The sequence below is a fragment of the Streptomyces iranensis genome, from assembly GCF_017874715.1.
In the GTDB taxonomy this organism is placed as follows: Bacteria; Actinomycetota; Actinomycetes; order Streptomycetales; family Streptomycetaceae; genus Streptomyces; species Streptomyces iranensis.
The window spans coordinates 171418-229088 of the sequence record NZ_JAGGLR010000023.1 but is presented as its reverse complement, the minus strand read 5'-3'; the positions used below and the strand labels follow the sequence as shown (position 1 = coordinate 229088).

The 57671-nt window shown below is 69.8% G+C and carries 43 protein-coding genes, 1 tRNA gene and 3 pseudogenes (2 of these 47 only partly in view); 26 read left to right on the top strand and 21 right to left on the bottom strand.

All coding sequences use genetic code 11. The features are described from left to right. From J2Z30_RS36090 to J2Z30_RS36060, 7 genes are all read left to right on the top strand, one after another. On the top strand, positions 1-124 hold the end of the coding sequence (locus J2Z30_RS36090; RefSeq protein WP_020872592.1) for a helix-turn-helix transcriptional regulator. 842 nt of this gene lie to the left of the window's left edge; 124 of the gene's 966 nt are visible here — the last part of the coding sequence; its start codon lies off the left edge, out of view; its stop codon occupies positions 122-124. Positions 125-144: 20 nt separating this feature from the next. Continuing rightward, entirely contained in the window at positions 145-1104 is a 960-nt protein-coding gene (locus J2Z30_RS36085; protein WP_044577887.1) for a helix-turn-helix transcriptional regulator, read from the top strand. Continuing rightward, a complete protein-coding gene (locus J2Z30_RS36080) occupies positions 1097-1360 on the top strand; it encodes a hypothetical protein (protein WP_044577890.1) in 264 nt (87 codons plus the stop codon). Before J2Z30_RS36085 ends, J2Z30_RS36080 begins: the two co-directional genes overlap by 8 nt. A 10-nt stretch (positions 1361-1370) precedes the next feature. Next, a complete protein-coding gene (locus J2Z30_RS36075; RefSeq protein WP_020872595.1) occupies positions 1371-1574 on the top strand; it encodes a hypothetical protein in 204 nt (67 codons plus the stop codon). Positions 1575-1846: 272 nt separating this feature from the next. Then, the gene (tatA, locus tag J2Z30_RS36070) at positions 1847-2137 is read left to right on the top strand and encodes a Sec-independent protein translocase subunit TatA (RefSeq protein ID WP_044582155.1); all 291 of its coding nucleotides are present in this window, start codon (positions 1847-1849) and stop codon (positions 2135-2137) included. A gap of 62 nt (positions 2138-2199) precedes the next feature. Beyond that, on the top strand, positions 2200-3162 hold the full coding sequence (gene tatC / locus J2Z30_RS36065; protein ID WP_078956997.1) for a twin-arginine translocase subunit TatC: 963 nt from the start codon (positions 2200-2202) through the stop codon (positions 3160-3162). A gap of 196 nt (positions 3163-3358) precedes the next feature. Then, positions 3359-6181 (top strand): DEAD/DEAH box helicase, encoded by a 2823-nt coding sequence (locus J2Z30_RS36060; protein ID WP_044577895.1) that lies wholly within the window; start codon positions 3359-3361, stop codon positions 6179-6181. Positions 6182-6204: 23 nt separating this feature from the next. Here the strand turns inward: J2Z30_RS36060 and J2Z30_RS36055 are convergent, their stop codons facing one another. The 4 genes from J2Z30_RS36055 to J2Z30_RS36040 form a co-directional block, all read right to left on the bottom strand. Next, positions 6205-7467, bottom strand: coding sequence for an IPT/TIG domain-containing protein (locus tag J2Z30_RS36055; RefSeq protein WP_044577897.1), 1263 nt, complete (start codon positions 7465-7467; stop codon positions 6205-6207). A gap of 151 nt (positions 7468-7618) precedes the next feature. After that, positions 7619-8401, bottom strand: a complete 783-nt coding sequence (locus tag J2Z30_RS36050; protein WP_044577900.1) for an IPT/TIG domain-containing protein — start codon at positions 8399-8401, stop codon at positions 7619-7621. 610 nt (positions 8402-9011) lie between these two features. Beyond that, the gene (locus tag J2Z30_RS36045; RefSeq protein ID WP_044577902.1) at positions 9012-9893 is read right to left on the bottom strand and encodes a siderophore-interacting protein; all 882 of its coding nucleotides are present in this window, start codon (positions 9891-9893) and stop codon (positions 9012-9014) included. Between the two features lie 47 nt (positions 9894-9940). Then, the gene (locus J2Z30_RS36040; protein WP_044577904.1) at positions 9941-10843 is read right to left on the bottom strand and encodes a 5'-3' exonuclease; all 903 of its coding nucleotides are present in this window, start codon (positions 10841-10843) and stop codon (positions 9941-9943) included. Positions 10844-11110: 267 nt separating this feature from the next. On the opposite strand from J2Z30_RS36040, the gene J2Z30_RS36035 reads away from it, so the two are divergent. The 6 genes and pseudogenes from J2Z30_RS36035 to J2Z30_RS50165 all read left to right on the top strand — a co-directional run bounded on the left by J2Z30_RS36035 (position 11111) and on the right by J2Z30_RS50165 (position 19662). Then, positions 11111-12226 carry a quaternary amine ABC transporter ATP-binding protein gene (locus J2Z30_RS36035; RefSeq protein WP_372453368.1) on the top strand — a complete coding sequence of 372 codons (1116 nt, stop codon included), beginning with the start codon at positions 11111-11113 and terminating at the stop codon, positions 12224-12226. Continuing rightward, positions 12219-14840, top strand: a complete 2622-nt coding sequence (locus J2Z30_RS36030) for an ABC transporter permease/substrate binding protein (protein ID WP_044577908.1) — start codon at positions 12219-12221, stop codon at positions 14838-14840. Before J2Z30_RS36035 ends, J2Z30_RS36030 begins: the two co-directional genes overlap by 8 nt. Positions 14841-15244: 404 nt before the next feature. Then, positions 15245-16915: a TROVE domain-containing protein gene (locus tag J2Z30_RS36025; RefSeq protein WP_044577910.1), complete on the top strand. Its 1671-nt coding sequence runs from the start codon at positions 15245-15247 to the stop codon at positions 16913-16915. Between the two features lie 114 nt (positions 16916-17029). Next, complete coding sequence (locus tag J2Z30_RS36020) at positions 17030-17767, top strand: helical backbone metal receptor (protein ID WP_044577913.1); 738 nt, start codon at positions 17030-17032, stop codon at positions 17765-17767. 254 nt (positions 17768-18021) lie between these two features. Further along, a pseudogene (locus J2Z30_RS50170) lies at positions 18022-18735 on the top strand (alpha/beta hydrolase); the annotation flags it as partial. Positions 18736-18768: 33 nt separating this feature from the next. Continuing rightward, entirely contained in the window at positions 18769-19662 is an 894-nt protein-coding gene (locus J2Z30_RS50165; RefSeq protein ID WP_245388847.1) for a Vgb family protein, read from the top strand. A 247-nt stretch (positions 19663-19909) separates the two neighbouring features. Here J2Z30_RS50165 and J2Z30_RS36010 read toward each other — a convergent pair whose 3' ends face one another. Then, positions 19910-23218 carry an amidohydrolase family protein gene (locus tag J2Z30_RS36010; RefSeq protein WP_044582157.1) on the bottom strand — a complete coding sequence of 1103 codons (3309 nt, stop codon included), beginning with the start codon at positions 23216-23218 and terminating at the stop codon, positions 19910-19912. A 393-nt stretch (positions 23219-23611) separates the two neighbouring features. Between J2Z30_RS36010 and J2Z30_RS36005 the strand changes: the two genes are divergently transcribed. Continuing rightward, positions 23612-24562: an alpha/beta fold hydrolase gene (locus J2Z30_RS36005; protein WP_044577916.1), complete on the top strand. Its 951-nt coding sequence runs from the start codon at positions 23612-23614 to the stop codon at positions 24560-24562. 21 nt (positions 24563-24583) lie between these two features. Here J2Z30_RS36005 and J2Z30_RS36000 read toward each other — a convergent pair whose 3' ends face one another. Together J2Z30_RS36000 and J2Z30_RS35995 are read right to left on the bottom strand one after the other, a co-directional pair. Beyond that, complete coding sequence (locus tag J2Z30_RS36000; RefSeq protein WP_044577919.1) at positions 24584-25486, bottom strand: transketolase family protein; 903 nt, start codon at positions 25484-25486, stop codon at positions 24584-24586. Between the two features lie 67 nt (positions 25487-25553). Next, on the bottom strand, positions 25554-26255 hold the full coding sequence (locus J2Z30_RS35995) for a thiamine pyrophosphate-binding protein (protein ID WP_044577922.1): 702 nt from the start codon (positions 26253-26255) through the stop codon (positions 25554-25556). A gap of 228 nt (positions 26256-26483) precedes the next feature. Here J2Z30_RS35995 and J2Z30_RS35990 point away from each other — a divergent pair. Beyond that, a tRNA-Pro gene (locus J2Z30_RS35990) sits at positions 26484-26560 on the top strand. A gap of 287 nt (positions 26561-26847) precedes the next feature. On the opposite strand, the pseudogene J2Z30_RS35985 reads toward J2Z30_RS35990, so the two are convergent. Both J2Z30_RS35985 and J2Z30_RS35980 read right to left on the bottom strand, forming a co-directional pair. Continuing rightward, positions 26848-27750: pseudogene (locus tag J2Z30_RS35985) on the bottom strand (integrase core domain-containing protein). Between the two features lie 179 nt (positions 27751-27929). Further along, entirely contained in the window at positions 27930-28637 is a 708-nt protein-coding gene (locus J2Z30_RS35980) for a prolipoprotein diacylglyceryl transferase (protein ID WP_044577927.1), read from the bottom strand. Between the two features lie 1017 nt (positions 28638-29654). Between J2Z30_RS35980 and J2Z30_RS35975 the strand changes: the two genes are divergently transcribed. Together J2Z30_RS35975 and J2Z30_RS35970 are read left to right on the top strand one after the other, a co-directional pair. After that, entirely contained in the window at positions 29655-31070 is a 1416-nt protein-coding gene (locus tag J2Z30_RS35975; RefSeq protein WP_044577929.1) for a DEAD/DEAH box helicase, read from the top strand. A gap of 172 nt (positions 31071-31242) precedes the next feature. After that, positions 31243-31485 carry a DUF5302 domain-containing protein gene (locus tag J2Z30_RS35970; protein ID WP_044577932.1) on the top strand — a complete coding sequence of 81 codons (243 nt, stop codon included), beginning with the start codon at positions 31243-31245 and terminating at the stop codon, positions 31483-31485. Between the two features lie 14 nt (positions 31486-31499). Here J2Z30_RS35970 and J2Z30_RS35965 read toward each other — a convergent pair. The 4 genes and pseudogenes from J2Z30_RS35965 to J2Z30_RS51890 all read right to left on the bottom strand — a co-directional run bounded on the left by J2Z30_RS35965 (position 31500) and on the right by J2Z30_RS51890 (position 33896). Continuing rightward, positions 31500-32249: pseudogene (locus tag J2Z30_RS35965) on the bottom strand (transposase). A gap of 424 nt (positions 32250-32673) precedes the next feature. Then, a complete protein-coding gene (locus tag J2Z30_RS35960) occupies positions 32674-33078 on the bottom strand; it encodes a tyrosine-type recombinase/integrase (RefSeq protein WP_044577935.1) in 405 nt (134 codons plus the stop codon). A gap of 18 nt (positions 33079-33096) precedes the next feature. Continuing rightward, on the bottom strand, positions 33097-33744 hold the full coding sequence (locus J2Z30_RS35955) for a site-specific integrase (protein WP_078956999.1): 648 nt from the start codon (positions 33742-33744) through the stop codon (positions 33097-33099). After that, entirely contained in the window at positions 33642-33896 is a 255-nt protein-coding gene (locus J2Z30_RS51890; protein ID WP_107073581.1) for an Arm DNA-binding domain-containing protein, read from the bottom strand. The genes J2Z30_RS35955 and J2Z30_RS51890 overlap by 103 nt, the downstream gene beginning before the upstream one ends. A gap of 23 nt (positions 33897-33919) precedes the next feature. On the opposite strand from J2Z30_RS51890, the gene J2Z30_RS35950 reads away from it, so the two are divergent. From J2Z30_RS35950 to J2Z30_RS50155, 4 genes are all read left to right on the top strand, one after another. Continuing rightward, positions 33920-35017 carry a LamG domain-containing protein gene (locus J2Z30_RS35950; protein WP_044577941.1) on the top strand — a complete coding sequence of 366 codons (1098 nt, stop codon included), beginning with the start codon at positions 33920-33922 and terminating at the stop codon, positions 35015-35017. A gap of 202 nt (positions 35018-35219) precedes the next feature. Beyond that, the gene (locus J2Z30_RS35945) at positions 35220-41129 is read left to right on the top strand and encodes an RHS repeat domain-containing protein (protein ID WP_245388846.1); all 5910 of its coding nucleotides are present in this window, start codon (positions 35220-35222) and stop codon (positions 41127-41129) included. Then, the gene (locus J2Z30_RS50160; RefSeq protein ID WP_245388851.1) at positions 41119-41514 is read left to right on the top strand and encodes a hypothetical protein; all 396 of its coding nucleotides are present in this window, start codon (positions 41119-41121) and stop codon (positions 41512-41514) included. Before J2Z30_RS35945 ends, J2Z30_RS50160 begins: the two co-directional genes overlap by 11 nt. After that, complete coding sequence (locus J2Z30_RS50155) at positions 41415-41624, top strand: barstar family protein (protein WP_245388845.1); 210 nt, start codon at positions 41415-41417, stop codon at positions 41622-41624. Before J2Z30_RS50160 ends, J2Z30_RS50155 begins: the two co-directional genes overlap by 100 nt. A 1527-nt stretch (positions 41625-43151) precedes the next feature. Here J2Z30_RS50155 and J2Z30_RS35935 read toward each other — a convergent pair. Next, on the bottom strand, positions 43152-43757 hold the full coding sequence (locus J2Z30_RS35935; protein ID WP_044577946.1) for a dihydrofolate reductase family protein: 606 nt from the start codon (positions 43755-43757) through the stop codon (positions 43152-43154). 643 nt (positions 43758-44400) lie between these two features. Between J2Z30_RS35935 and J2Z30_RS35930 the strand changes: the two genes are divergently transcribed. Beyond that, positions 44401-45747 carry an endonuclease domain-containing protein gene (locus tag J2Z30_RS35930; protein WP_044577950.1) on the top strand — a complete coding sequence of 449 codons (1347 nt, stop codon included), beginning with the start codon at positions 44401-44403 and terminating at the stop codon, positions 45745-45747. Positions 45748-46132: 385 nt separating this feature from the next. On the opposite strand, the gene J2Z30_RS35925 is transcribed toward J2Z30_RS35930, so the two are convergent. From J2Z30_RS35925 to J2Z30_RS35915, 3 genes are all read right to left on the bottom strand, one after another. After that, positions 46133-47821 carry an alpha/beta hydrolase gene (locus J2Z30_RS35925; RefSeq protein ID WP_308280211.1) on the bottom strand — a complete coding sequence of 563 codons (1689 nt, stop codon included), beginning with the start codon at positions 47819-47821 and terminating at the stop codon, positions 46133-46135. 150 nt (positions 47822-47971) lie between these two features. Continuing rightward, positions 47972-49228 (bottom strand): sensor histidine kinase, encoded by a 1257-nt coding sequence (locus J2Z30_RS35920; RefSeq protein WP_052701658.1) that lies wholly within the window; start codon positions 49226-49228, stop codon positions 47972-47974. Next, positions 49225-49878, bottom strand: a complete 654-nt coding sequence (locus J2Z30_RS35915) for a response regulator transcription factor (RefSeq protein ID WP_044577953.1) — start codon at positions 49876-49878, stop codon at positions 49225-49227. Before J2Z30_RS35915 ends, J2Z30_RS35920 begins: the two co-directional genes overlap by 4 nt. A 154-nt stretch (positions 49879-50032) precedes the next feature. Here J2Z30_RS35915 and J2Z30_RS35910 point away from each other — a divergent pair, with 154 nt between their 5' ends. From J2Z30_RS35910 to J2Z30_RS35895, 4 genes are read left to right on the top strand one after another with little or no spacing between them, the layout of a single operon-like run. Then, positions 50033-50608, top strand: coding sequence for a hypothetical protein (locus J2Z30_RS35910; protein WP_044577956.1), 576 nt, complete (start codon positions 50033-50035; stop codon positions 50606-50608). Next, positions 50605-51789, top strand: a complete 1185-nt coding sequence (locus tag J2Z30_RS51475; RefSeq protein WP_052701659.1) for an efflux RND transporter periplasmic adaptor subunit — start codon at positions 50605-50607, stop codon at positions 51787-51789. The genes J2Z30_RS35910 and J2Z30_RS51475 overlap by 4 nt, the downstream gene beginning before the upstream one ends. Next, positions 51786-52535, top strand: coding sequence for an ABC transporter ATP-binding protein (locus J2Z30_RS35900; protein WP_044577959.1), 750 nt, complete (start codon positions 51786-51788; stop codon positions 52533-52535). Before J2Z30_RS51475 ends, J2Z30_RS35900 begins: the two co-directional genes overlap by 4 nt. Further along, entirely contained in the window at positions 52532-53743 is a 1212-nt protein-coding gene (locus tag J2Z30_RS35895; protein ID WP_044577960.1) for an ABC transporter permease, read from the top strand. The genes J2Z30_RS35900 and J2Z30_RS35895 overlap by 4 nt, the downstream gene beginning before the upstream one ends. 54 nt (positions 53744-53797) lie before the next feature. Here the strand turns inward: J2Z30_RS35895 and J2Z30_RS35890 are convergent, their stop codons facing one another. From J2Z30_RS35890 to J2Z30_RS35875, 4 genes are all read right to left on the bottom strand, one after another. Continuing rightward, positions 53798-54001, bottom strand: coding sequence for a hypothetical protein (locus J2Z30_RS35890; protein WP_209468983.1), 204 nt, complete (start codon positions 53999-54001; stop codon positions 53798-53800). A gap of 63 nt (positions 54002-54064) precedes the next feature. Further along, on the bottom strand, positions 54065-54508 hold the full coding sequence (locus J2Z30_RS51885) for a GAF domain-containing protein (RefSeq protein ID WP_345659515.1): 444 nt from the start codon (positions 54506-54508) through the stop codon (positions 54065-54067). Between the two features lie 187 nt (positions 54509-54695). Beyond that, complete coding sequence (locus J2Z30_RS35880) at positions 54696-55775, bottom strand: PP2C family protein-serine/threonine phosphatase (protein ID WP_308280210.1); 1080 nt, start codon at positions 55773-55775, stop codon at positions 54696-54698. Between the two features lie 223 nt (positions 55776-55998). After that, a protein-coding gene (locus tag J2Z30_RS35875) for a SpoIIE family protein phosphatase (protein ID WP_052701660.1) crosses the window boundary here: on the bottom strand, positions 55999-57671 show its 3' portion. 817 nt of this gene lie beyond the right edge of the window; 1673 of the gene's 2490 nt are visible here — the last part of the coding sequence; its start codon lies off the right edge, out of view — the gene reads right to left on this strand; its stop codon occupies positions 55999-56001.

The following is a 57671-nucleotide window of genomic DNA, read 5'->3' as shown; positions in this document are numbered from 1 at the left end:
GATTCCCTACGGGCACGGTCTGGACGCCTGGCTCGTGGAGTTCGGCCCGGATGTGGTCGTATTGGCGCCCGAGGAACTGCGGGCGGATGTCGTGGACCGGCTGCGCGCGGTCGCCAAAGGCTGAGGGGACGGATCTACTTCACCATGGCCGGAAACGCCATTGACCAGACCCGGCGGATGCTCTCCCTGGTGACGTATCTGCGTGAGCGCCCCGGCGCCCGCGTCGCCGACGTCGCCCGTGCCTTCGGCATCAGCGAGGACGAGCTGATCGCCGACCTGGATGTGCTGCCGCTGTGCGGCACCAGCTTCCGCGGCGGCGACCTGATGGACATCGACACCGACGGAGAGCGGATCTGGTGGCACAACCCCGATGACGTGGCCGAGCCGCTGCGGCTGGCCGCCGACGAGGCCACCGCGCTACTGGTCGCCGCCCGCGCCGTCGCCACCCTCTCCGGGCTGCGCGAGGGCGACCGGGACGCGCTGCTGCGGTCGACCGCCAAGCTGGAGGCCGCGGCGGGCGAGGTGGCGGGTGCCAGCTCCCGGCTCTCGGTGATCTTCGAATCGGAGGGCGGGGTCTTCGCAGACGTCGACCGCGCCATCTCCGAGCGCCGCAGGCTGTGGCTGCGCTACTACTCACCCGCGCGTGACGAGATCACCGAGCGTGAGGTCGACCCGATCCGGCTCTTCGCCGTCGGCCGCACCTACCTGGAGGCGTGGTGCCGCCTCTCCGAGGCGCGGCGGACCTTCCGGCTGGACCGGGTCGTCGAGATCAAGCTGCTGGACGACGCGTCCGACCCGCCGCCGATCGAGCTGCGCGACCTGTCGGAGCTGTCCTCCGCCCTGATCCAGACCGGCGCCGAGGACCCCGAGGTGGTCGTCGAGGTCGGCCCCGGCGGGCGCTGGGTCGCCGAGTACTACCCGCACGACAGCGCCGACGAGCTGCCCGACGGCGGCCTCCGGATCACGCTGCGCGCGCCCGACCCCGGCTCGCTGCGGCGCCTGGCGCTGCGGCTGGGCAGGGACGGCAGGATCGTCTCGCCGCAGGAGCTGGCGGACAGTGCTCGGGACGCGGCGCGGCGGGCGCTCGCGGCGTACGGTGAGTGAAGGGACGCATACAGTGACCGCACGGGGGAGTGCCACGTCGGTGATCTTCAAGGCAGCCTGTCCGCAGTGCCGCGGCCGGTTCGAGCTGGCCGCGGGCGCCCTGCGGCTGGCCATCGGGGCCAGCCACCGCACCACCTTCTACTCCTTCACCTGCCCCGACTGCGGAACCGCGGTGCGCAAACCGGCGGGGGAGCGGATCGTGGAGCTGCTCACCGGTGGCGGGGTGCGTACACTGCGGCTGCACTCCACCGTCTAGGCTCTGCCGCATGCTCTGGCCGATGCTCGCCCTCGCCCTCGCCTTCTGCGGAATCGCCGTTCTCGCCGTGCTCTCGGTGCGGGTCTACGCCGAGGTCCGCAGGCTGGCCCGGCAGGTGTCGGACAGCTCGGAGCGGATCACCCGGGCCGCGGAGGACCTGGAGCGGGCCTCGGCTCCGCTGGGGTCAACCGTCGACGCTCTGCGTCGGCAGTGACAGTCGCTCTGCGTCGGCAGTGACAGCCGCGCCGCGTCGGCGGTGCGGGTCGCCGCTGATGGGCACTCTGCTGCCCCACAGCCAAGCGGGGTACGCTGAGATTTCGTGGCCCCGGAAACGAGGCGGAGGGCCGCAACCCGGAGTCCGCACGGGGATTGCTTCCGGTTTACCCCCGCGCGCTACGATCGCTGACAGCACGGCTGCCGGACACCTGTCCGACCGGTCGGGCAGCCCCACCCCCAGCCGCCTCGGTGAGAAGGTAGACGCTTATGCTGTTCGGAAAGATCGGCGTTCCCGAGATTCTCCTCATCCTTGTCGTCGTGCTGCTGCTGTTCGGTGCCAAGAAGCTTCCGGACATGGCGCGCTCGCTGGGCAAGTCGGCCCGGATCCTCAAGAGCGAGGCGAAGGCCATGAAGTCGGACGGTCAGCAGCAGCAGAACGCGCCGGCCGACCCGCCCCACCCCGGTCAGGACGACGCCACTCACCGCACCATCCAGGCCGCGCCCGGAGACGTGACCAGCTCGCGCCCGGTGTCGGAGCCGAGCGACACCACCAAGCGCTGACCCAGGGCCACTTGAAGGCGGCGCGAAGGGCCGCCACCGGACGCACGAGATGAGGACGTGGGTTGCTCAAGTCTGCCCGCAAAACGGAGAAGGACCCCGAGGGGCGGATGCCCCTCTCCGAGCACCTGCGTGAGCTGCGCAACCGGCTGCTCAAATCGGTCCTGGCGATCTGTGTGGTCACCATCGTCGCGATGTTCTATTACATGGACATCGCCGAGTTCCTGATGCAGCCGGTGCTGGACTCCGTCGGCTGTGGCGGTGTCACGCTCTCCAGCCTCTCGGACAAGGGGAGTGGCGGTGGCCCCTGTGCGAACTTCACCACCAACGGTCTGCTGTCGCCGTTCACGATCATGCTGAAGGTCTCCTTCATGACCGGTGTGGTGGTGGCCACCCCGATCTGGCTGTACCAGTTGTGGGCCTTCCTCGCACCCGGGCTCCACCGCAATGAGAAGAAGTACGGCCTGTTCTTCGTCGGACTCGGCGTACCGCTCTTCGTCTGTGGCGCGTACTTCGCGTACATGATCCTGCCGACCAGCGCCAAGGTTCTCCTCGGCTTTACCCCGGGCGGGGTCAGTAACCTCCTCCCACTGGACGACTTCCTCGATCTGCTCGCCCGGATGGTCGTCGTCTTCGGGCTCGCCTTCGAGCTCCCGCTGCTGCTGATACTGCTGAACTTCACCGGCGTCCTCAGCGGACGCCGGATGCTCGGCTGGTGGCGCGCCATGATCATGGGGATCACGGTCTTCGGCGCCATCGCCACTCCCAGCACCGACCCGATCGGCATGTTCGCCCTGGCCGGGCCGGTCGTCGTGCTCTACTTCGGCGCCGTGGGCGTCTCGCTGCTCAACGACCGGCGCAGGGCGCGCCGCCGGGCCGCCGACCCGGACTTCGGGCTGAGCGACGACGAGGCGTCCCAGCTGGATCTGACCCCCGAGGCCGTGACCGCGCCCAGCGCCGCGCCGGAGCTCACCGACGGGGACGACTCCGGCTCCGCCCGGCGCAACGGCTACGACGACGTCACATAGCCGTACCTTGGCGTACCCTGCCGTACGCGGCCGTATCCGGTCATATCCGGCCGTGCCCACTCATATCCGCCCGCCCGCGGCCGTCCATCGGACGGCCCGACGGGCGGCTCGGTGAGCGGCCCGGCCGGTGGGCCGAACAAAGCCCCGATAAAGATCGCGTGCGCTGTCGGAGGTGGCCGGTAGGCTCGTAGATACGATGACCGACGAGCTATCTCCCGCCGAGCGCTATGCGGCGTCCCGCGACCGGGCCGCCGAGCAGGCCACCGCGCTGGCCCCCTTCCGCGAGATGTACGACTTCGAGCTGGACCCGTTCCAGATCGAGGCGTGCAAGGCCCTGGAGAGCGGCAAGGGTGTGCTGGTCGCCGCTCCCACCGGCTCGGGCAAGACCATCGTGGGCGAGTTCGCCGTCCACCTGGCGCTGACCCAGGGCCGTAAGTGCTTCTACACCACGCCCATCAAGGCGCTGTCGAACCAGAAGTACACCGACCTGGTGAAGCGCTACGGCGCCGACCAGGTCGGCCTGCTCACCGGGGACAACAGCGTCAATTCCGAGGCACCGGTGGTCGTGATGACCACCGAGGTGCTGCGGAACATGCTCTATGCCGGCTCCCAGTCGCTGCTCGGCCTCGGCTATGTGGTGATGGACGAGGTCCACTACCTCTCCGACCGGTTCCGGGGCGCCGTCTGGGAGGAGGTCATCATCCACCTCCCCGAGTCGGTGACGCTCGTGTCACTCTCCGCGACCGTCTCCAACGCCGAGGAGTTCGGCGACTGGCTGGACACCGTCCGCGGCGACACCGAGGTCATCGTCTCCGAGCACCGTCCGGTGCCGCTGTGGCAGCATGTGCTGGCCGGGCGCCGGATGTACGACCTGTTCGAGGAGAAGCACGGCCAGGACGGCGACCAGGGCGGACGCCGCGAGGTCAACCCCGATCTGGTCCGGCTGGCCCGGATGGAGAACAGCCGCCCCTCCTTCGGCCGCGACAAGCGCCGCGGCCGCAATATGCGCGAGGCCGACCGGGAGCGCGAGCGCCGCCAGCGCAGCCGGATCTGGACCCCCGGCCGCCCCGAGGTGATCGACCGGCTCGATGCCGAGGGGCTGCTTCCGGCCATCACCTTCATCTTCAGCCGGGCCGGCTGCGAGGCCGCCGTCCAGCAGTGCCTCCACGCGGGGCTGCGGCTCAACGACGAGTCGGCGCGCTCCCAGGTGCGGGCCATCGTCGAGGAGCGCACCGCCGGGATCCCCGACGAAGACCTCCATGTGCTGGGGTACTTCGAATGGCTGGAGGGCCTGGAGCGGGGCATCGCGGCCCACCACGCCGGAATGCTCCCCACCTTCAAGGAAGTTGTCGAGGAGCTCTTCGTCCGCGGCCTGGTCAAGGCGGTCTTCGCCACCGAGACCCTCGCCCTCGGCATCAACATGCCCGCCCGCTCGGTGGTGTTGGAGAAGCTCGTCAAGTGGAACGGCGAGCAGCACGCCGACATCACCCCCGGTGAGTACACCCAGTTGACCGGCCGCGCCGGGCGGCGCGGTATCGACGTCGAGGGCCATGCGGTGGTGCTGTGGCAGCGCACCATGGACCCCGCGGCGCTCGCCGGGCTGGCCGGCACCCGTACGTATCCGCTGCGCTCCTCCTTCAAGCCGTCGTACAACATGGCGGTCAACCTGGTCTCCCAGTTCGGGCGGCACCGCTCGCGCGAGCTGCTGGAGACCTCCTTCGCGCAGTTCCAGGCCGACAAGGCGGTCGTCGGGATCTCCCGTCAGGTGCAGCGCAACGAGGAGGGCCTCGAGGGCTATCGCGCCTCCATGACCTGCCACCTCGGCGACTTCGACGAGTACGCGCGGCTGCGCCGCGAGCTCAAGGACCGCGAGACCGAGCTGGCCCGGCAGGGCGCCGCCCAGCGGCGCGCGGCCGCCGCGGTCGCCCTGGAGAAGCTACGCGCCGGCGATGTCATCCACGTGCCCACCGGCAAGTTCGCCGGGCTCGCGCTGGTGCTGGACCCCGGGCTGCCCGCCGGGCGGGTGGGCGGCCACCGCGGCATGGAGTACCACGACGGGCCGCGGCCCCTGGTGCTCACCGCCGAGCGGCAGGTCAAGCGGCTGGCGTCGATCGACTTCCCGGTCCCGGTCGAGCCGCTGGACCGGATGCGGATCCCCAAGTCGTTCAATCCGCGCAGCCCCCAGTCGCGCCGCGATCTGGCCTCCGCGCTGCGCACCAAGGCCGGCCACCACGATATGCGGCGCCACCGCAAGGAGCGCTCGGCCGCCGCCGACGACACCGAGATCAGCCGGCTGCGCGCGGCCATCCGCGCCCACCCCTGTCACGGTTGCAGCGACCGCGAGGACCACGCCCGCTGGGGCGAGCGCTACCACCGGCTGCTGCGCGACACCCGGCAGCTGGAGCGGCGCATCGAGGGCCGTACGAACACCATCGCCCGCACCTTCGACCGGATCTGCTCCCTGCTGAGCGAGCTCGGTTATCTGCGCGGCGACGAGGTCACGGACGAGGGCAGACGGCTGGCGCGGCTGTACGGCGAGCTGGACCTGCTGGCCAGCGAATGCCTGCGGGAGGGCGTCTGGGAGGGGCTGCCCCCCGCCGAGCTCGCGGCCTGCGCCTCCGCGCTCGTCTACGAGGCGCGGACGGCCGATGACGCGCTGCCGCCCAAGCTGCCCACGGGCCGGGCCAAGGACGCGCTCGGCGAGATGGTGCGCATATGGGGGCGGCTGGACGCCCTGGAGGAGCAGCACAAGATCAACCAGGCGGAGGGCGTCGGCCAGCGCGAGCCGGACCTGGGCTTCGCCTGGGCCGCCTACCGCTGGGCCTCCGGCCATGGGCTCGACGAGGTGCTGCGTGAAATCGACATGCCCGCCGGTGACTTCGTGCGCTGGACCAAGCAACTGATCGATGTGCTCGGCCAGATCGCCGCGGCCGCCCCCGAGGGCACCGTGACGCGCAGCGCCCGCCGCGCGGTCGACGGGCTGCTGCGCGGAGTCGTGGCGTACTCCTCGGTCGGCTGAGCCCGTCGCCCGCCGCGGTGGGCTCAGGCCGGATCGTAGGTGAAGGGGAGGGTGTTGCTGTTGCCCGCGGGGGTGTGGAGCTGAACATTGACGGTTCCGGCCGCATGGGCCGGAGCCGTCGCCACGGCCAGGTTGTCCGAGAGGACGCTGAAGGAGGCCGGGACTCCCCCGAAGGTCACGGAGTCGGTGTAGGTGAGGTTGGAGCCGTTGATCGTGACGGAGTCGCCGCCCAACGACGAGCCCTCGTCCGGGATCAGCGAATTGATCACCGGGGCGCCGAGATAGGTGTAGTACGGGTTCCCCGGGCCCAGGGTGCTGGTGCCGCCAGGTGTGGTCACGGTGACCACGACCGTGCCGGTTCCGGGAGGAGCGGTCGCTGTCAGCTGATTGTCGGAGATCACGGTGAAGCCGGTGGCGAGGTTGGGGCCGAAGTTGACGGCGCTGGCCAGGGCCAGGCCGCTGCCGGTGATGGTGACGGAGTTACCGCCGGTGTCCGGACCGAACTGCGGGCTGACACCGGTGACGACCGGGGCGGCGACATAGATGTACGACAGCGGATTGCTGATGCCCCCCGGCGTGGTGACGGTCACATTCACCACCGACGCTGGTCCCGCCGGCGCGCTGACGGTGATTTGGGTGGCGGTGTTGGTGAGGATGGTGGCGGGGGTGGCGCCGAAGAGGACTTGGGTGGCGCCGGTGAGGTTGGTGCCGGTGATGGTGACGGTGTTTCCGCCGGAGGTGGGGCCTGAGGTGGGGTTGAGGTTGGTGAGCACCGGGGCCGCGACGGTTGTGTAGGTGTAGGGGAGTGGGTTGCTGGTGCCGCCTGGGGTGGTGGCGGTGACGTTGACGGTGCCGGTGCCTGCGGGGGCGGTGGCGGTGATTTGGGTGGCGGTGTTGGTGAGGATGGTGGCGGGGGTGGCGCCGAAGAGGACTTGGGTGGCGCCGGTGAGGCTGGTGCCGGTGATGGTGACCGTATTGCCGCCGCCGGTGGGCCCCGATGCCGGGCTGAGCATGGTGAGTACCGGAGCCGCGACCGTCGTATAGGTGAAGAACACGTTCTGGGTGCTGGTGCCTGTCGGCCCCGTGACCGTGACCTTGGCCGTGCCGCTCCCCGGCGGAGTCCTTGCCGTGATCTGTGTGTTGCTCACGACGACCACATTGGTGGCGAGATTCGGGCCGAACCTGACCACGGTGGCGCCGATGAAGCCGGAACCATTGATGGTGACAGGGGTCCCCCCGGCCGGGTTGCCTTGTGTGGGGCTGACGCTGGTCACTACGGGGGCCATGATGCCCTTCTCCTTCTCGAGCCGTGCGGACGGCCGTGCCCTGACCGACGGGACGTCGGCCAGGGCACGGGGGATCGGAAATCACCGTGTGCCATGCGGGGTGCTGACCCGGAAATGACCGCGCGGGGTTTGCCCGCCCACGGTCGGTGGATCAGGTGACGGTGAAGGCGCCGGGGCCGGATGTGCCACCACAGGTGGTGATCGTGAAGGCCCCGGCGCCCGCGGCCGCCGCGGCGGGCACCGCGGTGACGATGGACGTGGCGTCGATGGGGGTGAAGGCCAGGCCCGTGAAGGCGGTGGCGGCCGAGTCGGTGAACGTGACGTCGGTGATGCCGATGAGGCAGGTGGCGCCGGAGATGGTGGTCTCGGTTCCCGCCGCGCCCGTGGCAGGGGTCAGTGTGGCGGCGGTCAGAGTCGGTGCGTTGTAGTAGTCGATCAGGGTGGTGCCCGCGGTGCCCGTCCCGCCGGGCGTGGTGACGGTGACCTGCTGGGTGTCGAAGCAGCCGGCCGGGGTGTGGGCCGGAGCGGTGACGGTGACCGAGGTGTTGCTGCCGCCGGCGGCGAAGGCGACCGGAGTGAGCGCGCCCACGTTGACGGTGCCCCCGGCCGCGAAGCCGGTGCCGAAGACCGTGATCGAGCCACCGGCGGCGGGCAGGCAGGTCTCGTCCAGCCCGGTGGTCGTCGGCCGCACGATGACGAAGAACGGCACCGCGTTGGTCCTGGTCCCGTTCGACAGGTTGGTGCTGACCGAGACCTGACCCGAGCACGGCGCGGTGGACGGAACCACGAAGGTGACCACGGTGTTGGAGACCGCCGTCGGGCTGACGACGGCACCGCCGAAGTTCACCGAGACGGTCGTGCCCAGCGCCGTGCCGTTGATGTTGACGCTGGTGCCGACCGTGCCCTGGCTGGGAGTGAGGGAAGTGATGGGCATGAGTTTTCTCCAGTTCGATCGTCTTGCTGTGGGCGGGTCTGCCGAGAGAGGGGGGATGGGCACGTGGCCGTTGCCCGCACCGGCTTCCGTCGCGCAGAGGGGTGGAAGGGAGACGGACCCTCGGGGGCCCGGGACGCCACGGCCTTCAGCGGGAACCGCATGACCGGTGATGGCGACTTGAGAGGGACTCGACTCGTGCCCGGGTGCCGGCCGTAAGAGGGCGAGTCATGCATGGAACGGGTCGGCGCCGAGGTCACCGTGGTGCCGAAACTCTCGCTCGATGTGAGTCAACCAAAAGATGGATAGACGCGGAAGGTGTGAAAAAGGCTCGAACGGAGCTCATATGACGATATGTCAAGTCCTCGCGATGGGCTCCCGCAAGCCGGAGTGCGCCCTCCGAGCCCGCCGGATCGACGCCGGTTGCTCTGCCGCGTCCGCCGCGTCCGCCGCGTCCGCCGCGTCCGCCGCGTCAGCCGAGGCGGCACACGCGACGGCCCCGGCCGGATGCTCCCGGCCGGGGCCTGATGGTCGTACGCGCCGCTTCCGCAGCGCGACGGCCTCCTGCGCCGCGTCCCCCGCGCGACGACTTCGACTTCCCGCGCGGCGCCCCCTAGGCGGCGGCCTCCTCGGGTCCCGCGCCCTCCTGCTCCGCCTCGACCCGCTGGTTCCACTCCCGCTTCGACGCCTGCCAGCCGTCCTCGTCATGGCCGCGCCGCCAGTACCCGGAGATGGACAGCCACTCGCGCGGGATCTGGCGCTCCAGGCGCAGATGGCGGCGGATCTCCTTCACGAAGCCCGCCTCGCCGTGGACGAAGGCGTGAATCTGTCCGGGCGGAAACTCAAGCCCCCGTACGGCCGCCACCAGCGCCTCGCCGACCGGCGCGGCGCCCCGGTGCAGCCAGCTCACCTGGACCCCCTCGGGCACGGTGACCTTGAGCTCCTCCGTCTCGTCCGCCACCTCGATGAACACATGCACCGGCACCTCGGCCGCGCCGCCCGCGCGGCTGTCGGTGAGCCGCTCCAGCGCCGTGGCGATCGCGGGCAGCGCGCTCTCGTCGCCCGCGAGCAGATGCCAGTCGGCCTCGGCGCTGGGGGCGTAGGCGCCGCCCGGCCCCATGAAGTGGATCTCCTCGCCGGGCCGGACCCGGGCGGCCCACGGCCCGGCCAGCCCTTCGTCGCCATGGGTCACGAAGTCCACCGTCAGCTCGCGTGCGGCCGGGTCCCACGCCCGCACCGTGTACGTCCGCGTGACCGGCCACTGCTCGCGCGGGAACTCGGCGCGGATCCGCTCCGGGTCGAACGGCTCGGGGTAGACGGCGCCCCCGGTCGGGAAGAGCAGCTTGATGTAGTGATCGGTCCACTCGCCCGCGTGGAAGTCCGCGAGGCCGTCGCCGCCCAGGACGACCCGCACCATGTGCGGGGTCAGCCGGTCGGTGCGCACCACCTGTGCGCGATGCGGCGTGCGCGTCTTACGGGCCGGACGGTCCGCCATGGCGACCTCCCTGATCAACAAGAGTTAGGTTTACCTAACCTAACAGCTCACTCCTCAAGAGTGGACAGCAATCTGCGCAAAGATCCGCCCAATCCCCAGCGCTCCGCCAGCGCCGCCACGGCTCCAGGGTCGCGCGGCGACCGCGGCAGCGCCGGGTCGAAGGCCGGAAGCGCCACGTCCGAGGCGACCCGGACCACCTTCGGGGCGACCTCGACATACGCTCGCGCCTCGGCCAGCCGCTTGCGCTGGGCGGGGGTCAGCTTGGCGGCGGGGTCGTCGACGGCGGCCATGATCCCGGCCAGGTCGCCATGGGCGGCCAGCAGCTTGGCGGCGGTCTTCTCGCCGACGCCGGGCACCCCCGGCAGCCCGTCGCTGGGGTCGCCGCGCAACAGTGCCAGCTCCGCGTACCCCCGGCCGGTCACTCCGTACTTCTCGCGCACATAGGACTCGTCGACGAGCTGCAGGGTGCCCACGCCCTTGACGGGGTAGAGCACCCGCACCCCGCGCTCGTCGTCCACCAGCTGGAACAGATCGCGGTCGCCGGTGACGATGTCGACCGGGCCGGCCGCCCGGCCGGTGAGCGTGCCGATCACGTCGTCGGCCTCGTAGTCCGCGGCGCCGACCCGGGCGATGCCGATCGCGTCCAGCACCTCGTCGATCACCGGGACCTGCGGGGAGAGGGTGTCCGGCACCTCCTCCTGGTCCACCCCGGCCCCCTCCGCGGCCACCCGGTGGGCCTTGTACGTGGGGATCAGGGCGACCCGCCAGGCCGGGCGCCAGTCGAAGTCCATGCAGGCCACCAGGTCGTCCGGGCGGTGGTCCTGGACGAGCCGGGCGATGAAGTCCAGGAGCCCGCGCACGGCGTTCACCGGCGTGCCGTCGGGGGCCCGGACCGAGTCCGGGACCCCGAAATAGGCTCGGAAGTAGAGAGAGGCGGTGTCGAGGAGCATCAGGCGTCGCGTCACGAAAACGACTATGCACTACCCCACTGACATCAATTCCGAGGATAATGTGAACTGGATCACCGTTTGGTTTACGCCAAACCGATCGGGGCAGGCGCGCCCCCGGAGCGAACCCGTTCAGTGATTCAACTAATGCGGCGGTCAGCGGTCCGATGCCGTACCGCTCCACGACCCGCCGGCGGGGGTGGCGGGTCGTTTTTTGGTGCGATCTGAGAGGTACATGTGGCCAAATTGCGAGCCGAGCACCTGTACAAGGTGTTCGGCAGACGACCCGATGAGGCGGTGGCGCAGCTGGAAGGCGGTGCGGACCGCGAGGAGCTCCGGGCGAACGGGACGACCGCGGCGGTCGTCGATGCTTCCTTCGCCGTCGAGGCGGGCCAGATCTTCGTCGTCATGGGTCTGTCCGGGTCCGGCAAGTCCACCCTGCTGCGGATGCTGAACGGGCTGCTGGAGCCGACCGCGGGGCGTGTGCTCTTCGACGACGACGACCTGACCGCGCTCACCCCCAGGGGTCTGCGCGAGGCCCGGTCCCGCAAGATCAGCATGGTCTTCCAGCACTTCGCGCTCTTCCCGCACCGCAGCGTCCTGGAGAACGCCGCCTACGGCCTCGAGGTGCAGGCCGTGCCGCGCGAGGAGCGCGTCCGGCGCGCCACCGAGGCGCTGGAGCTGGTGGGCCTGGCCGGCTGGGAGAAGTCCTGGCCCGATGAGCTCTCCGGCGGTATGCAGCAGCGCGTCGGCCTCGCCAGGGCCCTGGCCACCGACGCCGACATGCTGCTGATGGACGAGTCCTTCAGCGCGCTGGACCCGCTGATCCGCCGCGATATGCAGGATCAGCTGCTCCAGCTCCAGAAGCGGCTCAAGAAGACCATCGTCTTCATCACCCACGACCTGAACGAGGCCATGCGGCTCGGCGACCGCATCGCCGTGATGCGCGACGGCCGGATCGTCCAGATCGGCACCGCCGAGGACATCCTGGTCACCCCCGCCAACGACTACGTCGCCTCCTTCACCCAGGACGTGGACCGCAGCCGGGTGCTCACCGCCGGCGCGATCATGTCCGAGCCGGACGAGGTGCTGGGCACCAAGACCGACGACGGCACCACGCTCCGTACCGCGCAGGACGTGCTGGCCGCCGCGCCCGCCACCGTCACCGAGGGAACCCCGATCATCGAGCTGTTCCAGCCCTGCTCGCGCAGCGGAGTCGCGGTCGCCGTGACCGACGACGACGGCGCGCTCACCGGCGTCGTCACCCGCGCCCGGCTGCTCGCCGCCCTCGGCGAGCCGGACGGCGGGTCCGACGGGGCCCAGCCGCCGTCCGGTGGCTCTCCGGATGCGCCCGAGACCACCAAGAAGGTGATCACCGGTGCCTAGGCTTCAGCTCGGCGACTGGATCAACTCCGGCGTCAACTGGCTCCGAGACAATCTGAGCTGGCTCTTCGACTTCATCTCCAGCGTCGTCCAGGGCATGTACGACGGGTTGAACACGGTGCTCAGCGGCCCCGAGCCGCTGCTGCTCGCGGGCATCCTGGCGCTGCTCGCCTGGTGGCTGCGCGGGCTGCTGCCCGCCGTGCTCGCCTTCCTGGGATTCGCCCTCATCGACTCGATCGAGTTGTGGGGCGAGGCGATGAACACCCTCGCACTGGTGCTGGTCGCCGGTGTGATCACTATCGTGTTCGCGGTGCCGCTCGGCATCTGGGCCTCGCGCAACCGCGCGGTGAGCGCCGTGATCCGTCCGGTGCTGGACTTCATGCAGACGATGCCCGCCTTCGTCTACCTGATCCCCGGCATCTTCTTCTTCGGCCTCGGGGTGGTCCCCGGTGTCGTCGCCACCGTCATCTTCTCGATGCCCCCGGGCGTCCGCATGACGGAACTGGGTATCCGGCAGGTGGATGCGGAGCTGGTCGAGGCGGCCGACGCCTTCGGCACCCATCCGCGCCGCACCCTGATGCGCGTCCAGCTTCCGCTGGCCCTGCCCACCATCATGGCGGGCGTCAACCAGGTGATCATGCTGGCGCTGTCCATGGTCGTCATCGCCGGCATGGTCGGCGCCGAGGGCCTGGGCTCCACCGTCTTCCAGGCGATCAGCTCCGTCGACGTCGCCATGGGCTTCGAGGGCGGTATCGCGGTGGTCATCCTGGCCATGTACCTGGACCGGATGACCAGCGCGCTCAATCAGCGCGTCTCCCCGCTGGCCCGCCGCGCGCTGGCCAAGGAGAAGGCCAAGCAGCTCAGCGGTCTGAAGGTGCTGCACTGGCGCCCCGCGACCTCCGTCGCCATGGTCGGCGTGGTCGTCTTGGCGCTGGTCGCCGGCGGCATGAGCATGTTCGGCGGCGACGACGAGGGCCCCGAGGTCTCCGCCAACGTCGGCAAGGGCCAGTCGGTCAACATCGGCTACATCAACTGGGACGAGGGCGTCGCCTCCACCTTCCTGTGGAAGGAACTCCTGGAGCAGCGCGGCTTCAAGCCCAAGGTGCAGTCGTACGACGTCGGCGCGCTGTACACCGGTATGGCCGCGGGCAACATCGACTTCGAGACGGACTCCTGGCTGCCCACCACCCACGCCTCGTACTGGTCGAAGTACAAGAGCAAGCTGGAGAACCTCGGCTCCTGGTACGGCCCCACCTCCCTGGAGGTCGCGGTCCCCTCGTACGTCAAGGGCGTGAAGACCCTGGAGGACCTCGAGAAGAAGTCCAGCACCTTCAAGAAGAAGATCATCGGCATCGAGCCCGGCGCCGGTGAGATGAAGCTGATGCAGGACAAGGTCATGCCGGGCTATGGGCTGAACAAGAACTTCAGCCTGGTAAAGGGCTCCACCGCGGCCATGCTCTCCCAGCTGGACCGCTCCTACTCCAAGAAGGAGCCGATCGCGGTCACCCTGTGGTCCCCGCACTGGGCGTACGACAAGTACAAGCTCACCAAGCTGAAGGACCCCAAGGGCGCCTTCGGCAAGGGCGACCGCATCGACTCCCTCGCGCGCAAGGGCTTCTCCAAGGAGAACCCGCAGGTGGCCAAGTGGATCAAGAACTTCAAGCTGGACGAGAAGCAGCTCACCAGCCTGGAGTCGGCCATCCAGGACGCCGGTAAGGGCAAGGAGCAGCAGGGCGTGCGCGCCTGGCTGAAGCAGAACCCGGGCATCGCCAACAAGCTCGCCCCGGTGCCCGGCGGTGCCGACCAGAAGGGCAAGGACGCGGGCGCCGCGCCGATGATCGGCTACTTCCCGTGGGACGAGGACATCGCCACCACCTACCTGTGGAAGAACGTCCTCGAGCGGCGTGGCTACAAGCCGGAGATCAAGCAGTACGACGTCGGCTCGATGTTCACCGGGATGAGCACCGGACAGGTCGACGTCGAGTTCGACGGCTGGCTACCGGTCGCCCAGAAGCAGTATTGGGACAGATACAAGAAGAACCTGGTCGACGTCGGGTCGTGGTACGACAAGACCTCCCTGGAGATCGCGGTGCCGTCCTACGTCAAGGACGTGAAGTCGCTCGCCGACCTCAAGGGGAAGGCCGGCACCTTCGACGGCAAGATCGTCGGTATCGAACCCGGGACCGGCGAGATGAAGCTCCTGAAGGGCAAGGTGCTCAAGGAGTACGGCCTGGACAAGGAGTACAAGGTCAGTGACGGCTCCTCGCCGGCGATGCTGGCCGAGCTGGAGCGCTCGTACGCCAAGAAGGAGCCGGTGGCCGTGGTCCTGTGGACCCCGCACTGGGCCTACAGCAAGTACAAGCTGACCAAGCTCGCCGACCCGAAGAAGGCGTTCGGGGCCAGCAACCAGCTCCACACTCTCGCCAACAAGTCCTTCCCGAAGGAGTTCCCCGAGTTCAACGGGTGGCTGAAGAAGTGGCACATGACCGAGAAGGAGCTGGCGAGCCTGGAGCAGGCCGTCCAGGACGCCGGTAAGGGCAACGAGGAAAAGGGCGTCCAGAAGTGGATGGACGCCCACCCCGGCATCGTCGACAAGATGGCGCCGGTGACTTCCTGACCCACCGTCCGCACCACACACACCGCGGCCCGGAGCGCATGCTCCGGGCCGCGGTGCCGTGCTGTGCGGGCGGTGCCGCGCAGGGGGACGGAAAACCGGATGACGGTCTGGGAGGCGGCCCCCTACTGTCGTACCCGTGAACGCACCTCCCGGTGCGAAGACGACGGTTACTTCGGTCGATTTGGGTTCGATTCCTGAAACACTCCGCCCGGTGCGGGGTGGGAAACACACCGTCGTCGACTGTGATCTCGGGAGGCGCGCGCACGGCATCGGAGCGCCTGGTGCGCGGGCCGCGGCTACTTCCCTTCCAGAACGGTCCGCCGCCCACTCCTGACCTCAGGCGCTGCCGACGCACCGGCGCGTCGCCTCCTCCCAATGCCCGCTCGGGGGAGAGGCATGACCGCATGACCAAGTTCAACCGCGTCTTCCGGCGCGCCGGGGCCACGACGACCACCTATGAGGGCGGCGCCGCCGTCACCCGCGACAGCAAGTCCGAACTGGTGCTGCTGGCCGTGGTGAACATGGTCGGCGAGCAGACCTTCTACGAGCCCTCCGACGACCGCGACGACCGCGACGACCGCGACGACCGCGACGACCGCGATGACCGCTTCCGCACCCTCGTCCGCGCCGTCGCCGTCGAGGACGCCGACTGGACCGCCCGCTTCATCAGCTGGCTGCGCGCCGAGGCCCTCATGCGCACCGCGTCGCTCGTCGCCGCGGCCGAGGCCGTCGCGGCACGTCTCGCGGCCGGGCTGCACGGCGGCAACCGCCCCATCGTCGCCGCCGCGTGTCTGCGCGCCGACGAGCCCGGTGAGTTCCTCGCCTACTGGACCGCCCACCACGGCCGCACGCTGCCCAAGCCGGTCAAGCGCGGCCTCGCCGACGCCGTCCGCCGCCTCTACTCCGAGCGCTCGCTGCTCAAGTACGACACCGAGAGCCACGGCTTCCGTTTCGCCGACGTCCTGGAGCTGGTGCACGCCGCGCCGGACCCCGACAAGCCGTGGCAGGGCGAGCTGTTCCGGCACGCCATCGACCGCCGCCACCAGCGGGAGGCCGCGCCCCCGGTCTCGCTGCGCACCCTGCGCGCCCGCGCCCGGCTGACGGCCCTGCCGCAGTGGGAGCGCCGTGCCGTGCTGGAACGGCCGGACGCCGCCGACGCGCTCCGTGCGGCGGGCATCACGTGGGAGGCGCTCGCGGGCTGGCTGCGGGGGCCGATGGACGCGCCGGCCTGGCAGGCCGTGCTGCCCTCGATGGGCTACATGGCGCTGCTGCGCAATCTGCGCAACTTCGACCAGGCCGGACTGCCGGACGCGGTCGCCGAGCGCGTCGCGGCACGGCTGGCCGACCCGTCGGAGGTGGCCCGCTCCCGCCAGTTCCCGTACCGCTTCCTGTCCGCGTACCGGGCCGCGCCGTCGCTGCGCTGGGGCCACGCCCTGGACCGGGCGCTGACCGCGTCCACGGCGGCCGTCCCGGCGCTGCCGGGCCGCACCCTCGTGCTCGTCGACACCTCCGGCTCGATGCAGACGCAGGTCTCGAGCCGCTCCCAGGTGCGCCATGTGGACGTCGGCGCGCTCTTCGGGGTCGCGCTCGCGCACCGCGGCTGCCAGGTGGACCTGGTCGGCTTCGCCTCCGGGCACTTCGGCCACCGGCTGACCCCGGGCGGCTCGGCGCTCCGCGACATCGAGGCGTTCTGCGCGCGGATCGGCGAGGTCGGACATGGCACGGAGACGGGCGCGGCGCTGCGGGCGGCCTACCGCGGACATGACCGGGTGGTGATCGTCTCGGACATGCAGGCGTTCCCGGAGGCGCGCCGCGGCCGGTCCGTTCCGGTCTCGGAGGCCGTCCCGGCGCGGGTGCCGGTGTTCGGCGTCAACACCACCGGCTACGCGGCCACGTCCATCGACACCGGCCGGCCGAACCGGTACGAGATCGGCGGCTTCAGCGACAAGCTGTTCACGATGGTCGGGCTGCTGTCGGAGGGCGGCGACGGCGGCGGGCGAGGTGACCGGGGCGGGCGAGGTGACCACGGCGGCCGGGCCGTCTGGCCGTGGGAGGTGCTGCCGGAGGCGGTGTAGGGGTGGCCGGGCGTTGGGGCGGCCGGTTGGGGGCGGCCGGGCGTTGGGCGTGTGGGCGTTGGGGCGGCCGGGTGCAGGGGCCGGATACGCCTCGTCGCGCCGTACGGTGGAGCGATGAGCTCTCGCACCCCCGTACGGCGCGTGGTGTCCCTCGTGCCCTCGCTCACCGAGGCCGTCGCCGCCACCGCGCCGGAGCTGCTGGCCGGGGCGACCGACTGGTGCACCCATCCGCCCGGCCTCACCGCGGAGCGGATCGGCGGCACCAAGAACCCCGACACCGCCCGGATCGCCGCTCTCGCCCCCGACCTCGTGATCGCCAACGAGGAGGAGAACCGACCCTCCGACCTCGCCGCGCTGCGCGCCGCCGGTCTCGAGGTCCTGGTGACCGAAGTGCGCACCCTGGAGCAGGCGTTCACCGAGCTGGAGCGGGTCCTGGTGCGCGGCTGCGGACTGGCCCGGCCCGGCTGGCTGGACGCGGCCGAGGCCGCCTGGGCGGACGTACGGGCCGGAGGCCCGGTGCGGCACGCCGTCGTACCGGTGTGGCGGCGTCCGTGGATGGTGCTGGGCCGGGACACCTTCGCCGGTGACGTCCTGGCCCGGCTGGGCGTACGGCACCTCTACAGCGCGCATCCCGAGCGCTATCCCCGGATCCCGATCCAGGAGCTGACGGCGGGGGAGGCGGATCTGGTGGTGCTGCCCGACGAGCCGTACAGCTTCACGGCCGACGACGGCCCCGAGGCGTTCCCCGGCCTCCCGGCGGCCCTGGTCAGCGGCCGTCACCTCACCTGGTACGGCCCCTCGCTGGCGGAGGCGCCCGCCGTCCTCACGGCCGCGTTGTCGGCGGCGCGCTGACTGTATGGGGGCCGGGGGAGGCGCCGGTCGCCGCGGCGAGAGCGACGGCCAGGGCCGCTCCGCGATGAGCGACGATCCTGACTTCGCGTCTGCCGTAACTTTTCTTCGCGAGGGAGATGGGCCCGCCTCACCGATGAGCCCCTCACCGATGAGCCCCCTCACCGATGAGCCCGATTCCTCGATGAGCCCGCTGCCCCCGCGAGTGCCGACCACCCACGACGGAGGACCCTTTGCCGAATGTCATCGCCGTTCCCATGGAGCCCAAGGCGGCACGGGCGGTCCGCGACCGCCCCGACGCGCTGATCGGCGCCCCGCTCCCGGACGACGCCGAGGTGCGGGGCGACTGGGTCCGCGCGCCCGGCGCCCGCGGCGGCGCGGTGATCTATGTGCACGGCGGCGGGTTCGCCCACACGATGCCCGAGGCCGAGCGGGTGATGGCCTATCGGCTGTCCAAGGCGACCGGACGCCCCGCCCTGCGGGTGGACTACCGGCTGGCGCCCGAACACCCGTATCCCGCGGCGCTCGAAGACGTGCTGGCCGCCTGGCGCGGCGTGCTGGACGACGGCATCCCGGCCGCCGAGGTCGTTCTCGCCGGGGAGTCGGCCGGGGCCACGCTGGTGCTCTCCGCCCTGCTGGAGATCCGGCGGACCGGAGGCCCGCGGCCCGGTGCCGCGATCGCGGTCTCACCCATCACCGACTTCGCCCTTACGGGTGCGTCGATCGCCGCCAACGACGGTAAGGACGTACTGAGCCGGGCCGTGCTCGGCTCCATCAGCGCCCAGTACCTGGCCGACGCGCCCGCCGACCGGGCCCCGCAGTCGCCGCTGTACGGCGATCCGCGCGGGCTGCCGCCGCTGCTGATCGCGGTCGGCACGGACGAAGTGCTCCTGGACGACGCCCGCCGCTTCGCCGAGGCCGCCGACGCCGCCGGGGTGAGCGTGCGCCTGGAGGAGTACGAGGGCGTGCCCCACGCCTTCCACCTTTCCGAGCCGGGGGAGGTGCTGCTGGACCGGATCGGCCGGTGGCTCGCCGACCCGGTCCGCGTCTTCACCGTCAGCGGCCCGGACGCGGGCCCCTACGCGCTCTCCGGCGGCCCCGACGGCGCCCTGTGGTTCACCCTGGTCCACCAGGGCGCGATCGGCCGCAGGGACGCCGACGGCCGGATCGCCGTCCACTCCGTCGGAGCCAAGCCGACGGTGATCGCCCAAGGGCCCGATGGCGCCCTGTGGTTCAGCGAGTACGGCACCCACCGCATCGGCCGGATCACGGTGGACGGCACGATCTCCTCCTTCGCCCCGCCAACGGCCGACGGCGGGCCGTACGGGATCGCCGCGGGTCCGGACGGGGCCATATGGTTCACACTGTCGGCCGCCGACCGCATCGGGCGGATCACCATGGACGGCGACATCACCGAGTACCCCGCGCCCGGAGCCTTCCCGTCCGCCATGGCGGCGGGGCCCGACGGCGCCATGTGGTTCACCCTCAACCAGGGCAACGCCATCGGCCGGATCACCATGGACGGCCATACGACCGCCCACCCCCTGCCGACCGAGGGCGCCGCGCCGGTGGGCCTCGCCCAAGGGCCGGACGGCGCCCTGTGGTTCACCGAGATCGGCGCGGGCCAGATCGGCCGCATCACGGTGGACGGAACCGTCACCGAGTACCCGCTGCCCGACCGGCAGGCCCGGCCGCACGCCATCACCAGCGGCCCGGACGGGGCGCTGTGGTTCACCGAATGGGGCCGCGGCGGGGTCGGCCGCATCACCACGGACGGCCGGATCACGGCGTACGACCTGCCCCGGGCCGACTGCGAACCGCACGGCATCGCCACGCACGGCGGCGCGCTGTGGTGCGCCCTGGAGACGGGAGCCCTGGCCAGGATCGACGTCCCCTGACCGACGTCCCCCGGTGATCCCCCCCCGGTGACCTATCCGCACACCTGGCTCTGCATGGCCTCGGCGGGAGCGCGGGCCGGGGGCCCGGCGTGAGTACGAGGCCCAGCGGACCGGGGGAGCGGGGCGGGGCGGAGGCGGGACCGGGCCGGGGACCGGAGCCGAGGCGGGGACCGGAGCCGAGGCGGGCCGGGGACCGAAGCCGGGGCGGGCAGGGGACCGAAGCCCCCGCCCCACCCCCCCGTCACCCTCAGCCGTCCACCGAGCAGCAGGAGTCACGCCGCAGCAGCCGTCCCACCTCCAGCCACTCGTCCGCCGACTTCCCGTGCGGTGCCGCCGCGGCACCGGCCCCCGGGAAGGACTCGACCAGCTCGCGCTGTTCGTACGGCATCCCGCCCCGCAGCACCGACACCGTCCGTACCAGCGTGTCGAAGTCCGTGAAGGGATCGCCGTCCACGACCGTCAGGTCCGCCAGCTTGCCGACCTCCAGGGTGCCAAGGTCCCGGTCGGCGCCGAAGGCCCGTGCCGGGAGGACGGTCGCCGTGCGCAGCGCCTCCTCCGGCGACAGCCCGAACCGGTGCAGCGCGCGCAGCGCCATGTGCAGATGGAGGCCCACCGGCACCAGCGGCTGGTCCGTCCCCAGGGCCACCACCCCGCCCCCGGCGAGGATCCGCTGGTAGACCCCGATTTCTACGCGGAGCGTGGTCAGTTGGTCCGAGGTCGGGGGCGTACCGGCGAGCTGCCGTACGAGCGCGGTGTCCCACGGCGGCATCAGCCGGGTGACCCGCTCGTCCTTCGCCAGTGAGGGGTCCGCCCCGACCAGGGGCGAGGCCGTGAACGGCGTGGCGATGAGCCGGAAGTCGGAGGTCGCGGTGTAGATCTCCGTCAGGTCCTGCTGGGAGTGTCCGGTCGCCGTCGTGGCGTGGCCGTACTCCAACCGCTGGGTGGCCTGCAGATGCGTCGTCAGGTCCTGCCCGAGCTGTATGCCGGGTGAGCACAGATGGCTGCCGGTGCGCACGCCGAGCCGCTCATGCGCGAACCGGGCCGCCTCCTCCATGATCCAACCCGGTGCGCGCACATAGGTCTTGACGAAGTCCCAGTCGAGCGCGGCACCACGCGCCAGAGAGCGCCGCAGACCGTCGCGGGTGCGATGCGCCCGGCCCATGCTGTACGCGACGCGCGGCCCGTCCAGCAGCTCGCCGGTGGCCAGCAGCCGCGGCCCGGCCAGGGCGCCCGCCGTGACGGCCTCTCTGAGGCGCGCCTGCTCATAGGCGAACCCGCCGAGGGAGACCGCGGTGGTGATGCCGTACGCGAGCTGCAGAGTGGTCTGACGGCCGCCATAGGTGTACTGCCAGGGGTGGGTGTGGGCGTCCCACAGCCCGGGGATCACGGTGCGGCCGGAGGCGTCGACGCGCCGCTTCGCGGGCCGCCCGGCCCGGTGCGCCTCCACGGCCGCGATGCGCCCGCCGCGCACCACGATGTCCACGTCCTCGCGGACCGTGCCGCCCTTACGGCCGTCACGACCGGCGCCGCCGCCCTCGCCGCCGGTGCCGTCCCAGAACCGCCCGGCGTGGACGACGGTGTCCGCGGGGCGCGGCCGCCGGTGGTCCAGCGGGACACGAACCGTCCGGGCGGTGCCGCTCTTGACGTCCAGCAGCCGTAGTCGGCCCGCCGACAGATACAGGACGCTGCGGGAGTCCCCGGACCAGGAGGGGTGATCGGCGGCCTCGTCGGTCAGCCGGCGCGGCGCGCCGTCGGGGGTGCCGTCCGCCCTTACCGGCAGCAGCCACAGGGCGGACTCGACGATGAGCGCCATATGGCGGCCATCGGGGGACCAGACCGGCCCGGAGTCATAGCGGTCGGAGAGGGAGGTATGCGGTGCGACGGCATGCTGCCTGGCCGCACCCGTGCCGACGTCGATCACCCGGATCAGGTTGTAGCCCTCGCGGAACCGCTGGTTCAGCCGATTGCGATCGCATAGGGCGACATAGCGCCCGTCGGGCGACCAGCTCGGTCGGCCGGGCAGCCCTCCGGCGCCCATCGGCGCGGCGAGCACCCGTTCCGTACCGGCGTCGAGATCGCGCAGGACCAGGTTTCCCGACATGTCGACACTGGCGAGACGCTTGCCGTCGGGGGAGAGCGCCGGATGCACCCGGCCGCCGGAGGCCAGCACGGTCTCCTCGCCCGAGGCCAGGTCCCGGCGGCGCACGGCCAGCAGCCCGTCGCGGTCGTCGGCGTACACCAGGGCGCGCCCGTCGGGCGTCCAGGTGGGAGCCAGCAGATACCGGGTGGGGGCCGCCCGTACGACCCGGCGCGGGGCCCGGCCGCCGGAGACATCGGCGACCCAGAGGGAGTTGAGGGCGGCGAAGGCCACCTTACGGCCGTCGGGAGAGAGCGCGGGCAGATGCAGCCCGCGCACCGGCCGCGCCCCGCCACCGTCGAAGTCGTACCGCTTGACGCGGTACCGGGGCCGGTCGACGGGAAGGGTGGCGGAGAAGGGGATCTCCTCGTAGGCAAGCGCCTTACGGTCGGCATCCTCACCGGCGCGCCCGGCCCGGACGGTGCTCTCACCGGCAGCGTCTCCGTCTCCGCCGCCGTCTCCGCCGCCGTCTCCGTCGGCGCCGGACCGCGTTGCCGAGGGCATCCGGAATACCCGGAACCGCCCGTCCACGGTGAGCAGCAGCTCATCCCGCGACGCCCAACGGGGCGGCACGGGCTGCACATCGCCCGTGATCGCCACCGGCTCCCCGTTCACGACCAGCGTGCAGGAGGCGGCGGGAGCGGCCGTGGTGCGCAGATAGGCGAGGTGGCCGCCTGCCGACACGGACGGCGTCATCACCTGGGCGCCGGCGGTGGGATCGGTGTGCTCGGCCGAGACGGGTCCGGTGCCATCGGCCCGTACGGAGGCGACCGTACAGGCGTTCAGGGTCGTCCCGGCGAGCGCTCCGCGCACGAACAGCACCCGCTCGCCGTCCGCGGACCAGGTGGGATCGAAGTCCTCCCAGGCGCCGTCCTGGAGCGGCCCGTCCTGGCCGTCCACCCCGGTGAGCCGGGTGAGCTCACCGCTGGCCACCTCCAGCACCCAGATCCGGTACGGGCTGCCCGCCACGGGGTCGCCGCCACGCTCGGAGGCGAAGGCGATCCGGGTGCCGTCGGGCGACCACGCCGGACCGCGGTCGTCCCACGGACCGTCCGTTCGCTGCCGCAAACCGGAGCCGTCGGGCCGCAGCGTCCAGACATGGAATCCGCCGCCCCGGTAGGCGCATACGGCCAGCAGCTTTCCATCGGGGGAGTACACCGGCCGGGTGGGCTCCAGATCGGCCGGTGTGAGCGCGACGGCCTCGCCGCCCTTACGGGCGACCGACCACAGGACGTTCTGGACCTCGGCGATCAGACGGTCGCCGGACGGGGAGAGGGTCGCCGCGCCGTTGGTGGCGGCGGTGAAGGAGAGCGAGCCCGCCCGGACCGGTGCGGCGGCGGCCGCCTCGAAGGGCAGGGTGGCCGCGGTGGCGGCGGCGGTCCCCACGGCGGCGGCCTGCAGAAAGCGCCGCCGCGACAGGGCGAAGACATCTGCTGAGGCGGGGGAGCCGGAAGAGCCGGTCGAATCAAGGGAGTTGGGCGAACCCGAAGCGCCGGTCGAGCCGGTGGAGTTGGGGGAGCTGGTGGAGAGCGAAGCGTCGTGCGAGTCCAACGGTCCTCCTGGAGCAATGGAGTTACATGGATCGGCAGTCGATACGCGGTACCAAGCGCTTGATCGTTACACACCCCGCGCTCCGGAGGACAGGACCGCGTCGACGCCCTTGGCTTGCGGGCCCGGCAAAGGGAGAGTGGGCTTCCGTCCGCACGAGATCCATTCGCACGAGATCCATCAGCACCAGATCCATCAGCACCAGAACCATCAGCACCGGATCCATCCGCACCGGATCGATTCGAGCCAGGAGAGTGAGACGGCATGCCCGACGGCGGTATCACCCACCGCACCGACCATCTGCCCACGCCCGACGGCGTGCGGGTCGTGACCTACAGCTGGCTGCCGGAGAACGGTGCCGTGCGCGCGATCGTCCAGATCGCCCACGGCGCCGCGGAGCACGCCCGGCGCTACGACCGGTTCGCCCGCTTCCTCGCCGCCCACGGCTATGCGGTGGTCGCCTCGGACCACCGCGGCCACGGAGCCACCGCCGAGTCGACCGGCGGCTTCGGTGTCGTGGGCGAGGAGGGCGACGGCTGGCGGGCGATCGTCTCGGACCTGCGCACCATCGGCGACCGCGCGCGGGCCGCGCACCCCCGTGCGCCCCTGATCCTGCTCGGCCACAGCATGGGCTCGATGCTGGCCCGCGACTGCGCCCAGGAGTACGGAGGGGAGCTGGCCGGGCTGATCCTCTCCGGGACCTTCCGCTCACTGCCGGGGACCGAGACCGAGGAGGCGCTGGCGGGCATCGCCCAGGAGATCGCGGAACGGGGCCGGAACGCGCAGTCCACCTTCACCCCGACCCTCTTCGCCTCGTTCAACGACCCGTACGAGCACATCCAGGACCGGACCGGCTTCGAGTGGCTGTCGCGCGACGCGGCGGAGGTGGCCACGTACGCGGGGGACGAGCGGTGCGGCTTCGCGTTCAGCGCCGGGCTGTCCGAGGACTGGGTCCGTGGCGTCCGTAAGATCAACGACCCGCGCCACCAGGCCCGTATCCCGGCCGCGCTGCCGGTGCATGTGGCGGTGGGCACGGAGGATCCGTGCAACCAGGGGATGACGCTCGTCTACGAACTCCTGGAGGACTTCCGCTACGGCGGCACGCGGGAGCTGACCTGGAAGGGATACCAGGGGGCCCGGCACGAGATCCTGAACGAGACCAACCGGGACGAGGTCCAGCAGGACCTGCTGACGTGGCTGGAAAAGCACATCTGAACCACCAGCTGGCACGGACCCTCACCGCAGGAAGGCGGAGATCCGCTTGCGCAACGCCACCGGATCCAGCCCCTGCCCCGCGAGATGCTCGTCGATCGTGCCGTAGCGGCGCAGCTCGCGCCGGGGAATGCCCAGGCCGAGCACCCGATGCGGGCGATCGGCGAGCGCGTCGTTCACGGCGGCGGTCGAGGTACCCGCGAGATAGGGCTCGACCAGCACAACGTCGACGCGGCCCACCGCCGCCCCAGCGGTGGCACGCACCGCCCGCTCATCGAAGGGCCGTACGGTCGTGGCGTAGAGCACGGTGACGTCCAGCCCCTCGACGGCCGTAAGGACGCCGTCGAGCATCGGCCCGACCGCGATCACCACACCGCGGCGCCCCTCCCGTACGGTCAGGAAGCGGCCGGGGACGATGTCCCGCGGGGCGGAGTTGGAGTGCGCCGACAGCCGTACGTACACCGAGTCGTCACCGGCCGCGACCGCGTCCCGCAGCAGGGTCTCGGCCTCGTCCGGATGGCCGGGCACATGGACGGTCCAGCCGTCGAGCGTGTCCAGCAGGGCCACGTCGCCGGGCGCCATATGGGTGTAGCCGCCCGCCGGCCAGTCGTACGAACCGGCCGCGCTCACCAGCACCCCGCCCGCGCCCTGATGCCCGAAGTCCAGCTTGACCTGCTCAAAGGGCCGCTCGATCAGAAAGCTGGCGAAGGTGTGCAGAATCGGCCGCATCCCGGTCAGGGCCAGTCCACCGCCGACGCCGATCAGCAGCTGCTCGCGGATTCCGACATTGATCACCCGGTCGGGATGAGTCCGGGCCGCGTCCGTGAAGCCGTCCTTACCGATCTCGGCCAGCACGACGGCCAGCCGGGGATCGTCGTCGAGAAGACGGGAGACGACGGAGGCGAAACGCTCACGCATGGTGTCCATGAGAACAGTCCCTCTCACACTGGAGTCGCACTGGAATCGCGCACTGGGATCGCGCACGGGAATCGCATCAGACCTTGGCCTCGACCCGGGCCACCACGACATGCGGCCGCCCCGGGTGCGGCGCGGTGTACGCCTCGTACAGCGTCTGGTGATCACGCCCGTCCACGGTCGCCGTGGACCACCCCGCGGCCTCGAAGTGCGCGGCGATACCCCCGGGCCGCCCATGGCTGGCGGAGGCGTTGTCGACGACGACCGCGTGCAGCCGCTCCAGCCCCACGGCCCCGGCGTACGCGATCGCCTCGTGATTGCTGCCCTCGTCCAGCTCGGCATCGCCGATGAGCACCCACACCGCCGCCCCGGAGAGCCCCTGCGCCCGCAACCCGAGCGCACTCCCCACGGCCAACGGCAGCCCATGCCCGAGCGACCCACTGCTGATCTCGACCCCCGGCACGAGCACCCGATCCGGATGGTGCCCGAGCGGCGAGTCATACGCCCCGAACCCCGCCAGCAGCGACTCGGGAATGTACCCCTTGGCGGCAAGCACGGCGTAGTACGCCATCGGCCCGTGCCCCTTGGACAACAAAAACCGATCCCGCTCCGGCGCATCCCCAGCCGCCGCCGAAACCCGCAGCACGCGGTCGTAAAGCACCCAGACCACGTCCAGCGTCGAGGTAGCAGCCGGCCCGTGCTTCTCGTCCCCGGTCATCAGACTCATCAGCCGAGGAAGATCTTCGTACCCATACCCGGTGTGAACGTCGGTGAAGGTCATGCAGCGAGCGTGCAACTTAAACCAAACTTCAAGTCAAGCCCCACCGACACCGCTCCCGCTCACCCCCCCCGGGTAACAATGTGCAATGCCCCGACCCCACCAGGTGAACACCCCAGCTGGTCCCGCCGGACTCCCGATCCTCGCCCGGGGTGGCAGCGACCACCCCCTGAAGTGCGGTATTGTTCTTCATGCGCGGTCGGCGAGGGAAAGCCCAAGCCGAACGGGCACCGGGACGTGGCGCAGCTTGGTAGCGCACTTGACTGGGGGTCAAGGGGTCGCAGGTTCAAATCCTGTCGTCCCGACCAGCGTTTTCGCAGGTCGGAGGCCGTTTCCGCAGGTAGCGGAGGCGGCCTTAACTGTTTCCTGGCAGGGAGCAACGAGGAGCCCTCTGGGAGCCCTCGTGCTCCTAACTCGCAGACGTGTCAACCGTGCCCGATTCGTCCGTCACCCGATCCGGTAGACCTACAGCGCCGTACCGCGCACCTGCGCGCTGTCGTTAACCGTAGGCCCCTGGGGTCACCCCATCGATTCAGGTGCTCTCTGCATCGAGAGGCATAAGGGCCTGTGGGGCTCGAATAATCGTCGCTCCTGGTCAAGCGGCATAGCTGTACTCGTTGATCATGCCGCCGAGGATGCGGGTACGCAGGACTCGTCGGCTGGCTGGTTTCAGGGCCGGAGGTGGTTGTTGGTGGGCCTGGGGAGGTAGTTGGTGTCGGGCTCGGTGGGGGCGGTGTGCGTTGTAGAGCCTCTGGTATTCGGCCAGGACATGGCGGGCGTGAGCTTCGTCGAGGATGAGTATGTGGTCGAGGGCTTCTCGGCGGAGGGTGCAGATCACTCGTTCGCAGTGGGCGTTGGCTTTCGGCGCGCGGACCGGCGTCTTGATGATCTCGATGTCCTCGGCTTGGAATACGGCGTCGAAGGCGTCGGTGTACTTGCTGTCGCGGTCTCGGATGAGGAAGCGCAGTGAGTCCATGCGTATGCCGAGGTCGGTGGCGAGGCTGCGGGCTTGCTGGGTGGTCCAGGCCGCGGTCGGCTGTGCGGTGACGCCGCCGATGTGCAGGCGTCGGGTGTGGTGCTCGAGGAAGATCAGGGCGTACAGGCGTTGCAGGCTGCTGGTGTCGATGTGGAGGAAGTCGCAGGCGATCAGGCTGGTGGCCTGCGCTGAGAGGAACTCGCGCCAGGTTGGGCCGGTGCGGCGGGGTGCAGGGTCGATTCCTGCGGTGTGGAGGATCTGCCAGACGGTGGAGGCGGCGATCGGGTGTCCGAGCCGGGCCAGTTCACCTTGAATCCGGCGGTGGCCCCATTGGCTGTTCTCGCGGGCAAGGCGCAGTACGAGGTCTTTGACGGCGGCCTGCGTGGGCGGCCGTCCGGGACCGCGGCGTTGTCGGGAGTAGTCCCAGCGGTGGGCGACCAGTTTGCGGTGCTAAGCCAATAGCGTGCCGGGCGTGATGGGGAAGACCTTTGCCCAGCGGCGGCGGGGGATTAGCGAGGACAGAGAGGCGAACTACAGGCGGTCCGCGGGTCCGTACCGTACTCGCCCTTGTAGTTGGCGTCGTAGCGCGGCGTTTTCATGGCGCAGGACGAGAAGTTCGGCCTCCTTCGAGGTATCCCGCCGTAGAAGCACCGTCGGGACGGCGAGAAGGCGTCGAGTCACCTGGTACAGAAGCGACACGATCATCTCAGCATGGTCGCAGCTCTCTGCACGCCGGGTGGGGGGTTTGACCGAGCAGCGATGAATAACCGAGCCTCACAGGGTGTTGTTGACGGCGGAGAGGGCGTAGCGGACGTAGAGCACCTGCTCCGGAAGGTGGACGTCGGCTTGTTCCGCACCGCCTTGTCGAACACAGGCTCGCGCGAGTTCTTCATCGACAGCTGCTGCTCAGTGGCCTGCGCCGACGCCATCTGCTGGTTGACCTGGTCCGGCCCGGCCGACATGTCCATGGCCGACTTCGGCAACGCGTCCGGGGCGGCCTGGTTCGGGTTCGGGGCCCCCGGTTTGCCCGGCACCGAGTCCGCCGCCAGCGGCACGACCTCCTTGGCATTCGGGGCCGGTTCCGGTGTGGCGGCGGTGGTGTCGGCGATCTCCTGGCCCGCGGCCTCCTTGCCCTCACCGACCTTGCCCTGGACCGCGGTCTTGACTTCCTCTGCCTTGCCCGACTCCCCGAACTTGTCCGCCTCGTCCAGGTTCTTCGGGGCCCGGTCCTTGATGGCCTTCTCCACCGCGGCGATGAACGACTGCTTGTCGAACTCCTTCGGCTGAGCGGCGTCCATGCCCTCCGCGTGCGCCGTCTTGCCACGGGCCTCCTGGTCGTCGGCCGGCGGCACCGCGGCTCCCTGCGCGGCACCGGCCTCCGCGGTCGGCGGCGGGTGGCTCGACGCCACCCCGCTGCTTCTTGACCGCGACGTCCTTCTTCAACGCCTGGAACTTCGGGTCCGTACCCGGTGACCGCGGGCCCGCCGCTTCCTGTTTCTTCGCACCCTTGTCGGGGCGCTCCTCGGTGTCCTTCGCGTCCTTCAGGTCTGGGCGAGGTGCGGGCGGGGCCTTCGACTTCTGGACAGGCTTCGGTTCCGGCTTCTTCGCGTCCGGTTTCTGCGTCAACTGCTGCTGTGCCGCGATCTGTTGCTGTGCCGTGGTGGATTGCTGAGCGGCGGGCAGCGCACCCGCCTGAGCCGCGGCGGGGTTACCGATCAGGTCCTGCCCGGCCGGCATCATCTGACAGGCCCACCAGGACGGGCCCGGCCCGGCACCCGGTGGGGACCCCCACCATCGCCGCTGCCACCGCCGCGTTTCCGGCCACGGCCCGCGCCCGCGCGACGGCCGACGGGCCGGGTTCCGTGGCCGAGTTCAACGTACGCGCGGTCGGCCCACGCAGGGTCCGATACCTCCGCCCCGCTCCGCATGCGTGGATCGCGCACCGGGGACACCGCCGGTGTCGTCGGGCACGGCGTGCGGACCTTTATATGCACAGGCATGGTGGCCGCAGGGTCGCACCTGTGCCGTCGCAGCCGTGCCTTCGCGCCGTCACGGGTGCGTCATCGGTGGAGCGGGCGCGCCCGCTCCACTGCACAACTCCTGGGTGGGAGCTGGCCGTTCTTCGCCACCGGCACGGCTAAGGGCTGTGGCGCCCTTGCTGAATGCCTCGTCCGTGCACGTCACGCTGCAGCCGTGCATCCAGAGGCTTCGGCGTGGGCGAAGCGGGGGAAGTGGCGGGCAGACGGCCGACTGAGGCCGGGACCGCCGGGCCGCGGTCTCGGGACGCGGGGCTGTCACTTCGTGTTATCCTCATCCTTTTGCGTGCTCGTGACGGTTGGCGATCCTGCCTGTCCGGTTCCTCTTGTTCGTCGACTGCTCATTCTCACCGGGCCTTCCTCGGTACATTCACATACGGAAGGCTCTTCATGAATCACCCTGACCTCCCCGGCACCTCGCACAGCGATCCCGCCCTGCTCATGGCCACCGCGCCAGCGGTGCCCCCGGTCGCTTCCTTCGCCGGCCTGGAACTACCAGCCGAGGTGCTGCGAACGCTCAGCGAACTCGGTGTGCACGAGCCCTTCCCGATCCAAGCAGCCACGCTGCCTAACGCCCTCGCGGGACGCGATGTCCTGGGGCGCGGGCGCACCGGATCGGGCAAGACGCTCGCTTTCGGCCTACCACTGCTCGCACGGACGGCTGGGCGGCGCGCGGAACCGAAGCAGCCCCTGGCTCTGATCCTGGTGCCTACCCGAGAGCTGGCCCAACAGGTCACCGAGGCACTTGTGCCGTACGCAGAGGCGCTGCGGCTGCGGATGGCCACGGTCGTCGGCGGCATGTCGATCGGCCGGCAGGCCGCTGCGCTGCGGCATGGAGCCGAGGTGGTCGTCGCCACCCCCGGCCGTCTGCACGACCTCATCGAGCGCAGGGCCTGCCGCCTGGGACGGGTAGGGATCACCGTCCTCGACGAGGCCGACCAGATGTGCGACATGGGCTTCCTGCCGCAGGTGACCGAGGTGCTCGACCAGGTTCACCCCGACGGTCAGCGGTTGCTGTTCTCGGCCACTCTGGACCGCGACGTCGACCACCTGGTCCGCCGCTACCTCCACGATCCCGTCGTCCGCTCGGTCGACCCGTCCGCGCGCGCAGTCACGACGATGGACCACCACGTTCTGGTCGTCCACGGCCCCGACCGGTACGCCGTCACCACGGAGATCGCCGCCCGCGACGGCCGCGTACTGCTGTTCCTGGACACCAAGCACGCGGTCGACCAGCTCACCCGGCATCTGCGAGCCAGCGGAGTGCACGCCGCGGCCCTGCACAGCGGCAAGTCCCAGCCGCAGCGCACACGGACCCTGGCGCAGTTCAAGAACGGCCAGATCACCGTCCTGGTGGCGACCAATGTCGCGGCCCGTGGCCTGCACGTCGACGACCTCGATCTCGTGGTCAACGTCGACCCGCCCACCGACCCCAAGGACTATGTGCACCGCGCGGGCCGTACCGCCCGGGCCGGTGAGTCCGGCAGCGTCGTCACGTTGGTGCCGGCGGGTCGGCGCCGCGAGATGAGCCGGCTGATGGCAGAGGCCGGCATCAAGCCGACCATCACCAAGGTACGCTCGGGCGAGGCGGAGCTGAGCCGGATCACCGGGGCCAAGGCCCCCTCCGGCACTCCGCTCGACGGCGGGCCCGCCGCGCCCCGGCCCAAGAACACCAACGCTCCCTTCCGCGGACTGGGCACCAGCAAGGACACCTCCCGCGGCGTCGGCGGCAAGTCCCGAAAGGCCGGCGAGGCCCGCAAGCTCGCCGAAGCCCGCAAAGCGGCCCGGGTGCGTCGCGGCGGCTGAGAGCCGCTGCCCTGATAATCGAATACTTCCGACCCCGGAGCGGGGCTCCGGAACGGAGAACCTCCAGCCCGGCCCGAAACGCTCCTGTGCATACACCTACGAGATGAACGCCCTCGTGGTATGCCCGGCATGACAAGCTGTGCTTCCCACTGCCCGAACCCAGGAGGTCTCCATGACCGCAGAGTCTGCATCCAAAGAAGGTTCGGAGCCGACCGACCCCATGACGTCCGCTCTGGTGCCCGACAGCGATGGCCACTACGACCTGAAACGCAAGTTCCGGGAGGCCCTAGCGCGCAAACGCGGTGTGCAGGCGGACGCCGCTGACCTCGCTGCGAACGTCGAGGCGTCGAAGGTCCGTAGGGCGAACGGCCCGGCTGCGAGCCAGCGGTCGTTCCGGCGCAAGAGCGGCGGCTGAGCCAATGAGTTCTTTCAGGATTGCCGCTCCAGAGTGAGCACGGCCGCGGAGATTGACGACATTCGATTCGGACTGCACCGGGACCTGCGGAAGATCCGCCACTACTTCAGCCGCGCGACGCCGCGCTCGACCGGTGCCCGTGCTGTGGACAGCGCTCGGTTGACGGTTTGCTGGGTCGGGGTGAGGTCACGGCCCGGGGGGCGTCTGAGGGGTGTCGTCACCCACGGGCCAGCTCCCATGTAGGCGCGGTCGGCGAGGATGGGAACGCCCTGGCGTTCCCAGATCCGGATGATCCGGTGGGCGCGGGCCGCAGTGAGATCGTGCGCGCGGCCGGGCATAGTCGGCAAGATCCACAGCAGCCGCCCGACCGGGTCGGTCACCATCTGCACGTTTACTCCGTGTCGGCGGTGCTTGTGGGAGAAGTCGGCCCGGCCGTCGCCGACCCGGTCGCACTCTGCCAGGGTGCCGTCGAGCAAGACGTAGTCCGGGTCCGCCTCGCGCAGGGCATGCAGCAGGCCAGGAGAGCGGTCGGCAAGCAGGCCGACGACGGCTGTCGTGTAGGCGTGGGCGGTGCCGGCGGAGATGCCGAACCCGGCCGCGATCTGGGCGAGGGTGTCGTGCCGGCGCAGGTACACCAGGCCGACCAGGGCACGCTGGTGCGGTGGGAGTTTGCAGCGGCGGTCACACTCGCGGGTGACGATGAGCATGGTGACCCACTCGACCAGGGCCTGGGAAAGGTCGAGCGCGGCAGGATACGGAACCAACGCGGCTCCTGCGCCTGTGGGGTGAGACTTCGAACACCTCCCCCAACGGCACGGGAGCCTCGTGCGTTGCGGGCACCGATCCCGTCACCCGATCAGTGGCCACGCTCAAAGAGCTCAGTGGAACCGGCGAACAGCAGCCAGGCGACCCCGGAGGACCCTGGTGTTGGACGGTGCCCCTTGCCGAATGCCTGGTCCGCGCAGGCCACGCCGCTGGGGTCAAGGGGTCGCAGGTTCAAATCCTGTCGTCCCGACGGTGTGACCAGCGGGTTTGCCAGTGATGGCAGGCTCGCTGATTGCATTCGTGTGACACGTGATGGCGACGTGATGACACCCGGTGATCGCTGAGGCGCCACCACTGCGGAGCCCCTGGCCAGGGGCACCGCAGTAGAGAGAATCCGGAGCGGGAGCGGGGCGGATGAAAGGTTCAGGCCGCCCGCTGTTCTGACGCTCCGCCAGGATCACCGGTGGCGTGTTTGCGGTCGGCGCGTTCCAGGGCTGTGCCGATGGCGGTGACGGCGTCGCGGGCGGCGTGGGGGAGCAGGTGGCCGTAGAGGTTGACGGTGGTGGCCAGTGTCGAGTGGCGCAGAGTCTTGGAGACCACGGCCAGCGGCACCCGTGAGCTGATCATGATGGTGGCGGCGGTGTGTCGCAGGTCGTGCACGCCGATCCGTGGCAGGCCGAGTTCGGCGGCGCGCCGCCGCAGCTCGACCAGCACCCCCTGCGGACGCAGCGGCGAGCCGTCCGGGCGGGAGAAGACGAGCCCTTCCAGCGGCGTCCCCTTGGGCTGGCCGGCCCAGGGCGAGCGCCGCCTGGCGCTCGAGGGCGGCAACCATGCGTGGGGCCAGGCTCACCCAGGTCCGGCTGGCCTCGGTCTTGGGGTGGCCGAGGCGAGGTGGTTGTTGTTCACGGCCGTCAGGCTCCAGCGCACCAGCAGTATCCGCTCGGCCAGATGGACGTCGGTCCAGTGCAGCCCCAGGGACTCACCTCGCCGCATACCGGTGCCCAGCAGCAGCTCGAACAGATCGGCCATCTGATCGCCGTAGTGAGCATGGTTGTGCCGCAGAAACGCTGCGGCCTGGGTGGGATTCCAGCAGATCCGCTCCGGCGCGACCGCACGGGGCAGCAGAACGTACCGGCACGGGTTGGCCACGATCACGCGCGTGTGCACGGCATGGCTGAGCGCGCTGGAGAAGGTGGCTCCGATCCGGTAGACGGCGGTGCGCCCGTGCCCGCGAGCGAGCTCGGCCTCACTCCAGGCGGTGATATGCCGGGCCCGCAGATCGGTCAGAAGCAGTCGGCCGAAGGACGGGATGAGGTCCGCGTGCACGTGGTCGCGGTAACGGGCGAACGTGGTGGGCTTGAGCGCCTTCTCCTTGAGACGCAGCCACTCGGTCAAATACGTGGCGAGGGTGAGATCCTCGCTGCATCCAGGCCAGTACGTTCGGACTCCAAGGCTCGCTCCAGCGCTGCCTCGGCGGCCTTCCGGGTGGAGAATCCGCTACGGCACAGGGGACGGCGCTTGCCGTCCGCCGAGGGCACGTCGACGGGGAAAGCCCAAGACCCGTGCCTTGAACCATCGTGGAGCTTGGGGCAGCGGGCACCGTACTGTCCGCCGTCGGAGCGACGGCAGCCGCAACGCCGGTACACCCGGTGACCCCGGGCGGCCCGCGGTGGCGGTCTTCCATCTCGATGAGGAAGCCGGCGCCACCGACATCAAGGGCCACGGCGGGGTCATCCCCGCGAAGTACGTGGGCGGCGCCAACACGGGAGTGGCCGGTGTGGCGGGCAAGGCCACTCGGTTCAATGGCACGGACGGATACGCGAAGATCGGCCAGGAGCGCGCCCCCCACGTCAACACCTCGCGCAGCTTCACGGTCTCGGCCTGGGCCAAGCTGGACAAGAAGCCGGACGGCGCGGCGATCATCACCGCCCAGGCCGGGAAGTACGCCCCGGGCTTCGAGCTCTACTACTCCAAGACCTACGACCGGTGGGCGGTCAACCAGTACTCCGCCGACACCGCCGACGCAACACCGATCCGGGCCATGCAACCGGACGGGACCCAGGCGCGCGCGGGGGAGTGGGTGCATCTGGTCGGCGTGCACGACACGGTCGCCAACACCCTCACCCTGTACGTCAACGGGGCCAAGGCCGGATCGACTCAGCTGGCCGGCGCCTTCTACGCGGATCAGTCCATGTACATCGGCGCCGGCTCCTACAGCGGACGGGTCGAAAACCATTTCCCGGGCACGATCGACGATGTGCGGCTGTTCGACCGTCCGGTCTCGGCCACCGAGGCGCAGCAGCTGTTCAAGCAGCGCGCGCTGGTCAAGGGACGCTGGACGTTCCAGCAGGCGGCCGGTTCACCACTGACCACACCGGACGCCTCAGCGTCCGGCAATGACATGACGCTCAACGGCGGCGCACAGGTCGGAGCGGGCTGGGTCGACGGTGGCCTCCTGCTCGACGGTGTCAACGACTACGCCGCGACTTCCACGGTGCCGGTGGACACGAGCGCGAGTTTCACGGTGACGGCTTGGGCCCAGGCGGCAGCAGTTCCGAAGAACGGAGTGGCGCTGCTCAGCGCGCCGGGCGCACAGCAAGATGCGTTCGCGGTGCGGTATGTGCCCAGTGCGACGCCGGATACGGATCCTGGCCGGTGGCGAATCTCCATGGCGAGTGTGGTCTTTCCAGGGTGCGTTGACGGATACGCAGGTCGCACAGCTAGCCATTGGTATGCCTGCCATGCCCACGGACGTACCGGGCGGTGACTGATCTTCGCAGAGGATGAGGCCGAATGGCCTCCGGCTACCAGGCCCACCGGCAGTTCCTGAGTATCGGCTTTCTTTCCACCCCGTGGCGTATGCCTCCGGCGGTGCATACAGCGAGGGATGAAGGACAGGGATGAACGGCAGATCGAGCAAGCGGTTACGGACACTGCGACCTCGTGTCGCGCTGGCCTCGGCCGTGGTCATGGTCGCGACCTTGCTGCAGGGAGTGGCGCAGCCTGCTGTTGCCGCAGACGACGGGAAAGGTCGCCCTGTCCTTCCCCACGGGGAGCAGCCGGTACCCGGCACGATCGGCAAGGTCAAGCTGCGCACGGTCATGAAGGGGCCCCGTACCCCGCAGTCCGCTCCTCGCACCACATGGCCGAGGGCAGCATCAGCGGTGGTGACACTTCCCGCAGACGGCGCGAAGGCCGGGGCAGGGCCCAAACAGGTGCGTGGCCTGCCGCTGGCCCTGGACGCGGAAGGGGGTCGCGGCAAGGCGGCCCATGGTGACGTTACCGCCCGGGTGCTGGGCCGCGAGGTAGCGCGGAAGGCCGGGGTTGACGGACCGCTGTTCACGCTGCAGCCCGACCCGGGGCGGAAAAGCGTGAAGAACACCATGGCGGGCCGGGTACGGGCCCGAATCGACTATGCGTCCTTCGCCGGCTCCTACGGTGGCGGCTACGCGTCCCGACTGACGTTGGTCGAGTTGCCCGCTTGCGTGCTGACGACGCCGGCCAGACGGCAGTGCCGTATGCCCAAGCCTGTCGAGGTCGTCAACGACACCGAGAAGCGGACTCTCACCGCTCAGGACGTGTCTTTGCGTGCGGGTGAACCGACGGTGCTGGCGGCCGTGGCAGAAGCGAAGGGGGACAAGGGGGACTACCAGGCCACCTCGCTCTCGCCTTCTGCGACGTGGGACACCAATCTGAACACCGGCGACTTCACCTGGTCGTACGGTATGCCCGTACCGGACGTGCCAGGCGGACTGACACCGAGCGTAGGAGTGTCGTACTCCTCGGGCGGAGTCGACGGCCGCACCGCGAACACCAACAACCAGTCCTCCTGGGTGGGCGACGGCTTCGACCTGTGGCCGGGCTACATCGAACGCCGCTACAAACCGTGCGCGGAAGACGGGGTGAAGAACGCGGACGGCGGCAAGCCGGGAGATCTGTGCTGGGCCTACGACAACGCGTTCATCTCCTTCAACGGCAAGGGCGGGGAGCTGGTGCCCAACGGCACCAACTCCTGGAAGCTGAAGAGTGACGACGGCACGAAGATCGACCGTCTCTACGGTTCGACCGACAACGTACGCGGTAACGGCGCCAGGAACGACGAGTACTGGCGGGTCACCACACCCGACGGCAACCGCTATTACTTCGGCTACAACCGCCTGCCGGGATGGGCCGATGGCAAGGAGACCACCGATTCCGCCTGGACGGCGCCGGTGTTCGGCAACGGTGCCGACGAGCCCTGTCACGGGGCGACGTTCGCCGACTCCTGGTGCCAGCAGGCGTGGCGATGGAACCTGGACTACGTGGTCGATCCCCACGGCAACGCCATCGCCTACTACTACGACAAGGAGACGAACTCCTACGGCCGCAACCTCAAGGCCAAGGACAACACACGCTACGTCCGCGGGGGTGACCTGGACCGGATCGAATACGGCCTGGAGTCGTCCTCGATGTACGGCACCAAGGCGCTGGCCAAGGTCGACTTCACCAGCGGCGAGCGCTGCCTGCCTGATGCGCGGACCGACTGTGAGTCCATCGACAAGGACGCTTTCTACTGGTACGACACCCCCTGGGACCTGAACTGCACAGCGGATGAGGACTGCGACGACGGTCGGCTCTCGCCGGTGTTCTTCACTCGCAAGCGGCTGACCCGGATCACCGCACAGGCCCTCGACAGCGGCACCTACAAGGATGTCGACTCCTGGGCGTTCGCCCATCGCTGGGGCAAGGCTGATACCGACTACCAACTGGAACTGGAATCCATTCAGCGCACCGGCCACAGCGCTGACCCAGCCATCACGCTACCGAAGACCACGTTCGCCTACACCCAACTGGCCAACCGCCTGGACAAGACCGGCGACGGTTACGCACCGTTCATCAAGGACCGGCTGTCCACGGTCGCCGATGAGTCCGGTGGGCAGATCGACGTCAACTACTCCGCCGAGGCATGTGACTGGGACTCCCTGCCGACCCCGCAGACGAACACCACCCGCTGCTTCCCGCAGTACATCGGCGGCAGTACCAGCGACGACCCTGAACGGCAGTGGTTCAACAAGTACGTGGTCACCTCCGTGACCACAACCGACCGCACCGGTGGAGCGCCTGATCGGGTGACCGCCTACGACTACAAGGGCGGCGCGTCCTGGCATTACGACGATGACGACGGACTGACCAAGGAGAAGTTCAAGACCTGGTCGCAGTGGCGTGGCTACGGACAGGTGCGGGTCCAGACCGGTGGTCAGGGCGGGACGAGTGCGATGAAGTCGCAGCAGGACACCTATTTCCTGCGCGGCATGGACGGCGACCGCAAGGACACCGGAGGCGGCACCAAGAGTGTCACCGTTGCGCTCGACGACGACGAAGGCGACCCGATCACCGACCATGATTCGGCGGCCGGATTCGCCTACAAGACAGTCAGCTACTCGGGGCCGGGCGGAAAGGTCCTCACCAAGACCATAAACCGGCCCTGGCATCACGAGACCGCGAAAAAGGTCCGCGACTGGGGCACGGTCACAGCCAACCTCACCGGGACCGCCCACACCAAGACGTTCACCTCACTCGATGACGGCGCCGGGACCAAATGGCGGACCGCATCAACGGCCACCAGCTTCGACACGGTGGCCGGCCGGGTCACCCAGGTCGACGACTTCGGTGACAACGACACCGCCGCGGACAACACCTGCACCCGCACCACCTACGCCACCAACACCGACAAGAACATCCTCACCCTCCCTTCCCGGGTGGAGGCGGTCGCCACAGCCTGTGACACGACCGCCAACCGACCGGACGACGTCATCTCCGACGCGCGCACCGCCTACGACGGCGGCACCTACGGCGACGCCCCCACGAAAAGCGATGCCACCGGAACCGCGGTACTGAAGAAGTACGACGGAACCACCGCCGTCTATGTGGAGTCCGGCTCGACCTACGACTCCTACGGACGGACGCTCACCAGCACCGACCTGACGGCCGACGTCACCGTCACCGCGGCCGGAGCACTCAAACGGACCGTTCGCACCGACGGCCGTACCACCACGACCGCCTACACTCCCGCCACCGGGTTGCCCACCAGCGCGGAGGTGACCTCGCCGCCCGCCAAGACCGGCGACGCGAGCACCGCGCAGACCACGACCACCACGCGCGACGTGCTGCGCGGCCTGCCACTGACCCAGACTGACACCAACGACAAGGTCACCAACTACGCTTACGACGCCCTGGGCCGCTCCACCAAGGTCTGGCTGGCTGACCGGCTCACCGGCCAGACCCCTACGTACGAGTTCACGTACACCGTCACCGACCGGCAGCCGGTGGCGGTGGGCACCAAGACACTCGGGAACAACGGTACCCAGCAGACCTCCTACACGCTCTACGACGGCCTGCTACGTGAACGGCAGACACAAGCTCCCGGACCAGACGGCGGACGTCTGCTGACCGACGTCTTCTACGACGAACGAGGCCTGAAAGCAAAGGACTTCGCCACCTACTACGCGGATGGCAAGCCGAGCGGCACCCTGTTCAAGCCAGAAGACGCACTGAACGTCGAAACGCAGAACCGCTACGCCTATGACGGCCTGGGCAGACAGACCGAGGCACGGCAGATAGCCGGAAACGGCGACGGCGGCACGGTCCTGGGCATCGCCAAGACGATCTACGGTGGCGATCGCACCACGGCCATCCCACCCGAAGGAGGCACCGCCACCACCACCCTCACCGACGCCCGCGGTAAAACCACCGAACTGCGCCAACTCCACCAGCGCACGGCCGACGCCGCCTATGACACCACCACCTACACCTACACACCACGCGGCGAACTGAAGACAGTCACCGACCCGGCCAAGAACACCTGGAGCTACAGCTACGACCTCCTCGGCCAGCTCACCAACGCCAAGGACCCGGACAAAGGCACTACCAGCAGCGCCTACGACGACCGCGGTCAGCTGACCTCCACCACCGACGGACGCAACACCACCCTCGCCTACGACTACGACGGCCTCGGCCGGCGCACCGAGCTGCACAAGGACTCGCCCACCGGCGAGCTGAGAGCGAAATGGGTCTACGACACCGTCAGTAACTCGAAGGGCTACCTGGCGGAATCCACCCGCTACGACGACGGCCGGGCCTACACCACCAAGATCGTGGCCTACGACCGCCTCTACCGAGCACTGCGCACGTCCGTCACCATCCCCGCCGAAGAGGGCGCACTCCAGGGCACCTATTTGTCCGCCACCACGTACAAAGTCTCCGGACTCGTGGAAGGGAAGGGCTACCCCAAGGCCGGATCTCTTCCGGCGGCCACCGTGGCCTACACCTACGAGGACGAGACCCTGCGCCCCATCGCCATCGACGGCAGCCAGGGCGTGAAATCCAGTGTCCTTTACAGCCTGACCGGCAAACCGCAGCAGTACGAACTCTCCAGCGGCGGCAAGAAGACGTGGGCCACCAACACCTACGAGTGGGGCACGCAGCGTCTGGCCACCGCCCGGGTGGATCGTCAGGACGTGGCGGGCGTCGACCAGTACGACACGTACCGCTATGACGAGGCGGGCAACGTGCTGTCGGTATCGGACGTCTCTCGTTCCGGCACCGACAACCAGTGCTTCACCTACGACTACTTGCAACGCCTGACCGAGGCATGGACCCAGGGCGACAAGGGATGCGCCACCACCCCGGGCGGCAGTGTGCTGGGCGGCCCGGCTCCTTACTGGACCTCCTACACCTACGACCAGGTCGGCAACCGCAGGACGGAAACCCTGCACGACCCCTCGGGCGATGCCGCCAAGGACACCAAGCGCACCTACGACTACCCCAACCCGGACAGCGCGCAGCCACACACTCTGACCTCCGTCAAAGCCACCGGGCCCAGTGGAACCGCTGAAGACACCTTCGGCTACGACAAGAGTGGCAACAACACCACCCGAACGCTGGGCGGCGACACCCAGACCCTTGACTGGGACGCCGAGGGGCACCTGCCGAAGGTGACCGAGCCGGTCGAGGGCGGCGCCGACAAGGTCACCAAATACCTCTACGACGCCGACGGCAACCGGCTCATCGGCCGAACCGCCACCGAAACCACCCTCTACCTGGGCACCACCGAGATCACGCTCCCCAAGGGCTCGTCCACACCAAGGGTCACCCGCTACATCGACCTCGGCGGCGGCCATCAGGCCGTACAGCAGGACGACGGCAGCGTCTCCTTCACACTCGCCGACCACCACGGCACCGCACGACTCGCCATCGACGCCGCCTCGCAGAAACTCAGCCGGCGACGCACCCTGCCCTTCGGCGATCTGCGTGGCGAGGAACCTGCTGCCTGGCCCGGTACCAAGGGCTTCGTCGGCGGGACCGACGACACCAAGGCCACCGGCCTCACCCGTCTGGGCGCCCGCGAATACGATCCCACCACCGGCCGCTTCCTGTCCGTCGACCCGGTCATGGACCTGACCGACCCCCAGCAGATCAACGGCTACGCCTACGCCAACAACAACCCGGTCACCGGCTCCGACCCCACCGGGCGCTTCTGCGACGGCTGCAGCGCCGATGGCGCCAACAACAACTGGACTCCGAGCCACGGACCGGGCTGCACCACTGAAGGCTGCTACGACACCAGTGGCCGCATCCTCTATCCGGTCTCTAGCGGCCCTTCCCGAGCCCGGCCCAGCGGCGGCAACTCCTACCGTCCCGGGCGGACGATCAATATCACCCAGAAGAAGGGTGAGCTGCGGCTCGAGGGCATCAGGATTCCGTCCGCCGGCGAACTGGCGAAGCGCTTCCCGGGGTACGACAGCGAAGAGCAGCTTCAGAGATGGGCGCAGCAGAAGTGCTATTACCCGGCCCGGGGGATTCTGCTCGGCCGCCGAGGCGATCGGGCTGGTGAACTATGAACAGAACGGCTTCGAGAAACTGGTGACCGCGGTCGCGGTCAGCGTGGCCTCCCCGGATGTCGGCGCGTGGAAGAGCTGCCTGAGCGGCAAGAGTCTCAAAGCCTGTGGCGCGGCCTCGCTCGACCTCCCCTGGGCTCGGGTCTTCAAGGGGCTCAAGGTCCTCAAAGCCTGCAACAGCTTCACCCCAGGCACCGAAGTGCTGATGGCCGACGGCACGACGAAACCAATGACGTCGCACATTTGGATGGCGCCCAAATCTCGACGAAGTCGGGTTTCTTCTGCGCATTGGGTGAGGCGGTTAATGGCCCTGGTGGTTACTTTGGGTCAAACCTTGACGCTCTGGCGGACTGCATTTCTTCGAGGTTCGGAGAGGGCCCTCCGGTGAAGATTGTTTGGCGAAATTTCCGAGTGTCCCAGGAGTCACTGGATCGCACTTTTGTAGAATCGGTTATGGAGGTTATGCGCGAATTTCACGTGGATGTCGCCATTTGCTGACTTCCGTTTGTCGTGAATGTGCGCAAGCAAATTTGAAGCCCCGCCAGGCGGTTCCTGGCGGGGCTTCTTCGTGGGGTGACGGCAGTCGTTGACGGCAACGTCAGTGGACGGTGGCTCCGCATAGCGGCGGCAACTCGGGGCTGATGGGGACGGTCTTCAGGAGCGTGCGGCGGCAGAAGATGTATGGCATTGGCAGACGTATCAGCGGCCAATCTCAGCTGAGACGCCACGGGAGCGACTACACGTTGGGGCGGCCAGGTCCCGGATGTTGGTGTCCATGGTGGGCTCGGCAAGGATCGGTAGCGTGACGATGGAGGCGTCGTCTGTCCAAAGCGATTCTTCAACTCCGCAGCTAGCTCACCAAGTTGCCAGTGTGGGCGAGGAAGGGGCGAGGTGGAAGGGCCCCTGTGGCGCCGCGCAGTGGGGTGGCCCTCCATGGGTGTTGGGGGCGGCGTTGCTACTTCGTGTTGCTTCACGCCATGGCGGGGGAGTGACGCGACCGGGGTGCTCGGGCCCTCATGCTCTTGCGAAATGATTTGGACGGTGTCGAGGCTGAAGAATTTGCGGGGTGGATCTCGAAATGCATATGCCTGGAATGCCGGACTTCGTGAAAGTGCTTCGTGGGGGATCTGCTGCCAGATAGACATGCAGGTCATGGAGCCTGCTTCCCGCGCTCGTGGGGATGGCCCCTGGCGGCCGCGAGCGAGGCGTCGTCCGGAAGGTGTTCCCACCCCTACAGGGGATGGCTCCAGCTACGAGGCGCGGTGACTGGAGACTGTCAACTGCTCCTCGCATTCGCGGTGATGAGTGCTACCGTCCGGCAGAAAGTAAGAAGTGGTGGCGATGAGCCTGTCGGCCGATCAGAAGGAGTGCGCATCCGTCGTTCGGTGACTAGATGTATGAGGGCCGGACGACGGTGACAGTCCTCTGAAGGCGCGCTGTCGGAGGCTGGCCAGCTGCCGCGCCGTGGGGGCGGTGGTCGCAGTGACGGGAAATAATGTGCCAAGCGCTCCAGAGTTCGGCTCCGGCCTGGGCGTGTACCGCTGGGTCGCGGAAGGAGCGATCGCGCTGCTGCACTGGTCCGCCGTCTGCGCATCCTCTGGGAGATCCGCGGCGACATCCACCACGCGTTCGTCGCCCTCGGCTGCGTGTCATCTGCTGGTGACGACCGCGCACCGCACTTTGTTGGGAGTAAGGACTCTGTTGCTCAATTCGTCTGGACTCGGGGACCGTTGATACACAGGGGTGACTTGCCCGATTTTTGATGTTCTGGTGGTGAGGCCGCGGGCACGGGACTGACGAACCAGATGCTCAGGAATCAGGAGTTGCGGGCGGCGGATACGGCGGATGCGGCGTGGGCGGCCTTGATGAGGATCTCTGAAATCGGCCAGGGACGCTCTTCCCTCCACTTCGTTGCGTCTTGAAGCGTGTGGGGAATGTGGGGAGTGAAGAGCGCGGGTGAGGGCCCAGCGACCGAAGCCGCCGGCGCCGGCCTGGCGGCCGTCCAGACCGGCGGACGGGGCGATGTCACGCAGGGACGCCGAGCGGCGGGTGCTCGAGCACGCGGGGCTTGTACTCGACCAGCTGGATGCGGCCGTCGAAGGTGCGGTGCTCGATCATCTCGAGGGCAACGTCCGGATAGCCGTCGTAGATGCGTTCTTCGCCCGTGGCCCCGGTGATCACCGGGAACATCACGACCCGGAAGCGGTCGACGAGTCCGGCTCGTAGCAGGGACCGGCACAGGCTGAGGCTGCCGATCGTGCTGAGGAGCCCCGAGCCACTCGACTTCATGGCGCGGACCGCCTCGACGGCGTCGTCGCGGACGAGCGTGGAGTTGGCCCACGTCAGTGGCTCCTCGAGTGAGGAGGAGAACACCACCTTGGACGCTTGCGTGAGCTCGTCGACGGACGCCTCTTCTTCGGGCCTGAACTCGTCTTGGCCATTCGGAACCTCGCCCGCGGCGAAGCCCGACATCAGGCGGTAGGTGTTCGCTCCCATCAGGTAGGTGGCCTCGGGCTGCTCGCCGAGCCACGCGAGGTACTCCGGGCCCTCGAGGCCCCAGAACCCGGGCCATCCCTCTCCCGATGCGTGGCCGTCGAGGGAGGTGATGAAGTCGACGAGAAGCTCCGACATGGCGGTGTCCTTTCCTGGGGTGTCACGAGCTTGGACCGGCCGGGAACCACAAACTCATCGGCCACGCTGTGGAGCAACGAGAAAACCCATGACGCTGCAGCCGATCAGGTCGGCGGAGCGGCACTGCTTCGGAGGGCCGGAGGCCTATATGATTGCGCGATGCACGCAGTCGGGTAATGATCTCCACGCGATTGGGAACGGCGGTTTGCGTTCTGTCAAAGCCCCAGCTCAGCCCCACCCGTGAACGGCCCACCACGCTCTACTGGGCGATCGGTGAGGCCTCGCTCCGATCGACGGCGAACCGATCGCGCTGGTCTTCGCCAGCGACGGCGGGGGCCATCTGTTCGCGATCGGAGCCAGCGGACAGGTCTGGAAGCCCACACGGCCTCCTGGTTTGACGACTTCGAGGTCACCGCGTCCAGCTTGCAGGAGTTCCTCGAACAGCCCGGCCGCCGGATCGCGAACCAGACCTAATCATCGGCCGAGGACAAACGGGCCTCTGCCCCAGGAGGTCATTCCTCAGCTGGGGAATCGCGAGCAGGTGTGGGGACACCCCTGAGAAGGGGGCGGCAAATTCAAAGAGCGCCATCAGCCTGGCTGACTGGGAACCCGTTGCCGTGTTGCAAGCCGTTAGCCTGTCGGTATGTCAGAGCGTGTCATGCCCGGTCGCGCGGACGGCCTGCTCACCCTGGGTGCCGCGGACGCTCTGTGGGTCGATTTGACGGCCGACAGTGCTGTGCCGACGGCTTTTGGGGCATTTACCTGCTCTCCTGCCCATGCCCGGGTGGGGTACGTCCTGCTCGGCGGCCATGTGGTGGCGACGGTGAGGGCGAGCGGCGGTCAGTGGAGTGTTCCGGAGGCCGAGGTGCGCCGGGCGGCCGCGGAACTGAACGCGGTGCGGATGGATCGGCAGGATCTGGTCCGCATCGGGCCGTTTCGCGAGGCGCCGAGGCAGGAGTGCGACGAGGAAACGCCGCTGCGTTGGCGCCGGCGCATCACGGGGGAACTGCGGGAGCTGGGCGGCGGCCGTGAGCGGGCAGGACGACGTGAAATCGGCAGGCCGTCCCATCTGGCGGGGATCGACTGGCGGCAGATACTCGTGGAGCGGACCCGCGACGGGACGCAGCGGTCGTGGTGGCTGCCGCGTGCTGTGGTCAGGCTGCTCGACGCGGCCGAGCACACCGAAACGCAGTGGGTGCACGCCGCGCGGACCCGCCAGGCAAGCGCAGCCGCCACCGAGCCGCCCTTCCGCCCCCGGGAGGCCCGAGACGCCGACGGTCGGCAGACGACGAGCCCCGAGGGCCCCACCGCCTCACCGCGCCCGTACAACGCAGAGTTGGAAGGCCAGCTGTACTCGACGCTCAGCAGGAAGCCCGGTACCTCCCGCAGGGTGGCCGGGTGGGCGTGCGCCGTCTGCCGCACCACGCCCGCCGCAGTCCTCGACCACTGCCACGAACACGGCTACGTCCGCGCCCCCGTCTGCCAGTCCTGCAACACACAGGAACGCCCCGACCACCTGTACAGCAACGACATCCGCGTGGCGAACCGCTACACACGCCTCTTCGACACCGGCGCCGACGACTGGCTTCGCCACTGGCACCGCTGCCCCGGCTGCCGCGCACGCACCACCCTGCCCCTGCCGCACCTCGCCGCATGGACCGCCCACATAGCCTGCCGATCGCTGCGCCCGACCCACCGCGCCCCTGGCAGGCGCGAGCCTTGCGGTGTCCTGCGCGTGTCCTGGACGGGCAGTCAGAACGCGCCCCGTTCCTGCATGCTCACTGTCGCAGTCGATTTCTGCCCCTCCGGCGAGCACCGTGTCCTGGCGCGAGTCCCCTACCGCGAAGCCGCCGAGCGGTTTCGTCTCTGGTTGGCCGAGACGGCTCCTGCTGTGGCCGCCGCGGCCGGTCCTGACCGCTTGGACGGACTCCCTGCCCAGGTCCGGCCAGTCATCGCGGACACCAGCGGCGATGGCCTGGCACTGTTCTGAGCGGGCACCAGGAGACCTGACACCCCAACGCCACCTCGCAGCTGCCGGCCCCCCACACGGTTACCCCCGCACGCCCCGGCGACATGGGCAGCAGAGTGAGTACGATCGCCGACACCTCCGTGCCGACCAGCTCAGCTCAATCATCCGGGCCGGCATCCCCGCATCCCGCGGCGCCTTCCGCGCCCGAGACAACCGGTGAACGACCCTGCGTTCATCCTCGCCCCGCGGTCACGTGGATGGGTTCAAATCCCACCGCTACCGCTACCGCTACCGCTGCGAGATGCAAGAGCGCGGGGCCCCATCCATACGGATGGGGCCCCGCGTGGTCTTGGCCGGCGGTTCTCGTCGCGGCACTGACCTGGGCCTTACGTCGGCCTGGAGACCATCATCGAGCCCGTGCGGGCCACGGCTTCATCGCGGGAGCCTGGGGGTGCTCCTTGATGATCGACCGTGCCTGGGAGGTCAGGGACTTCTCCGGTCCCCTGTCTTCGGCTCGTCCACCGCCGGAGTGGTCGGCGGGGATGTCCGGCCGCGGGGCCCCTTCGCACCAGCTGTTCTGGTCGGGGAGCCGCCCCTTGAGGAGGTAGTCGTTGATCTTCTGGGTCGCACACGGATTGCTCCGGTACACGCCGTGGGTGCCCTCGTCGCGAATCGAGATGAGGCGGTGGCCGAGCTTGCGGGCCATGGCCGGGCCGCCCTCGTACTTCGTCGCGGCGTCGTACTCGTTCTGGACCACGAGTCCGGTCGGGTAGCCCTTGCGCTCGAGGTCCACCGGCTGCTCGGGCGGGGTGAACGAGCGGAAGGTGCATGCCGTGGGCGCGGCCGCCATCGCGCCCTCGCCATAGGGGTATTCATCTCGGAACTGCCGCATCTTCCGGTAGTACGCCTTCAGATCGCCGGGCCAGTCGCGCTCGCAGGTCACGGCTGTGTACGTCCCGTCCTCCTGCTCAGGCTCCTCGCGCCCGGAGGCCAGCAGCCGCATCGCCTCCGAGGCGTCACGCGACACCTCCCCGGAGGACGGGAGTTGCTCACGGAAGTGGTTGGCCAGCTGCGCCAGGACATGCCACCTCGGACGAGCCGCGCTCAGGAGGCCCAGGATCAGATCGAAGCGGGTCTGGTCCACGGGGCCGGCATCCGGCACGTTGGGGTCCGGCAACGGGTGTTTCTCCAGCCTGCGTCCCAGCTCGTCGATGGTGGCCCGCACCTCGGCGGCGGAGGTGCCGAGGTGGTAGGTGTTGTCGCGCTGTGCGATCCAGGCGGCCCAGGCGTCCACGTTCTGCCGCGCGGCGACGGATTGCTGCCAGGACGCCTTGTAGTAGGACCAGTCCGGGTGCATCGAGGAGTCCAGGACACTCCGGTCGAGCCGGCGGGGGAACAGACTGCCGTACACCGCGCCCAGGTAGGTGCCGTAGGAGTAACCCAGGTAGTTGATCTTCTCCTCACCGAGGGCCGCTCGGACGACATCCATGTCACGCGCCGTGTTGGCGGTGGAGATATGCGGGCGGAGGTCCCCGCCGGCCCGTCGGCAGCCTTCCTCGTTCTGCCGGGCGTACTTCTCGATGGCGGTCAGCTGGGCGTCGGTCGGGCGGCTGAAGAACGGTCTCGGGCCCGGAGGAAGGTCACACAACAGCCTGTCGGGGCGCGAGGTTCCCCGGGGGTCGACGCCTATCAGGTCGTAACTCCCGGCGAGCGCCGTCTCCTTGTGCATCGCGGGCTGCAGCCTCGCCTGTACGCCGGGCCCGCCTGGATTGAGGAAGAGGACGCCCCGCCGCTGGGCCGGGTTCTTCGCCCGGAACCTGGTGAGGTTCACCGTGAGCGTGTCACCGCCGGGACGCCGGTAGTCCTTGGGCACCTTGATCGCGGCGCAGTCCATGGACCGCCATGCCTCGTTCCACTTGTCCACCTCATCCTGCGGTGTTCCCTCCGGCATCGGAGGTGCCACGCACTGAGCCCAGCGCACGTCCTGATGGTGGAACCGCGCGAGTCCGGTGGCCGGGCCCTGGGCGGGGGCCGCGGCGGCCGCCGTCACCGCCGTTCCCAGTACCGTCGCGGTCACGGTGAGCAGCGCGGTCACCTTGCGCGTCCGCGCCGCCCCCCGTATCCCCGCTCCCACAAGTATTGGTTTCGGTCTCACGACCATGTGCTCGCCCTTCGTCGGGGCTCTCGGACCCGGCTGGACCGAGAACGCGCCACCATGACTATCGGGAGAGCGGTTTTGCGGCGGTTAACCAGGTGGCTCACACGAAACCGGAGGGGGCCGGTCAGCGGGCGGTGACGGGACGGGCGGCCGCCGCTGGGGCCGGTCGGGAAGACGCGGGGGAAGCTCCACACGGACGGTGAGACCGCCCCCGGGGTTGGGCCGGGCGGTGAGCTTCCCCTGGTGGGTCGCGGTGACCGCGCGGACCACCGACAGGCCGAGGCCCGATCCCCTGCGACGCCCGCCACCGCGCCGGAACGGCTCGAAGAGCGCGGGCAGTTGCCGCTCCTCGATGACCGGGCCGGTGTTGAACACCTCGACGAAGGCGTCGCCCCGATCGGTCAGCCCCGTCCTGACGTGCACGGATCCACCGCGCTCGTTGTGCCGCACGGCATTGGTGACCAGGTTCGCGGTGAGCTGGGTCAGCAGGGACTGGTCGCCCCGGACGGGAGCGGACCGCAGCCGGGCGTCCACGGTCACCTCCGCCTCCCCGGCCTCCACGAGCACGTCGGCGATCGCGGTCCGCGCCTGCTCGATCAGGTCGACGGCGACCGGAACGAGCACTCCGCTCTCGCCCTTCGCCAGCGCCAGCAGCGCGGCGATCAGACGCTCACTGCGCTGGGTGGCGTTCAGCGCCCGGCGGATGTCGGGCAGCAGGTCCGGCGGCACCCGGCCCTGGGAGAGCGGGATCTCCAGCGCCGTGCGCTGCAGCGTCAGCGGGGTGCGCAGCTCATGCGAGGCGTGCGCGGTGAACCGCCGCTGCTCGGCGAAGCTGCGCTCCAGCCGGTCGAGCATGGCGTCGAACGTGTCCGCCAGCTCCTTGACCTCGTCGTCGGGGCCGACCAGGGCGAGCCTGGCGTGCAGGTTCCGGTCGCCGATGTCGCGCGCGGTCGTGGTGACCCGGCCGATCCGGCGCAGCGCGCGCCGGGCCACCCACCAGCTTGCCAGCAGGGACAGGACGCCGACCGCGGCGAGGAGCAGCAGTGATCGGGTGAGCAGCTCGTCCAGGACGTCCTGCCGGAATATCGCGAACCTCTTCGAGCTGTCGGCCCGGTAAGCGCAGGCCGGCCGTTCGGCGGGAAGGGCCGGAACGGTCGGAAGGGCGTCGGGGTCCACGGCGGACTCCGCCTGGGTGGCCGTGACCGTCGGGCTGTTCTCCCCGAGGATTTCCCGGACGCTGACCAGGGTCAGGGCGAGGAGCGTGCCGCCGCCGACGACGAACACGGTGGCGTTGAGGAGGGCCAGCCGGGTCCGGATCGGCAGCCGGCCCAGACGTGCGTTCACAGCCGGTACCCGAATCCGGGCACCGTCTCGATGACCGGTGGGTCGCCGAGCTTGCGGCGGAGCTGGTGGACGGTGACCTTGACGGTGGTGCTCAACGGGTCGGCGTCGCAGTCCCAGACCATCTCCAGCAGGTCGCGGGCGCGCAGCGGGGCGCCGTCGGCGGACATCAGCGCCTCCAGGATGCCCAGCTCCTTGGGGGTCAGCCGCAGCAGGCGCCCGTCGCGTTCGGCGATCCGGCGGACGGTGTCCAGACGCAGGTCGTGCCGTTCCAGCACCGTCGGCGTGCCGCTGGGCCCGCGCCGGGCGAGTGCCCGCAGACGGGCGATCAGTTCCGCGTAGGAGAACGGTTTGGAGAGGTAGTCGTCGGCGCCCTGGCCGAGGCCGTCGACGATGTCGGACAGCGATCCGGCCGCCGTGAGCATGAGGATCCGTGCCGGGTACCCGGTCGTGCCCAGCATCCGGCACACGGCGTCCCCGTGGATGCCCGGCAGGTCCCGGTCCAGGACCAGCACGTCGTAGTCGGCGGCTGCCGCCATCTCCATCGCCCGGCCGCCGTCCGGCGCGACGTCCGCGGCCATGCCCGCGGCGCGCAGCCCTTCGGCGATCATCCCGGCCAGTTCCTCCTCGTCCTCGATGACCAGCACGCGCATGGCAGCTCCCTCCTCCACATGGTGGGCCGACTATGCCGAGCCCGGCGTTAAGCCGCGGTTAGCCGCACATCACCAGCGGCTAACCGACGCGCCCGTACACCTGATGCACGACGGCGCCGACCGGCGCCGCACGCACACCAGGAGGTGTTCGGCCATGGGACGCACGCTCGCGGTACGGATCGCGGTGGCGGTGCTCGCAACGGGAGCCGCTCTGACCGTGACGGCCTGCTCGACGGAGCCCGAGGACAAGGCCCCCCGCGTCGCCGGGGACCAGGGCAAACAGGAGAAGAAGGGCAAGTCGCGGGACCAGGGGGCCATCGCGCAGGCGTACGCGCAGTGCATGTCCGACCAGGGGCAGGAGGTGAAGGTCGACGAGCAAGGCCGGATCGCGGTCCCGGCCGCCGGAACGGGCGATGACAACGCGGGTGGCAAGCAGGGCGCGGAGGCCGGTGACGACCTGCTCAAGGCCATGAAGAAGTGCGACGTCAAGGTGCCCGGCATGAAGCAGCTCAGGCACAAGGGCGACACGGAGAGGCTCAAGCAGGCCAGGGGTCTCGTCGACTGCCTGCACAAGAACGGCATCTCCGATATACCGGACCCGGACCCGAAGGACAGGGGAGCCATCTCCGCTCCCGGGAACACCATGGACAACGAGAAGATGGCCAAGGCCATCGGCATCTGCGGCAAGAAGTTCCCCGGCGTGCCCTTCAAGGCGGAGCAGCCGAAGTGACCGGCGTGACCGAGGGCCAGGAGCCGGAGCAGGTGGCGGATCTCCGGCCGGGACGTACCCGCCATCGGGGCAGCCGCGCACGCCGCGCGGCCGTGGCGGCCGGGGTCGTGGCCGCCATCGTCGCGGCCGGCACGGCACTGGCGGTGCGGCCCTGGACGAACGGCGGCGGGAAATCCGCGCCCGAGCACGGGCCCCGGTCCACGGCGTCCGTCCAGCGCACCTCGCTGACCTCCGGACTGCGGCTGGACGGTGAGCTCGGCCACGGCACCGTCGATGAGGTGACCGCGCAGGGACAGGGCACGTTCACCAAACTGCCCGAGGCCGGCGACCGGGTCGAGACGGGCAAGCCGCTGTACGAGGTCGACGCGAGACCCGTCGTGCTGTTCCACGGACCTCGCCCCTTCTGGCGCGACCTGGCCAAGGGCGTCGGCGACGGGCCCGATGTCAGGGAGTTGGAGCGCAATCTCACCGATCTCGGCTTCGCGAACGCGGCCAACCTGACCGTCGACGAGGAATTCACCGAGGGCACCGCCGCGGCGGTCAAGCGCTGGCAGAAGGCGCTCGGCCTGAAGCAGACCGGCAGGGTCGAGCAGGGCCGGGTCGTCGTCCTGCCGCAGCGGGCCGTGCGCGTCCAAGAGGTGGTCGCCAAGCTCGGCGCGACGGTGGGCGCGGGCTCCGGCGGCACGGTGCTGAAGGTCACCACGCCGGACGTGTACGCCACCGTCAAACCGGATGAGGACCAGCTTGCCCAGCTCGCGCCGGGAAGCAAGGTCGCGGTGGAACTGGAGGCAGGGGGCGGCGTCAAGGGCGAGGTCACCGCCATCACACGGGAGCCCGGAGAGGGGGACGGAGCAGGCGAGGGCGGCCCCGGCGGGCCGGGTGGCAAGGCCAAGCCCGAGGTGTCCATCCGCCTGGCCGACCAGAAGAAGGCCGGGGCCGCCCTGCACTCCGGCCGCTCCGGCGCCACCGTCACCGTGCCGGAGAAGAAGGCGGAGAACGTCCTCGTCGTCCCGGTGACCGCGCTGCTGGCCATGGTCGGCGGTGGCTACGCCGTCGAGGTCGTCGGGCCCGGCGGGTCCGAGCCGAAGCTCGTCCCCGTGAAGGTGGGGCTGATCGTCAAGGCCCGTGCCGAGGTCAGCGGCGGGCTCAAGGAGGGCGACAAGGTGGTGATCCCCGTATGACCCGCGACCGCTCCCAGGGGACACCGGTGCTGCGGCTGGAGAAGGTCGTCAAGGAGTACGAGGGCACGCCGCCGCTGCGCATCCTGCACGGTATCGACCTGACCGTCACCGAAGGAGAGCTGGTCGCGGTCGTCGGCCCGTCCGGGTCGGGCAAGTCCACGCTGCTCGCCCTGATCGGCACCTTGGACCGGCCCACGTCGGGACGGATCCACCTGGAGGGGCACGACCTGGCCGCCATGAGCGAACGGCAGGTCGCGGCACTGCGTGCCCGCAGGATCGGCTTCGTCTTCCAGCAGTTCTTCCTGCTGCCCGGCCTCACCACGGTCGAAAACGTCGCCACCGGCCTCCTCTACACCGGGGAGAGCGCCCGGCGCAGACGTGAGCGGGCCGTGCGGGCCCTGCACGACGTGGGCCTGGCACACCGGCTCGGGCACCGGCCCGACCAGCTCTCGGGTGGGGAGAAGCAGCGCGTCGCCGTCGCACGGGCACTGGTCGGCAGGCCCGGACTGCTGCTCGCCGACGAGCCCACCGGCTCGCTGGACACCGCCTCGGGCAAGGGCGTCGTCGATCTGCTGCGCCGGCTGAACGAGGAAGGCACCACCGTCGTCGTCATCACCCACGACCGGGACCTCGCCGCGTCCTTCCCCCGGCAGGTGGTCATCCAGGATGGCTGGATCGCGTTCGACGAGCACAGCGGAGGCCCGGCGCCCGCCGCCGGAAGCCCCGCGCCGGGGAGCCCGGTATGACCGCCCGCCTCCCACGCCCGGCCCGGCTGCGCCCGGCCGACCTGCTGCGGCTCGGCCTGCTCGGGCCCCGCACCCGGCGGCTGCGCTCGGCGCTGTCCGCCCTGGGGATCGCCCTCGGTATCGCGGCGGTCGTCGCCGTCACCGGGATCTCCGCGTCCAACCAGGCCCATCTCCTCGACCGGCTCGACCGGCTCGGCAGCAATCTGATCACCGTCTCGCCGGGGGAGGACTACGAGGGGAAGAAGGTACCGCTGCCGAAGGAGTCGGTCACGATGCTCGGCAATATCGCGCCCGTCGAACGAGTCAGCGCGACCGGGGACACGAAGGCGAACGTCTACCGCAACGAGTTCGTGCCGTCGAACCAGACCAACAGCCTGCGCGTGCTGTCCGCCCGCCTCGACCTGCTCACGGCGGTGCGCGGCGAGGTGCGCACCGGTCGCTGGCTGGACCATGCCACCGAGCGACTCCCGGTCGTGGTCCTGGGAAGCAGCTCGGCCGAGCGCCTGGGGGTCACCGCTCCCGGGACCAAGGTGTGGATCGCGGGCGAGGGACTCACCGGGGAGTGGTACGGCGTCCTCGGCATCCTGGAGCCGAACGAACTCGTACCCGAGATCGACGACTCCGTGCTCGTCGGAGGCCCCACGGCGATCGCCCGGCTGGACGGCGACCGCACGCCGTCGACCGTCTACCTGCGCGTCCACCCCGACCGGGTGAGCGACGTACAGGACGTCGCCGCGGCCACGGCCAACCCCGCGCAGCCCGGCATGGTCGCCGTCTCCCGCCCGTCCGACCTGCTCAAGGCACGCGCCGAGACCGATGACACCCTCACCGGCCTGGTGCTCTCCCTCGCCGGGGTCGCCCTGCTCGTCGGCGGGGTGGGTATCGCCAACACCATGGTGGTCGGCGTCATGGAACGGCGGGGCGAGGTGGGGCTGCGGCGGGCACTGGGGGCGCGTCGGGGACAGATCGCGGCACAGTTCCTCATCGAGGCGGTGCTACTGGGGCTGTTCGGCGGACTGGCCGGTGCCGCTCTCGGGGCCGCGACGGTCTACGCGTACGCGACCGGGCAGGGGTGGCCCGCCGCGGTACCGCTGGTCTGGGCGGTCGCGGGGCCCGCGGTGGCCGTGGTCGTAGGGACGGTGGCGGGACTGTACCCGGCACTGCGGGCCGCCGGGATGTCGCCCACAGGGGCGCTCCGCTCGGCGTGAGCCTCGTCGGCGGCTCGGGCCGCGGGCCCTGGGCTTACTACCGACCACGACGGGTCAGGTCACCGGGCGGCCCGCGCTGTCGCCGTGGCCGTCGCCATCACCACGGCCGTCACGGTGACCGTCGTCGCGGCCGTCGTGGTGACCGCTGCTCGAGGAGATCACGCTCTCCAGGCGGTCGAAGCGCTCGTAGAGGGCCTCGGCGTCAGCAGCGACCCTGCGTTCATCCTCGCCCCGCCCAGGCTGAGCCCGTAGAACCATCGCCCAGCAATAGCCGAACCTGTCCTTCCGGCCACTAACGATCGACAGCCGCACTGTGTGTGCTTACGCACCGTCCCGGGTGGACAGCTCAAGCCAGACCGTCTTGCCGCGGCCGTCGTTGTCCCGGCTGCCGGCCGCCAGGAGTGTGCGGACACCGGCTACCGCTTCGGAGGATTGTCCGGGGGTGAGGCCGTCGGTGTACAGGAGGAGCAGCGAGCCGGGCGCCAAGGTGGTCTCGTATGCGCGGAAGGGGGTGGCGGAGTGGACGCCCAGTGGCACGTCCGCGGGCACGTCGAGAGCGTCCAGTGCCTGGCCGAGCAGGTCCGCCATCATCATCATGACCGCTTGTTCCTCCGGCTCGAAGATGCGTTCCTCGGCGAAGCCCAGGCAGCACACACCTACCGGGTTTCCGCTGGATCTCAGTGGGAGGAACGCCCAGGCACGCTGACCGTCGTCCCGGGCGTCGGGGTAGGCGGCGAGCAGCTGGGCGCGGTCCGGGAAGAGCAGCGGGTCCCGGCCGAACTACACACCGGTCCGTAACGGCATGGACTTCCTCAGTCGCCGCGGTCGCGGTGGATCACCTCGACGACGTGGCCGTACTGGTGATCCGACGCGCTTACGGCAGGGAACAGCACGCTGGGCTCGGGGGTGCCCGGTGCCGTCGCCGCTTTTCCTCAAGCGGGCCGCACCTTCGTCACGAAACCCACCGGTTCTCGGAGATCCGGGCCCGGACGCGCGCCTCCTCGCGCTGCAGCACGATCAGGGCCATGTCGTCGTCGAGCGGCCCGCCCGTATGTGCCCGCAGGTCCGCGCCGATCCTGTGCACGAGCGCATCTGGGCGCTGATCGGCCCAAGCCGTCACCCGCTCCGCGAGGGGGTAGAAGCCGCCCATGCTGTCCCGGGCCTCGGTGACTCCGTCCGTGTACAGCACCAGCCGGTCACCCGGGGCGAAACGGAAGGTCAATGGGGCGTACTCGGTCTCCGTCAGGGTGCCAAGACCCAGCGGGGGAGCGGGGGTACTGACTTCCAGGGGCGTGACGTGCCCCCCGTGCAGCAGAAGCGGCGGCAGATGGCCGAAACTGATCAGACGGGCACAGAGCTGGTCGTCCGGGATCTCCAGCACGGCCGCCGTGACGAAGCGTTCACCGGGCCATTCGTCAGGATCCCCGCGGTGTGACTGGCCCAGGTCCCAGCGCACATCGGACTCCAGGGCGGACGCGAGTCCGGACAGTGTGGAGTGCCGGTGTGCGTTGAAGCGGAAGGCCCCGAGGACGGTCTCGATGTCCCCGATCGCCCCGAGCCCTTTGCCGCGCGCGTCCCCGATGATCAGCCGGGTGGGGCCAGGCGCGTGGACCAGTGCGTACAGGTCTCCACCGATACGGGCTTCGGTCTCGGCGGCCACGTACGTCGACGCCAGGGACACCGCTCCCGCGCGTCGCGGCAGTGGCCGCAGCAGCACGGACTGCGCGGCTTCCGAGACCTGGCGCACCCTGGCCAGGTGGCGCTGATGCTGCTCGCGCAGACGGGTGGCGATCAGGAGCAGCGCCGAGAACAGCACCAGGGACAGCATCTGTACGAGTACGTTCTCGGTGGTCAGCGTGTGTCGTTCGGCTCCCGCGACGACCAGCGCCGCCAGGGCGAGCAGAGCGGTGACGGCAGTACGGCGGGTGTCGGCGAAGGTGGCGGCGAGCGCGAGCGGGATGACCAGCAGATGGGCGAGGTGGATGTCCGGCGGCAGGTACCAGTCGGCCACTGGAACCGCCAGGATCAGCACGGACCACAGGGTCACCCATCGGCAGCCCCGCCATCCGCTCGGTGCCCTAGTCGCCTGCAAAGGCGGTCTGCTCTGCATTGTTCTCCCATCCCAATCTCTGGGGCGGACGAAGTCCGAGTTTCATGAAACCTCCGATGCAGTCGTTGGAGTGCGTACGAGTTGTCGGCCTTCTCGGGGCACAGGCACCGGCCTCCAAGCGCTTGAGCCGGACGGGTAAGTGGTTTCACGCACTGGTCGGCAGTTGCTGATCAGCCCAGATGAGTTTGCCGTCCGGGATGTGGCGGGTTCCCCATCGGCGGGACAGCTGAGCGACGAGGAAGAGGCCGCGGCCGTGCTCGTCGGTGGTGCGGGGGTGTCGCACAAGCGGATGGCTGTGGCCGGCGTCGGAGACTTCGCAGGTCAGCATCTCGTGCCGGATGAGGCGTAGGCCGATCGTGCGGTCGCTGTTGCCGTCGCTGTTGCCGTGGATGATGGCGTTGGTGAACAGTTCGCTGACGATCAGCTCTGTGGACTCGGCCAGGTGTTCCAGTCCCCACTGGGTCAGCTGCCGGGCAGTGAGGGTTCGGGCGCGGCTGACGACGGCGGGGTCGCTGGGGAACTGCCAGGAGGCAACCTGGTCTGTGCTCAGCGAGCGGGTCCGTGCGAGGAGCAGAGTGGCGTCGTCGCTGGGCGGCTTGGGCCGCAGTGTGTCCACCGTGGACGAGCACAGATCGTCCAGTGTGAGGTCGGGCCGTGCGAGGGCCGCGCGGAGACGGTTCATGCCGGCGCTGGTGTCCTGGTCGTGGGCCTCGATCAGGCCGTCGGTGTAGAGGGCGAGCACGCTTCCCTCGGCGAGTTCCAAGGTTGCGGACTCGAAGGGGGCCGGCGCGAGGCCGAGCGGTTCTCCGGTGGGCAGGTCGGGGAAGGTGACGTGGCTGTACGGGTCGATGATCGCAGGCGGGGGGTGGCCTGCCCGTGCCATGGTGCAGGTGCGGGTGGCCGGGTCGTAGACCGCGTACAGGCACGTGCCGGCCATCGTGGTGGCGGCCGGGTGCCGGGGGTCGGCTTCCGCCTCGGTGAGGCGGGTGACCTGTTCGTCGAGGCGGGACAGTACTTCGTCGGGAGGCATGTCCATGTCGGCGAGGGTGCGCGTGGCGGTGCGGAGTTGACCCGTCTTCGCCGCCGCGTTGATGCCGTGTCCGGCCACGTCGCCCACGACCAGGGCGACGCGGGCGCCGGAGAGGGGGATCACATCGAACCAGTCACCCCCGATGCCGTGGTGGCTGTCGGCCGGCAGGTAGCGCCAGGCCACATCAGCGGCGGAGCCGCCTGTGGCGCGGTGGGGGAGCAGCAGGTGCTGCAGGGCCAGAGCCGCGGAGCGTTCGCGCAGGTGCTGGCGGGCGTTGTCCAGGGCCAGCGCTGCCCAGCTGACGAGTTCCTCGGCCAAGTGCAGGTCGTCCTCCTCGAACAGCCTGGGGTCCTCCGTCCGCACGAAGACCGCCACGCCCAGCACAGCGCCCCGGGCGTGGATCGGGACGACCATCAACGAGTGCATGGCGTGCTCGCGGATCTTCTCCGCCCGCGCCGCGTCGTGGTGGTCCAGCCATGTGCCCGGGGATGCGTCCAGCATGGGCTCGACGTGGGATTTCCCGGAGCGCAGGACACCGGTGAAGGGTGAAGTGGGCGGGACGAAGACCGGCTCTCCGCGAGCGAACAGCGACTCCGGGGTTCCCGGGTGGATCGAGGCCAGGCCCGCACGGCGGAAGACGGGGATGTGTCCGCCCTGTGGGCCGAGATGGGCCAAGGGCTCCTCGCCGAGTGGGACGGACTCCGCCAGGTCGACGGTGGCGTAGTCGGCGAGGGACGGCACGGCGAGGTCGGCCAGTTCCTGTCCGGTCTGCATGACGTCCAAAGTGG

Coding starts and splice junctions, on each gene's coding strand:
- J2Z30_RS36055 (WP_044577897.1), bottom strand. CDS start 7,467: ATGGCCCCCGTAGTGACCAGCGTCAGCCCCACACAAGGCAACCCGGCC.
- J2Z30_RS35915 (WP_044577953.1), bottom strand. CDS start 49,878: ATGCGCGTGCTGGTCATCGAGGACGAGGAGGAACTGGCCGGGATGATC.
- J2Z30_RS36050 (WP_044577900.1), bottom strand. CDS start 8,401: ATGCCCATCACTTCCCTCACTCCCAGCCAGGGCACGGTCGGCACCAGC.
- J2Z30_RS35895 (WP_044577960.1), top strand. CDS start 52,532: ATGACCGCCCGCCTCCCACGCCCGGCCCGGCTGCGCCCGGCCGACCTG.
- J2Z30_RS36005 (WP_044577916.1), top strand. CDS start 23,612: ATGCCCGACGGCGGTATCACCCACCGCACCGACCATCTGCCCACGCCC.
- J2Z30_RS36060 (WP_044577895.1), top strand. CDS start 3,359: ATGACCGACGAGCTATCTCCCGCCGAGCGCTATGCGGCGTCCCGCGAC.
- J2Z30_RS36000 (WP_044577919.1), bottom strand. CDS start 25,486: ATGGACACCATGCGTGAGCGTTTCGCCTCCGTCGTCTCCCGTCTTCTC.
- J2Z30_RS36020 (WP_044577913.1), top strand. CDS start 17,030: ATGAGCTCTCGCACCCCCGTACGGCGCGTGGTGTCCCTCGTGCCCTCG.
- J2Z30_RS35975 (WP_044577929.1), top strand. CDS start 29,655: ATGAATCACCCTGACCTCCCCGGCACCTCGCACAGCGATCCCGCCCTG.
- J2Z30_RS35900 (WP_044577959.1), top strand. CDS start 51,786: ATGACCCGCGACCGCTCCCAGGGGACACCGGTGCTGCGGCTGGAGAAG.
- J2Z30_RS35970 (WP_044577932.1), top strand. CDS start 31,243: ATGACCGCAGAGTCTGCATCCAAAGAAGGTTCGGAGCCGACCGACCCC.
- J2Z30_RS35890 (WP_209468983.1), bottom strand. CDS start 54,001: ATGGTTCTACGGGCTCAGCCTGGGCGGGGCGAGGATGAACGCAGGGTC.
- J2Z30_RS35995 (WP_044577922.1), bottom strand. CDS start 26,255: ATGACCTTCACCGACGTTCACACCGGGTATGGGTACGAAGATCTTCCT.
- J2Z30_RS36085 (WP_044577887.1), top strand. CDS start 145: ATGGCCGGAAACGCCATTGACCAGACCCGGCGGATGCTCTCCCTGGTG.
- J2Z30_RS35910 (WP_044577956.1), top strand. CDS start 50,033: ATGGGACGCACGCTCGCGGTACGGATCGCGGTGGCGGTGCTCGCAACG.
- J2Z30_RS36045 (WP_044577902.1), bottom strand. CDS start 9,893: ATGGCGGACCGTCCGGCCCGTAAGACGCGCACGCCGCATCGCGCACAG.
- J2Z30_RS36025 (WP_044577910.1), top strand. CDS start 15,245: ATGACCAAGTTCAACCGCGTCTTCCGGCGCGCCGGGGCCACGACGACC.
- J2Z30_RS36040 (WP_044577904.1), bottom strand. CDS start 10,843: ATGCTCCTCGACACCGCCTCTCTCTACTTCCGAGCCTATTTCGGGGTC.
- J2Z30_RS35935 (WP_044577946.1), bottom strand. CDS start 43,757: ATGTCGGAGCTTCTCGTCGACTTCATCACCTCCCTCGACGGCCACGCA.
- J2Z30_RS35945 (WP_245388846.1), top strand. CDS start 35,220: ATGGTCGCGACCTTGCTGCAGGGAGTGGCGCAGCCTGCTGTTGCCGCA.
- J2Z30_RS35930 (WP_044577950.1), top strand. CDS start 44,401: ATGTCAGAGCGTGTCATGCCCGGTCGCGCGGACGGCCTGCTCACCCTG.
- J2Z30_RS36075 (WP_020872595.1), top strand. CDS start 1,371: ATGCTCTGGCCGATGCTCGCCCTCGCCCTCGCCTTCTGCGGAATCGCC.